59 protein-coding genes and 1 pseudogene (2 of these 60 running past the window's edge) are annotated in these 54,042 nt (G+C 71.7%); 25 read left to right on the top strand and 35 right to left on the bottom strand.

All coding sequences use genetic code 11. The features are described 5' to 3' along the window. The 6 genes from BAY60_RS23680 to BAY60_RS23705 all read right to left on the bottom strand — a co-directional run. Nucleotides 1-26, bottom strand: the beginning of a protein-coding gene (locus BAY60_RS23680; protein ID WP_112283221.1) for a formate--tetrahydrofolate ligase. It extends 1,666 nt beyond the left edge of the window; the window shows 26 of its 1,692 coding nt (coding positions 1-26); its start codon is at nt 24-26; its stop codon lies off the left edge, out of view. A gap of 18 nt (nt 27-44) precedes the next feature. Then, a complete protein-coding gene (locus tag BAY60_RS23685) occupies nt 45-887 on the bottom strand; it encodes a methylenetetrahydrofolate reductase (RefSeq protein ID WP_112283222.1) in 843 nt (280 codons plus the stop codon). Nucleotides 888-910: 23 nt separating this feature from the next. Further along, entirely contained in the window at nt 911-2,131 is a 1,221-nt protein-coding gene (locus BAY60_RS23690) for a glycine cleavage T C-terminal barrel domain-containing protein (protein ID WP_112283223.1), read from the bottom strand. A gap of 205 nt (nt 2,132-2,336) precedes the next feature. Next, complete coding sequence (locus BAY60_RS23695; RefSeq protein WP_112283224.1) at nt 2,337-3,470, bottom strand: aminotransferase class I/II-fold pyridoxal phosphate-dependent enzyme; 1,134 nt, start codon at nt 3,468-3,470, stop codon at nt 2,337-2,339. Continuing rightward, the gene (locus tag BAY60_RS23700; protein ID WP_112283225.1) at nt 3,467-4,111 is read right to left on the bottom strand and encodes a helix-turn-helix transcriptional regulator; all 645 of its coding nucleotides are present in this window, start codon (nt 4,109-4,111) and stop codon (nt 3,467-3,469) included. The genes BAY60_RS23695 and BAY60_RS23700 overlap by 4 nt, the downstream gene beginning before the upstream one ends. A gap of 41 nt (nt 4,112-4,152) precedes the next feature. After that, entirely contained in the window at nt 4,153-4,710 is a 558-nt protein-coding gene (locus BAY60_RS23705; protein ID WP_112283226.1) for an OsmC family protein, read from the bottom strand. A gap of 258 nt (nt 4,711-4,968) precedes the next feature. Between BAY60_RS23705 and BAY60_RS23710 the strand changes: the two genes are divergently transcribed. Then, nucleotides 4,969-5,400, top strand: a complete 432-nt coding sequence (locus BAY60_RS23710) for an Hsp20/alpha crystallin family protein (protein WP_112283578.1) — start codon at nt 4,969-4,971, stop codon at nt 5,398-5,400. 59 nt (nt 5,401-5,459) lie between these two features. Here the strand turns inward: BAY60_RS23710 and BAY60_RS23715 are convergent, their stop codons facing one another. From BAY60_RS23715 to BAY60_RS23725, 3 genes and pseudogenes are all read right to left on the bottom strand, one after another. Then, nucleotides 5,460-6,281, bottom strand: a complete 822-nt coding sequence (locus BAY60_RS23715; protein WP_211330433.1) for an alpha/beta fold hydrolase — start codon at nt 6,279-6,281, stop codon at nt 5,460-5,462. Between the two features lie 95 nt (nt 6,282-6,376). Then, nucleotides 6,377-6,967, bottom strand: coding sequence for a TetR/AcrR family transcriptional regulator (locus BAY60_RS23720; RefSeq protein WP_112283228.1), 591 nt, complete (start codon nt 6,965-6,967; stop codon nt 6,377-6,379). Between the two features lie 178 nt (nt 6,968-7,145). Continuing rightward, nucleotides 7,146-8,299 (bottom strand): annotated as a pseudogene (locus BAY60_RS23725) (Cmx/CmrA family chloramphenicol efflux MFS transporter). Between the two features lie 329 nt (nt 8,300-8,628). Here BAY60_RS23725 and BAY60_RS23730 point away from each other — a divergent pair. Both BAY60_RS23730 and BAY60_RS23735 read left to right on the top strand, forming a co-directional pair. Continuing rightward, nucleotides 8,629-9,351, top strand: coding sequence for a FadR/GntR family transcriptional regulator (locus BAY60_RS23730; protein ID WP_112283229.1), 723 nt, complete (start codon nt 8,629-8,631; stop codon nt 9,349-9,351). Next, complete coding sequence (locus tag BAY60_RS23735; protein ID WP_112283230.1) at nt 9,348-10,091, top strand: sterol desaturase family protein; 744 nt, start codon at nt 9,348-9,350, stop codon at nt 10,089-10,091. Before BAY60_RS23730 ends, BAY60_RS23735 begins: the two co-directional genes overlap by 4 nt. On the opposite strand, the gene BAY60_RS23740 is transcribed toward BAY60_RS23735, so the two are convergent. The 4 genes from BAY60_RS23740 to BAY60_RS23755 are packed head-to-tail and all read right to left on the bottom strand — an operon-like array spanning nt 10,052 to nt 13,691. Then, nucleotides 10,052-10,852, bottom strand: a complete 801-nt coding sequence (locus BAY60_RS23740; RefSeq protein WP_112283231.1) for a 2-oxo acid dehydrogenase subunit E2 — start codon at nt 10,850-10,852, stop codon at nt 10,052-10,054. The genes BAY60_RS23735 and BAY60_RS23740 overlap by 40 nt on opposite strands. 17 nt (nt 10,853-10,869) lie before the next feature. Then, on the bottom strand, nt 10,870-12,267 hold the full coding sequence (locus tag BAY60_RS23745) for an MBL fold metallo-hydrolase (protein WP_112283232.1): 1,398 nt from the start codon (nt 12,265-12,267) through the stop codon (nt 10,870-10,872). A 36-nt stretch (nt 12,268-12,303) separates the two neighbouring features. Beyond that, on the bottom strand, nt 12,304-12,987 hold the full coding sequence (locus BAY60_RS23750) for a LiaF transmembrane domain-containing protein (RefSeq protein ID WP_112283233.1): 684 nt from the start codon (nt 12,985-12,987) through the stop codon (nt 12,304-12,306). Next, nucleotides 12,984-13,691, bottom strand: a complete 708-nt coding sequence (locus tag BAY60_RS23755) for an AMIN-like domain-containing (lipo)protein (RefSeq protein ID WP_112283234.1) — start codon at nt 13,689-13,691, stop codon at nt 12,984-12,986. The genes BAY60_RS23750 and BAY60_RS23755 overlap by 4 nt, the downstream gene beginning before the upstream one ends. Nucleotides 13,692-13,834: 143 nt before the next feature. Between BAY60_RS23755 and BAY60_RS23760 the strand changes: the two genes are divergently transcribed. Further along, nucleotides 13,835-14,146, top strand: coding sequence for a hypothetical protein (locus BAY60_RS23760; protein WP_112283235.1), 312 nt, complete (start codon nt 13,835-13,837; stop codon nt 14,144-14,146). Between the two features lie 101 nt (nt 14,147-14,247). Here the strand turns inward: BAY60_RS23760 and BAY60_RS23765 are convergent, their stop codons facing one another. Beyond that, nucleotides 14,248-15,156, bottom strand: a complete 909-nt coding sequence (locus BAY60_RS23765) for an AurF N-oxygenase family protein (RefSeq protein ID WP_112283236.1) — start codon at nt 15,154-15,156, stop codon at nt 14,248-14,250. A 108-nt stretch (nt 15,157-15,264) separates the two neighbouring features. On the opposite strand from BAY60_RS23765, the gene BAY60_RS23770 reads away from it, so the two are divergent. Further along, entirely contained in the window at nt 15,265-15,960 is a 696-nt protein-coding gene (locus tag BAY60_RS23770) for a TetR/AcrR family transcriptional regulator (protein ID WP_112283237.1), read from the top strand. 39 nt (nt 15,961-15,999) lie between these two features. Then, the gene (locus BAY60_RS23775; protein ID WP_112283238.1) at nt 16,000-16,494 is read left to right on the top strand and encodes a hypothetical protein; all 495 of its coding nucleotides are present in this window, start codon (nt 16,000-16,002) and stop codon (nt 16,492-16,494) included. 9 nt (nt 16,495-16,503) lie between these two features. Here BAY60_RS23775 and BAY60_RS23780 read toward each other — a convergent pair whose 3' ends face one another. The 4 genes from BAY60_RS23780 to BAY60_RS23795 all read right to left on the bottom strand — a co-directional run bounded on the left by BAY60_RS23780 (nt 16,504) and on the right by BAY60_RS23795 (nt 19,575). Then, on the bottom strand, nt 16,504-16,737 hold the full coding sequence (locus tag BAY60_RS23780; protein WP_112283239.1) for a biotin/lipoyl-containing protein: 234 nt from the start codon (nt 16,735-16,737) through the stop codon (nt 16,504-16,506). Beyond that, nucleotides 16,734-17,768 carry an alpha-ketoacid dehydrogenase subunit beta gene (locus tag BAY60_RS23785; protein ID WP_112283240.1) on the bottom strand — a complete coding sequence of 345 codons (1,035 nt, stop codon included), beginning with the start codon at nt 17,766-17,768 and terminating at the stop codon, nt 16,734-16,736. The genes BAY60_RS23780 and BAY60_RS23785 overlap by 4 nt, the downstream gene beginning before the upstream one ends. 9 nt (nt 17,769-17,777) lie before the next feature. Next, nucleotides 17,778-18,752, bottom strand: coding sequence for a thiamine pyrophosphate-dependent dehydrogenase E1 component subunit alpha (locus tag BAY60_RS23790; protein ID WP_112283241.1), 975 nt, complete (start codon nt 18,750-18,752; stop codon nt 17,778-17,780). Between the two features lie 85 nt (nt 18,753-18,837). Continuing rightward, nucleotides 18,838-19,575 carry an IclR family transcriptional regulator gene (locus BAY60_RS23795; RefSeq protein ID WP_112283242.1) on the bottom strand — a complete coding sequence of 246 codons (738 nt, stop codon included), beginning with the start codon at nt 19,573-19,575 and terminating at the stop codon, nt 18,838-18,840. A 140-nt stretch (nt 19,576-19,715) separates the two neighbouring features. On the opposite strand from BAY60_RS23795, the gene BAY60_RS23800 reads away from it, so the two are divergent. The 3 genes from BAY60_RS23800 (at nt 19,716) to BAY60_RS23810 (ending at nt 21,555) form a co-directional block, all read left to right on the top strand. Beyond that, entirely contained in the window at nt 19,716-20,024 is a 309-nt protein-coding gene (locus tag BAY60_RS23800) for a hypothetical protein (RefSeq protein WP_112283243.1), read from the top strand. A 63-nt stretch (nt 20,025-20,087) separates the two neighbouring features. After that, entirely contained in the window at nt 20,088-21,059 is a 972-nt protein-coding gene (locus BAY60_RS23805) for a DNA polymerase domain-containing protein (RefSeq protein ID WP_112283244.1), read from the top strand. A 133-nt stretch (nt 21,060-21,192) separates the two neighbouring features. Beyond that, nucleotides 21,193-21,555: a hypothetical protein gene (locus BAY60_RS23810; protein ID WP_112283245.1), complete on the top strand. Its 363-nt coding sequence runs from the start codon at nt 21,193-21,195 to the stop codon at nt 21,553-21,555. Nucleotides 21,556-21,574: 19 nt separating this feature from the next. Here BAY60_RS23810 and BAY60_RS23815 read toward each other — a convergent pair whose 3' ends face one another. Together BAY60_RS23815 and BAY60_RS23820 are read right to left on the bottom strand one after the other, a co-directional pair. After that, entirely contained in the window at nt 21,575-22,552 is a 978-nt protein-coding gene (locus tag BAY60_RS23815) for an alpha/beta fold hydrolase (protein WP_112283246.1), read from the bottom strand. A gap of 118 nt (nt 22,553-22,670) precedes the next feature. Further along, the gene (locus tag BAY60_RS23820; protein ID WP_112283247.1) at nt 22,671-23,846 is read right to left on the bottom strand and encodes a 4-hydroxybenzoate 3-monooxygenase; all 1,176 of its coding nucleotides are present in this window, start codon (nt 23,844-23,846) and stop codon (nt 22,671-22,673) included. Between the two features lie 149 nt (nt 23,847-23,995). Between BAY60_RS23820 and BAY60_RS23825 the strand changes: the two genes are divergently transcribed. After that, nucleotides 23,996-24,832 (top strand): IclR family transcriptional regulator, encoded by an 837-nt coding sequence (locus tag BAY60_RS23825; protein WP_112283248.1) that lies wholly within the window; start codon nt 23,996-23,998, stop codon nt 24,830-24,832. A 7-nt stretch (nt 24,833-24,839) separates the two neighbouring features. On the opposite strand, the gene BAY60_RS23830 is transcribed toward BAY60_RS23825, so the two are convergent. The 4 genes from BAY60_RS23830 to BAY60_RS23845 form a co-directional block, all read right to left on the bottom strand. Next, nucleotides 24,840-25,967 (bottom strand): ABC transporter permease, encoded by a 1,128-nt coding sequence (locus tag BAY60_RS23830; RefSeq protein WP_112283249.1) that lies wholly within the window; start codon nt 25,965-25,967, stop codon nt 24,840-24,842. A gap of 2 nt (nt 25,968-25,969) precedes the next feature. Beyond that, nucleotides 25,970-26,854: an ABC transporter ATP-binding protein gene (locus tag BAY60_RS23835; RefSeq protein WP_112283250.1), complete on the bottom strand. Its 885-nt coding sequence runs from the start codon at nt 26,852-26,854 to the stop codon at nt 25,970-25,972. An 85-nt stretch (nt 26,855-26,939) separates the two neighbouring features. Next, nucleotides 26,940-27,638, bottom strand: coding sequence for a response regulator (locus BAY60_RS23840; RefSeq protein WP_425466483.1), 699 nt, complete (start codon nt 27,636-27,638; stop codon nt 26,940-26,942). Beyond that, nucleotides 27,635-28,975: a sensor histidine kinase gene (locus BAY60_RS23845; RefSeq protein WP_112283252.1), complete on the bottom strand. Its 1,341-nt coding sequence runs from the start codon at nt 28,973-28,975 to the stop codon at nt 27,635-27,637. The genes BAY60_RS23840 and BAY60_RS23845 overlap by 4 nt, the downstream gene beginning before the upstream one ends. 89 nt (nt 28,976-29,064) lie before the next feature. On the opposite strand from BAY60_RS23845, the gene BAY60_RS23850 reads away from it, so the two are divergent. Beyond that, the gene (locus tag BAY60_RS23850; protein ID WP_112283253.1) at nt 29,065-29,961 is read left to right on the top strand and encodes a potassium channel family protein; all 897 of its coding nucleotides are present in this window, start codon (nt 29,065-29,067) and stop codon (nt 29,959-29,961) included. A gap of 18 nt (nt 29,962-29,979) precedes the next feature. Here BAY60_RS23850 and BAY60_RS23855 read toward each other — a convergent pair whose 3' ends face one another. Next, a complete protein-coding gene (locus tag BAY60_RS23855; RefSeq protein WP_112283254.1) occupies nt 29,980-30,522 on the bottom strand; it encodes a DUF421 domain-containing protein in 543 nt (180 codons plus the stop codon). Between the two features lie 358 nt (nt 30,523-30,880). On the opposite strand from BAY60_RS23855, the gene BAY60_RS23860 reads away from it, so the two are divergent. The 3 genes from BAY60_RS23860 (at nt 30,881) to BAY60_RS23870 (ending at nt 32,513) form a co-directional block, all read left to right on the top strand. Further along, nucleotides 30,881-31,228 (top strand): STAS domain-containing protein, encoded by a 348-nt coding sequence (locus BAY60_RS23860; RefSeq protein ID WP_281272763.1) that lies wholly within the window; start codon nt 30,881-30,883, stop codon nt 31,226-31,228. A 39-nt stretch (nt 31,229-31,267) separates the two neighbouring features. Next, entirely contained in the window at nt 31,268-31,513 is a 246-nt protein-coding gene (locus BAY60_RS23865; RefSeq protein WP_170160524.1) for a hypothetical protein, read from the top strand. 157 nt (nt 31,514-31,670) lie between these two features. Then, nucleotides 31,671-32,513, top strand: a complete 843-nt coding sequence (locus BAY60_RS23870; protein ID WP_112283256.1) for a YihY/virulence factor BrkB family protein — start codon at nt 31,671-31,673, stop codon at nt 32,511-32,513. 11 nt (nt 32,514-32,524) lie between these two features. On the opposite strand, the gene BAY60_RS23875 is transcribed toward BAY60_RS23870, so the two are convergent. The 5 genes from BAY60_RS23875 to BAY60_RS23895 all read right to left on the bottom strand — a co-directional run bounded on the left by BAY60_RS23875 (nt 32,525) and on the right by BAY60_RS23895 (nt 37,985). After that, a complete protein-coding gene (locus BAY60_RS23875; RefSeq protein WP_112283257.1) occupies nt 32,525-33,232 on the bottom strand; it encodes an AMIN-like domain-containing (lipo)protein in 708 nt (235 codons plus the stop codon). Nucleotides 33,233-33,249: 17 nt separating this feature from the next. After that, on the bottom strand, nt 33,250-34,281 hold the full coding sequence (locus BAY60_RS23880; protein ID WP_112283258.1) for a cytochrome d ubiquinol oxidase subunit II: 1,032 nt from the start codon (nt 34,279-34,281) through the stop codon (nt 33,250-33,252). Next, nucleotides 34,278-35,651 carry a cytochrome ubiquinol oxidase subunit I gene (locus BAY60_RS23885; RefSeq protein WP_245992774.1) on the bottom strand — a complete coding sequence of 458 codons (1,374 nt, stop codon included), beginning with the start codon at nt 35,649-35,651 and terminating at the stop codon, nt 34,278-34,280. Before BAY60_RS23885 ends, BAY60_RS23880 begins: the two co-directional genes overlap by 4 nt. Then, on the bottom strand, nt 35,652-37,433 hold the full coding sequence (locus tag BAY60_RS23890; RefSeq protein ID WP_112283259.1) for an MFS transporter: 1,782 nt from the start codon (nt 37,431-37,433) through the stop codon (nt 35,652-35,654). A gap of 102 nt (nt 37,434-37,535) precedes the next feature. Further along, nucleotides 37,536-37,985, bottom strand: a complete 450-nt coding sequence (locus BAY60_RS23895) for a hypothetical protein (protein WP_112283260.1) — start codon at nt 37,983-37,985, stop codon at nt 37,536-37,538. 211 nt (nt 37,986-38,196) lie between these two features. On the opposite strand from BAY60_RS23895, the gene BAY60_RS23900 reads away from it, so the two are divergent. Beyond that, the gene (locus BAY60_RS23900) at nt 38,197-38,760 is read left to right on the top strand and encodes a copper chaperone PCu(A)C (protein ID WP_146771070.1); all 564 of its coding nucleotides are present in this window, start codon (nt 38,197-38,199) and stop codon (nt 38,758-38,760) included. A gap of 5 nt (nt 38,761-38,765) precedes the next feature. On the opposite strand, the gene BAY60_RS23905 is transcribed toward BAY60_RS23900, so the two are convergent. After that, entirely contained in the window at nt 38,766-38,984 is a 219-nt protein-coding gene (locus tag BAY60_RS23905) for a hypothetical protein (protein WP_112283262.1), read from the bottom strand. Between the two features lie 200 nt (nt 38,985-39,184). Here BAY60_RS23905 and BAY60_RS23910 point away from each other — a divergent pair, with 200 nt between their 5' ends. Beyond that, nucleotides 39,185-39,613 carry a lipopolysaccharide assembly protein LapA domain-containing protein gene (locus tag BAY60_RS23910; RefSeq protein WP_112283263.1) on the top strand — a complete coding sequence of 143 codons (429 nt, stop codon included), beginning with the start codon at nt 39,185-39,187 and terminating at the stop codon, nt 39,611-39,613. On the opposite strand, the gene BAY60_RS23915 is transcribed toward BAY60_RS23910, so the two are convergent. Beyond that, nucleotides 39,593-42,328 carry a UxaA family hydrolase gene (locus BAY60_RS23915; protein ID WP_112283264.1) on the bottom strand — a complete coding sequence of 912 codons (2,736 nt, stop codon included), beginning with the start codon at nt 42,326-42,328 and terminating at the stop codon, nt 39,593-39,595. The two genes, BAY60_RS23910 and BAY60_RS23915, sit on opposite strands and share 21 nt — an antisense overlap. A gap of 57 nt (nt 42,329-42,385) precedes the next feature. Between BAY60_RS23915 and BAY60_RS23920 the strand changes: the two genes are divergently transcribed. From BAY60_RS23920 to BAY60_RS23945, 6 genes are all read left to right on the top strand, one after another. After that, nucleotides 42,386-43,072 carry a GntR family transcriptional regulator gene (locus BAY60_RS23920; protein ID WP_112283581.1) on the top strand — a complete coding sequence of 229 codons (687 nt, stop codon included), beginning with the start codon at nt 42,386-42,388 and terminating at the stop codon, nt 43,070-43,072. Between the two features lie 127 nt (nt 43,073-43,199). Continuing rightward, a complete protein-coding gene (locus tag BAY60_RS23925; RefSeq protein ID WP_112283265.1) occupies nt 43,200-44,606 on the top strand; it encodes an Nramp family divalent metal transporter in 1,407 nt (468 codons plus the stop codon). A 110-nt stretch (nt 44,607-44,716) separates the two neighbouring features. Beyond that, nucleotides 44,717-45,196: a DUF2975 domain-containing protein gene (locus BAY60_RS23930; RefSeq protein ID WP_112283266.1), complete on the top strand. Its 480-nt coding sequence runs from the start codon at nt 44,717-44,719 to the stop codon at nt 45,194-45,196. Then, nucleotides 45,196-45,405, top strand: coding sequence for a helix-turn-helix domain-containing protein (locus tag BAY60_RS23935; protein ID WP_112283267.1), 210 nt, complete (start codon nt 45,196-45,198; stop codon nt 45,403-45,405). Before BAY60_RS23930 ends, BAY60_RS23935 begins: the two co-directional genes overlap by 1 nt. An 86-nt stretch (nt 45,406-45,491) precedes the next feature. After that, nucleotides 45,492-45,953, top strand: a complete 462-nt coding sequence (locus BAY60_RS23940; protein WP_112283268.1) for a nitroreductase family deazaflavin-dependent oxidoreductase — start codon at nt 45,492-45,494, stop codon at nt 45,951-45,953. Nucleotides 45,954-46,104: 151 nt separating this feature from the next. Continuing rightward, on the top strand, nt 46,105-47,094 hold the full coding sequence (locus tag BAY60_RS23945; RefSeq protein WP_112283269.1) for an LLM class F420-dependent oxidoreductase: 990 nt from the start codon (nt 46,105-46,107) through the stop codon (nt 47,092-47,094). A gap of 41 nt (nt 47,095-47,135) precedes the next feature. Here BAY60_RS23945 and BAY60_RS23950 read toward each other — a convergent pair whose 3' ends face one another. The 3 genes from BAY60_RS23950 to sigJ all read right to left on the bottom strand — a co-directional run bounded on the left by BAY60_RS23950 (nt 47,136) and on the right by sigJ (nt 51,228). Further along, entirely contained in the window at nt 47,136-48,125 is a 990-nt protein-coding gene (locus BAY60_RS23950) for a fibronectin type III domain-containing protein (RefSeq protein ID WP_112283270.1), read from the bottom strand. A gap of 6 nt (nt 48,126-48,131) precedes the next feature. Then, nucleotides 48,132-50,036 carry a M4 family metallopeptidase gene (locus tag BAY60_RS23955; RefSeq protein WP_170160525.1) on the bottom strand — a complete coding sequence of 635 codons (1,905 nt, stop codon included), beginning with the start codon at nt 50,034-50,036 and terminating at the stop codon, nt 48,132-48,134. A gap of 316 nt (nt 50,037-50,352) precedes the next feature. Continuing rightward, complete coding sequence (sigJ, locus tag BAY60_RS23960) at nt 50,353-51,228, bottom strand: RNA polymerase sigma factor SigJ (protein WP_112283272.1); 876 nt, start codon at nt 51,226-51,228, stop codon at nt 50,353-50,355. A 465-nt stretch (nt 51,229-51,693) separates the two neighbouring features. On the opposite strand from sigJ, the gene BAY60_RS23965 reads away from it, so the two are divergent. The 3 genes from BAY60_RS23965 to BAY60_RS23975 all read left to right on the top strand — a co-directional run. Beyond that, a complete protein-coding gene (locus tag BAY60_RS23965; RefSeq protein ID WP_112283273.1) occupies nt 51,694-52,335 on the top strand; it encodes a histidine phosphatase family protein in 642 nt (213 codons plus the stop codon). 9 nt (nt 52,336-52,344) lie between these two features. Continuing rightward, nucleotides 52,345-53,274, top strand: a complete 930-nt coding sequence (locus tag BAY60_RS23970; protein ID WP_112283274.1) for an SMP-30/gluconolactonase/LRE family protein — start codon at nt 52,345-52,347, stop codon at nt 53,272-53,274. 444 nt (nt 53,275-53,718) lie between these two features. Beyond that, on the top strand, nt 53,719-54,042 hold the start of the coding sequence (locus BAY60_RS23975; RefSeq protein WP_245992775.1) for an MHYT domain-containing protein. The gene runs 408 nt beyond the window's last position; the window shows 324 of its 732 coding nt (coding positions 1-324); it begins with the start codon at nt 53,719-53,721; the stop codon falls past the right edge of the window.

The following is a 54,042-nucleotide window of genomic DNA, read 5'->3' on the forward strand; positions in this document are numbered from 1 at the left end:
CGGGAGATCTCCAGATCGGTCGCCATGGTGGGGTCCCCTTTCCCTCAGCCTGCCCGGCGGCGGGCCTCCGCGGCCCAGCGCGCGGTCGCGCCGAGGCGGTTGAACGTGTAGAAGTGCAGCCCGGCGGGCGCGCACTCGCCGGCGTCGGCGCGGGCCGCGAGCTCGCCGACGAGCGCGTCGGGCAGGTAGGCGCCGGGGCGCAGCAGCCTCCCGGCGAGCGAGCGGTGTCCTTTCGCGAACCGGAGCGAGTCCCCCACCCCGATGCGCACGCTCATCCGCAGCAGCGTCCGCGTGTCCACCGCTCCCGGCACCCCGGCCACCACCGGCAGTGTGATCCCGCGGTCGCGGGCCGCCGCCGCGAACCGGCACACGGCGCGCGCCTCGAAACACAGCTGGGTGACGACGTACGAGGCGTAGGCCTGCTTGGCGTGCAGCGCGGACCAAAGGGTGCGCTCGCCGAGCACCGGATGCCCCTCGGGGTAGGCGGGCACGCCGACCGTCGCGGGCAACCGGCCGAGCCCGGCCATCGCCCGCAACAGCGCGAGACCGTCGGCGTACGGCCCCGCAGGAACGGCCGCGTCGCCGCCGACGACGAACACCTCGTCGATGCCGGAGCCGGCGAGCCGGTCCAGCAGTTCGCGCAGGTGCTCCTCGCCGGTGACCTGGCGCGCCGCCAGGTGCGGAACGGCGCGCAGCTGTTGCGCCGCGAGCTTCTGACACGTCTCGACCGTCGCGTCGAGCCCCCGGCGCGGCGACGCCGTGACGGTGACGACCGTGCCCTCCGGCAGGGCCGACGTCTCGTCGAGCACCGATGCCAGCGGCAGGATCTCGAAGCGCGGCGCGGCGAGCAACGCCGTGTACGCGTGGTTCGCCCGGTTGCGGTCCATCGTCGGCCCTCCGCGGTGCGGCGTCAGCCCTTGGGCGTGTCCTTGCGAGGGTCGACGAACGGCTTCTCCACGACGGTCCCCCGCCGCGGACCACCCGGGGTGTCGACGGTGACGTTCGTGCCGAGCGCGCTCAGCTCGATCGGCACCATCGCGAGCCCGATGTTGCGGTCGAGCCTCGGCGAGTAGCAGGCGCTCGTGACCTGACCGGCCGGTTCTCCCGACACCCCGTACACGGGGAAGGGCTCGATCATCGAGCCGTCGTTGTAGCTGCCCAGCGGGGCGCCGTCGAGTTCGAGCCCGACCAGGAGCCGCGAGATGCCCTCGGCCTTGATCCGCCGCAGCGCGTCCTTGCCGACGAAGTCGGCCTCCTGGTCGAGGTCGACCATCCAGTGGTAGTCGTAGCCCACTTCGAGCGGGTTGGTGGCGAGCGTGATGTCACAGCCGTAGGCGAGCATCCCCGCCTCGATGCGACGGATGTGGCACGGGCCGATCGGGCGAAGCCCGTGCGGCTCGCCCGCCTGCCACACGGCATCCCACAGCCTTCCCGCGTCGCGCGAGGCGTCGTGCAGGTAGATCTCGTAGCCCAGCTCGGCGGAGTACCCGGTGCGGCTGACCACGACGCGCATCCCGTCCAGGGTGTAGTCGCGCAGCCCGTAGTACGGCACGTCGAGCACGCCTGCGCCGAACAGGTCGGTCATGACCTCCTTCGCCCGTGGACCCTGGATCTGCAGCGGCGCCGCGTCGGCCTCACGGATGGTCACGTTCCAGCGTCCGGAGTGGGCCAGTCCCATGGCCCAGAGGCCGACGTCGCTGTCGGCGAGCGACAGCCAGAACCGGTTGTCCTCCAACCGAAGCAGCACCGGATCGTTGATGATGCCGCCGTCGGGCGCGGTGACGAAGACGTACTTGCACTGCCCGACACGGCATTTGGTGAGGTCGCGGGGCACGAGCATGTTGGTGAAGTCGAAGGCGTCGGGGCCGGTGATCTCCAGCTGCCGTTCGACGCCCACGTCCCACACCGTCACGCCGGTGCGCAGCGCCCAGAACTCGCCGATCGGATCACCGTAGTGGCGCGGGTGATAGGTGTGGTTGTACACGCTGTAGCACGCCACGCCGTGTTGCCGGGACTTCCAGAAGTACGGCGACTTGCGCAGGCGCGGGTAGAGCAGGACGGCCGGGTTCTCGACGACCGCGGACGTGCTCGCGGCCGGAGTTGCTGTGTGCTGGTTGAGGGTGTCTGTCATGGGGGACCTCGATTCGGGCCCGGAAGAAATGTGTGTGCGACGTCTGGCTCGGTACTGAACCCCCGCGGCATGGTGTTGCGTATTACGCATCGACTTGTGTACTACGCAACTGGTGATACAGGCCACAGTCTGCGGCCGCGTGAAGAGACAGGTCAAGAGGCCGCGCCGGTTTATTTGCCGGATTGCGGGGTAAGGGCAGCCGCGGTCAGCGGCGAGCACGCAGCCACGCCGAGAACGCTTCGAGCGCGGGTTCGGGATCGCGCCTGCCGACGCCGATCCGGAACCGGTCCGCCGGCGTCGGCGTGAGTTCGGAGCGGAAGATGCCGGCGGGCAGCAGCAGCACGCCCGCCTGCTCGACCAGTTCGGCACAGAACGTCTCCACGCCGTCGGCGCCGTGGTAGCGCGGGAAGGCCACGCAGCCGCCGTCGGGCGGGCACCACGAGAACAGGTCGGCGAACTCGGCGAAGAAGGCGTCGAACAGGGGCAGGTTCGCCGCGATGAGGGCGCGGTTGCGGGCCACGATCTGCTCGCGCGCCTTGAGCGCGATCCTGGCCAGCACCTCGCTCGGCGCGGAGTTGCAGATCGTCGTGTAGTGCTTGGCCCGTTCCAGCCTGCCGCGCAGGATGCGGTCCCGGCAGGCGATCCAGCCGATCCGCAGGCCCGGCAGCCCGAGCGCCTTGGACGTGACGTTCAGCGAGAGCGCGCGCTCCGACAGGTCGGCGGCCTGCGGCAGCGTGCGGGCCGGGTCGCGCTCCAGCCCGCGGTACACCTCGTCGCTGAACAGACGGATGCCCCGCTCGTCGCACACCCGCGCCAGGCGGGCGAAGTCCTCCGCGCTGGACACGGCACCGGTGGGGTTGTTGGGGAAGTTCACCGACACGACCCGGGTGTTCGGCCGCAGCGCCGCGAGCACGGCATCGACGTCGAACGCCCAGTCGTGCTCGGCATCCAGCGCGACACCGGTGACCTCGCACAGCGACAGCGGAACCGTCTCGGCGGCCTGGTAGTTCGGGGTCAGGACGACGGCGTGGTCACCCGGCCCCAGCAGGGCGTGCATGGCCAGGTACAGGCCTTCCTCGGCCCCGGCGAAGCAGATGACGTCGTCGGCGTCCACGTGCTCGTAGGTGCCTGCGATCGCCTGTCGCAGCGCCGGATCGCCGAAGGTCTCGGTGTAGCCGAGCGACAGCGTCTCCCAGGCCTGCCGGTCCTCGTCGTCGGCGAGCGCCAGCAGTTCGGACACCGTCATGGTCTGCGCGTCCGACGCCGTGAGGTGGTGGCGGGCGGTGAACTCCCAGCGGGAGAAGTAGGTTTCCAGCCGGAAGTCGGGCAGCGTGCTCACGCGCTGGTCTCCTCGTCCTTGAGTTCGGCGAGCAGGGCGTACACGGTCGAGCGCGAGACCCGCAGCGCGCTGGCGACGACGGGAACGGCCTTGCGGACGGCGAACACCCCGGCCTGCCGGAGTTCGCCGAGCACCGTCAGGCGCTCCTCCCTGCCGAGCCGCTCGACGGGCCGTCCGGCCGAGCGGACGAACGATCCGATGATCTGGTGCACGCGCTCGGTCCAGTCGTGCTCGAACAGCGGCTCCGGCCGTGGTGCGGTCGGGGCGGCGAACGCGGCGAGCAGCGTGGCCGCCTGGTCCAGCGGCGTGCGATCGAGGTTCACGCACAGCACCGCGGAGGGCTCGCCGTCGGCCTCGCGCAGCACGGCGCTGACCGACGACAGGCGCCGTCCGTCGGGCAGCAGCTTCTCGTAGGGGCCGTAGACGTCGTGCGCGGTCGCCTCCAGCCGGCCCAGCTCGCCGAGCAGCGAGGGGTCACCGGGGCCGCGGTCGCCCAGCGGGTTCCAGATACCCAGCACGCGGTCGCGCACCGCGTCGTGCAGCACCACCTCGGCATACGGGCCGAGCAGCACCGCGATCGCCTGGCACGCGGGAGCCCATTGCCGCACCCGCGCGTCCTCGACGTCCGTCCTGGTTCGCATGCCTGGACCTTACGTCCAGACCAGACACTCTGTCCAAGCGATTATGGTACGGATCCCGCGAGCGGCGGCACGGCCACGGAGGAAGCCGGGCCACTCGACCAGGTGACCGACACCGGCACCGCCGCGGCGAGTGCCAGATACACCGGACTGCGCTCCTGCCACGCCAGCCTCAGCTCGGCCACCCGTTCGGGCGGCGCGGGTGACGCGACGCCGATCTCGATCGAGATCCCGTTCAGGCCGGGGTCGCCGCCGTCGAGGCCGGCGAGTCCCGCCAGGTCCTGCCCGCACCGCGCGACGGCGGTCACGTCGGTCAACGCGATGCCCAGCTGCGGCGCGAGCACGTCGCGGATCAGGCTCACGGCACAACCCGCGAGGGCGCCCAGCAGGTACAGAACCGGACTCGGGGCACAGTTGCCGCCGCCGACAGCACGCGGAAGGTCCGCGTACCACGCGAACGGCGCACCGGCGAGACGGACGCGATCGCCGTCGACGGTGCCGACGACGGCCAGCTCCGTGTGCGCCGAGGCGGGGTCGGCCGCCAGCTTCGCCAGCTTCTCCTCCAGCAGCAGCGGGGACCGCCCGCCCGGCAGAGCCACCATGACAACCTCCGCTCGCCACGCCGGGAGCCAAGTTTCGCCCTCCGGAACCCACGCAACAAGGGTCCGCGCCGCTGGCAGTTTTTCTCGAGCAGGCGATTGACAGAATCTCCATTCCGCGCTATAGGAATTGGTGAGGCTACTATGAGGCCGCGGGAACAAGAAAGCTGAGTCGGTCGTTATCAAGGTTGACCACGGACAACGCCGCCACCAGGCACGATCGACGGGGCGGCACACAGGAAGGAGAAGGAGGCAGTGGCCATGCTGATGCGCACTGACCCGTTCCGTGAGCTGGACCGTCTGACGCAGCAGTTCTTCGGCGCCAACGGCACCAGCACCCGGCCGGCCGCGATGCCGATGGACGCGTACCGGACCGGCAACGACTACGTCATCGAGTTCGACCTGCCGGGCGTCTCGCCCGACTCCATCGACCTCGACGTGGAGCGCAACGTGCTCACCGTCAAGGCCGAGCGCAGGCCGTCCTACGGCGAGGACGCCGATGTCCAGGTGGCGGAGCGTCCCAGGGGCGTGTTCTCCCGCCAGCTGTTCCTCGGCGAGACGCTGGACACCGACAACATTCAGGCGAGCTACGACTCCGGTGTGCTGACGCTGCGGGTTCCGGTCGCCGAGCAGGCGAAGCCGCGCAAGATCAGCATCAGCGGCGGCGGTGAGCCCAAGCAGATCGACGCCTGACCCGCTCCGATCCGGGCCGTTCCGATCGCGGTGCGCAAGCGGAACGGCCCGGCGTCTCCTCACCCTGCCTTGCGCAGCGGGTCCCGTGCGGTGACGAAGCCGTGCACCTCGCCCAGCACCGCCCGATCGCGCAGCAGCCGCCGGTGACCGAGACCGTCGGTGCTCACCAGCGTCGGTTCGGGCCAGGTCTGCGCGATCGCCACGCCGTCGGCGTAGCGCACCTCCCTGTCCCGGCGGTCGTGGACGACGAGCACCGGAGGCAGGTCCGTGCGCCCTGCGGCGCGTGCCGGGATGTCGAAGTCGGCGACCGGCCTGCCGGTCTGCCGTTCCAGCCTGCGCAGGAAGCCCGTCCGGATGCGCTCGCCGAAGCCGAGACCGTGCGCGAAGGCGTCGGTGTAGGCGACCGGCTCGGCCATCGGCGCGAGCAGCACGAGGCGGGACACGGGCAGCCCGTCGAGCACGGCGAGCGCGGTCGCCCCCGCGCCGAGCGAGTGCGCGATGACGGCGTGCGCGGGGCCGAAGTAGGCGACGGCCGCACGCAGCGCGTCGGCGAACTCCGGGAGGTTCGCGCGACGCGGACCGAGCAGGCCTGGTGCCGACTCGCCGTGACTGGGCGCGTCGAACGCGACCACCTGGTACCCGGCGGAGTTCAGCGGCGCGACCAGGTCGCCGAGCTGGTCGCGGTGACCGCCCCAGCCGTGAACGAGATAGATCACGGGCCCGTGACCCCACGTCTCGGCGACGACCGTGCTGCCGTTGACCGGCACCCGGTAGCGCGTGCCAGGTCCCGCCGCCGGGCGCGGCCCGGGTTCGGCGTGCCGCGGCGTGCACCAGAGTCTCAGTGCGATGACGGAACCGAGTCCGGGCGCGAGGCGCTCCATGCCCCGGAACAGGAGCCGTACTGAGGCCAATTTCGCACGAACGATCGTGCTTTTTCGAAGCAATGTCATCGTGAGCCTCCAGCATCCTGGGTGGGTTACTTCGGTGCTCGCGCGGCCGCGAGCAAGCTGTCGAAAGCCCGTCGCGCGCGCCCCTCGGCGGCCGGGTCGCCCAGCAGCCGGTGCGCGTGCATGAAGGCGAGCATGATGCCGTGTACGTCGTGGGCGAACTGAGCGGGATCGGCGTCGGCGCGGAAGTCACCTTCGCTGATCCCGGTGCGGAACATCAACTCGACGGATTCGAAGAAGTCCAGGTGGTCGCGCACGAGTTGGTCCCTGATCGCCCCGGGCTGGTCGTCGTACTCACCGGCCGCCGAGACGAAGAGGCAGCACGAGGCACCGGCCTTGCCCGCGCCGAGCCAACGCTCGAACAGTTCCCGCACCCGGGTCTCCCCCCTCGGCGCCGCGAGCGCGGGGCGGACGACGAGATCGACGAACTGCTCCCGCGCTCGCGCGAGCACCTGCGACTGCAGCGACTCCTTGGACTGGAAATGCGCGAAGAGTCCGCTCTTCGACATACCGGTGTGCGTGGCGAGCGAGCCGATGGTCAACCCGGCCAACCCGATCCGGCTGGCGATCTCCGTCGCGCTGTCCAGCACCGCCTGCCGGGTCGCCTCGCCTTTGCCCACGACACTTTTTAGCACGATCGTTCGCTTGAAGGCAAGCCGCGCTACTGTCACACAGGACCGACGCTGACCGCAGCATTACTCGATCGTCTACGAGCACCGCGACCGGCCCCCACCCGCCCTCACCCTGGCGCGACACCGGCAGGCTGCGCTGCGAAGGACCACGTGCGCGCCCGGCCGGTCAGCGGCGCGGGACCGGGGAACCGGCCCGCACCGCCGAGGCGACGGCGAACGCGAGCAGCGCCAGACCGGCACCGACCCAGAGGGGCGCGCGATAGCCGAACTCCGCGCCGATCGCCAGACCACCGAGCCACGGGCCGAGGGCGGCACCGACGTTGAAGGCGGCCGTCGAGACGCCGCCCGCCAATGTCGGCGCCTCGGCAGCCGCGGACAACGCCTGGGCGATCAAGGTCGAGCCCACCGCGAACGACAACGCGCCCTGCACCACGACGAGAATGATCGTCGCCTCAGGCCAGGAGGCCGTGAGCGCGAACAACGTCCAGCCGGCCGGCAAGGCCGCACCACCGGCCAGCAACACACGCCTCGGCTGGGTGTCGGCCAGCCGCCCGGCGAGCGTGACACCCAGGAACGAGCCGATACCGAACAGCGCCAGCACAACGGGAATCCACAAAGGACCCATCCCAGACAGCGCGGTGACCATCGGCGCGAGGTAGGTGAACGTGCAGAACGTCGCACCGTTGACCAGAACGCCCAGCAGCAGAGTCCACAGCAGATGCCGGTTCCGCAGCGCACGGAGCTCACCGCGCGGGCTCGGCACCGGGGCGCCCGGCGGATCGGCCGGCGCGGACCGGAGGACCGCCACGACGGCGGGCGCCGAGACGACCGCCACCGCCCAGAACGCCGCCCGCCAGCCCCACAGCTGGCCGAGCAGCGCTCCCCCAGGCACCCCCGCCACGCAGGCGAGAGTGATCCCACCGAGGAGCACCGCTGTCGCGCGGCCCCTGGCGTGTGGTGCCGCCATGGTCGTCGCCGTGGCCAGTGCGACGGCGAGGAAACCGGCGTTCGCCAGGGCCGCCACCACGCGTGTCGCCAGCAGCACGCCGTAGCTGGCGGTCAGCGCCCCCACCACGTGCACGCCGACGAACAGCAGCAGAAACGACAGCAGCGAGCGGCGCCGGGACCAGCGCAGGCTCAACAGCGCCATGAGCGGCGCTCCGACGACCATCCCGGCGGCGAACGCCGACGTGAGCAGGCCCGCGGCGGGGACCGGCACGGCAAGGTCCCGCGCGATACCCGGAACGAGGCCGGACAACATGAACTCGGATGTGCCCTGGCGAACACCGCCAGCCCGAGCAGGTACACGGCAAACGGCATGACAAGACTCCGCGGTCGCGAGAACGAGAGGCACGGCAGCCGGCTACGGCCGCAGCCGACGGCTGTCGTGAGGAAGGAACCGCCCGAAGGACGGGCGGCGAGACCGGATCTCGGCTCCGGCGGCGAAGGTCCCGCGCGGGAAAGGCGCGACGCGCGGAACAGCCACCGGCAGGCCGGTGGCTAGAGTCTTGACGCCTCGGGGCTGGACATGATCACACGCTAGCACCCACGGCAATCGGCTTTCCGGCGTCGTCCTAGGGCGACGTCCCACGTCAGGGAACTGGTCTTACCACTTGACCACTGGCCACCAGCCGCCCTAGCCTCCCCTCATGGCACTGCGGCCAGTGGCTCGGCGTTCGGTTCCCGACGAGGTGTTCGAGCAGATCTTCGGCGAGGTCGTGGGCGGAGACCTCGCCCCCGGCGACTCGCTGCCCAGCGAGCGCAGGCTCGCCGAGGTTCTCGGCGTGTCCCGGCCCGCCGCGCGGGAGGCGTTGCAGCGCCTGGCACACGCCGGGCTCGTCGAGGTGCGCCAGGGCGGCACGACGAGCGTGCGGGACTTCCGCCTGCACGGCAGGCTCGACCTCCTCCCCCGGCTCCTGCTCCGGGGTGGCGAACTGGATCTCACGGTAGTCCGGAGCCTGCTGGAGGCGCGCCTGGCCGTGGGCCCGAAGGTCGCCGGACTCGCCGCCGAGCGCGCGGCCCACCACCTGGACGAGCCGCTCGCGGCCGCCATCGAGGCGATGCGCCGCGACGCGGATCCGGTCAGCAGGCAGCGGCACGCCCTGGACTTCTGGGACCACGTTGTCAACGGCGCCGATTCGATCGTCTTCCGGCTGATGTTCAACAGCCTGCGGGCGGCCTACGAGCCCACGCTCGCCGCGCTCGCCGGCGCGATGGCCGCCGAGGTGGACCGCATCGACGCCTACCAGAGCCTTGCGGGCGCCATCGCCGACGGCAGGCGCCCCGCCGCCGAGCAGGCAGCCGAGAACCTCCTGGCTCCTGCCACGGCCACCCTGCTCGCCATGATCCGCGATCTGGAGGAGTCGTCATGACATCGGCAGAACGGTCCACAGCGGACCACCGTGCGCGTGCCCGGCTGCGGGCGGACGAGGCCACACTGGCCCGCAGGACCGCGCTGCCACTGAGCGGAGCCTGGCGCGAGTTCTGGCGTCACCCGTCCCCGTGGCTCATCGGGGCGACGCTGCTCACCGCCGTCGTCGCGCGACTGCTCACCGGCGAGTGGCGGCTCGGCGACGCCCTCCTGCCGCTGGGCATGCTCGCGGTGTTCCCGTTCGTCGAGTGGGTCGTGCACGTCTGCGTGCTGCACTGGCGCCCGCGCAGCATCGCCGGGCTGCGCCTGGACCCGCTGCTGGCGCGCAAACATCGTGAGCACCACGCCGATCCACGCGACGTGCCGCTGGTGTTCATTCCCTGGCAGGTGCTGCTGTGGCTGCTGCCCGCGCTGCTCGCCGTGGCGGCGCTGGCATTCCCGCGGCTCGGGCTGGGCCTGACCTTTTTCGTGACGATCAGCGCGATCGGCCTCGGCTACGAGTGGACGCACTACCTCGTGCACAGCGACTACCGGCCCCGCACCCGGCTGTATCGGGCGGTGTGGCGCAACCACCGGCTGCACCACTACAAGAACGAGCACTACTGGTTCACCGTCACCACCGCCGGAACGGCCGATCGGGTCCTGCGCACCTATCCCGATCCGGGATCGGTGCCGACGTCGCCGACGGCGAAGAACCTGCATCAGTCAGCGGGCTCGAACGCCGCGGGATCGGCGCAGTAGCGCCGGATCGCGGCGGCGAACCGGGCCGCGTGGGCGCCGTCGGCGTAACGGTGGTCGAACGTCGCCGTGAGTGTCAGCATGGGCCGCACCACCACCTCGCCGTCCCGCACCACCGGACGCTGCGTCACCGCACCAACCAGGACCAGCAGCGGAACGCGGTAGTAGGGAGCCAGCGGCGAGAAGGCCCGTTCGACACCCCACATGCCCACGGACGTGATCATGGCGGAGCCGAACGCCTGCCTCGGCATGCCGGCGCGGGACAGATCCAGGTTGAGCCCCGAGGTCAGCCATGCGGCGCCCCGCAGCGCCAGGCGCATGAGTGGTGCAGGCAACCTCTCCAGCAGCGCCTTGCTCCGGCCGAAGTCCGCATCATCTCCCCTGCCGATCGCGGCCACCCGATCGTGCAGCTCGCGGGCGATCGCGATCGCGGATTTGCGGTTCGCCCGGTCGACCTTCACGCCGGTCAGCTCTTCGCCGTCGCCGGTGGCGACGATGAAGAACACGTCGATGCTCTCGCGCGGCCACGCCCGGCCCCGGGACAGCCGCACTGCCAGCGCGGGCACCTCGGCGAGCCCGACCGCGACCGCGCGGCCGACCAGATGAGTCACGGTGAGGTGCACGCCCGACCGGGACCGCGCCGTGTCCACGTAGTCGAGCAGCCCTGCGGCGTCGAGCTCGAGCTCGCCGTAGAACTGCGGGTCCTTCGGCGCCGTCCAGGTGGCACCCGCCAGTTTGCGCCAGCCGCGCAGCCGGTCGGCCATCCTCGCAGTATCCGGGCTCACGCGGCCGTCGGGTACCCCGCGCGCTGCCAGGCGGTCATCCCGCCAGCGACGTTGAGCACCCGCTGGCCGCGCTCGCGGGCCAGCAGGCTCGCCGCCACGGAGGAACGGTAGCCGCTGCCGCACGCCACCGCGACGGGCTTCTCGGCTGGCACCTCGCCCAGCCGGTCGGGCAGCTCGGCTCCGGTGATGAACATCGCGCCCTCCGCGTGGCCGGAGGCCCACTCGCTCGGCTGCCGCACGTCGAGCAACGTCACCGAGTCACGTTCCAGCTCTTCCCGCAGCTCGTGCACGGTGATCTGCGGGATCGACTCGATGGCGCGCGCGCTCGTGCGCCACGCCGTCATCCCGCCCGCGAGCCACCCGCGCGGCTCGCGGTACCCGATGCGCAGCAGCTGCCAGGTGGCCTCCCACAGGTCGGCGTCGCGGTCCAGTACGAGCACCACGTCCGCGTCCGCGGGCAGCGCGGTGCCCGCCCAGGTGGCGAACGACGACCCCAGCCCGACGTTGACGGCGCCGGGGAGGTGCGAGGCGCCGAACGCTTCCGGCGAACGGGTGTCGAGCACGAGCGCGCCGTCCTCGACGGCGACCGCGACGTCGTCCGGGCGCAGTGCCGGGGGTTCGGCGGGAGCACCCAGCGGCTCGACACCCCGCAGGTTCCGTTCGCGCATTCGCCGCCAGTACGGCGGCACGGCGGGCAGGTTGTCCAGTCGGAGGCATTCGCGCACGAACTCGTCCCGCTCCACCACCTCGGCCAGAGTCGGGTTCGTCTGCTTCTCGTAGCCAACCGTGGTCGACAGACGGGAGCCGATGTTGCCGCCGCACAACGACCCGGCCACGTGGGTGGGAAACACCTCGACATGGTCAGGCAGCGGCAGCAGCGTGCGCTGGATCGTGTCGCAGAACTGCTCCGCGTGCCTGCGGGCCTGCTCCTCGCCGCCGAGCAGGTCGGGACGCGCGAGGTCGCCGACCAGCAGGGCGCCGCCGGACAGCAGCAGCACGGGCGTGTCGGCGCTGGTGGCCCTGTCGTAGACCAGCAGGCTGATGTGCTCGGGTGTGTGGCCAGGGGTGTGCAGGACCTCGATCCCGACGTCGCCGAACTCGATCTGCTCGCCGTCGGCCAGTGCGCGGTGCGCATAACCGAGTTCACCCTGCGCGGAACCCCACAGCTGTGGCGGGTTGGCCGAGCCCGCGAGCTCGCCCAGACCGGACAGGTAGTCGTTGTGGCCGTGCGAGTCACACGCGTAGGCGATGCGCAGCCCCCGGCGCCGGGCCGCCTCGTGGTAGCCCCCGACGTCCCGGCGCGGGTCGAACACCAGTGCCTGCCCCGTGCGCTCGTCACCGACCAGGTAGGACGCGTGCCCGAGACTTTCGAGGTAGAACTGCTGGAACCACATCGCTTCGGCGTACCCGGAGGGGTATCGGCCGAAACGTCACCCGGCCACCACCGCCTTCTTCGGCTCGTGGGTCACCTCGACGCCGCCCAGCACGGCCGTGGCGTTGATCCTCAACAGCGGGGCATCGGCGAGCAGCACGGGGTCGTCACCGGCCGTCTTGTCGTCGAAGCCGCCGAGCACGGGCAACCCGCTCACCTCGACCCGCCAGCCCCGGGGCACCAGGATCTGCACGCCGCCGCAGAAGGCGAAGACGTCCACGGTGGCCTCCCGATCGATGCGTGCCTGGCGCAGGTCGAGCGTCGCGCCGCCGAAGACGGCCGACACGTCCGCGTGTTCGAGATGCTGCGACCGGTCGATGGTCTTGGCTCCGCCGAACAGGACCATCGACTCGCCACGGCCGGTGCGGCGCCTGCCGTGCCCGCGGAGCACGCCCGCCAGCAGAACGGCGCCGAACACGACGAGCAGCGTCGGCCAGAACAGGTCCTCGTCGGTCCAGTCCTGGGTGCCCGCCAACAGCACGACCCCGAGCGCCGTCACCACCACGGGCATGATCGAGATGCGGCGCTGCGACCACATCGCGGTCAGGCCGAGACCGATCATCGCCAACGGCCACCAGCGGCCGATCGTGGACCCGGCGTCCGGGCCGCCCGCGGCATCGACGATCCCGAAGACACCGAGGGCCAGGAGCACCAGTCCCAGCCATATCCGGACGAGTTTCATGACGAGCCTCCCTGGCTGTGTGCGATGTCCACCACGACGCGGCGGACCTGGTCCCGGCCGGCCAGCACGGTGAAGGCGCGCATCGGCAGCTTCGCGCGGACGCCGACGGCGAAGCTGCACTGGCCTTCGAAGAACCCGCCGAAGCGCACTTCCCGCAACGTCCGCCACCCGGCCAGCTGGTGCGGGGTGTAGAAGTGGTCGCCGGTCCTGGCGAGAATCCGCCCCGGCTGGTGGCCCTGCTCGTCGAAGCCCTGCGGAGGTGTCCGCACCACGACCTGCAGCGCCGCGCCACCTGCGACCGGGATCGGGTGCCCGGAGCCGTCCGCCGTGGGAACCGGTACGTAGCGCACGTCGAAGCCGACCGGTGAGGGCCCGTTGATGTCGAACACCACGCGGTCGAAGCAGGCGTGCCGTCCAGCACGGACGCGGTAGAGCGCCTCGCGCGACCAGCCTGCCTCCGTGTCCGGCGCGGTCGTCCAGTTCCGGGTCTCCGGGCACTGGGCCGGAGCCGGCGGCCGGGTGACGGCCGGCGAGGTCGCGGTGGGTTGTGGCGACGGCGCGCTCGACGGCGGCGAGGTGGTCGCCGTCGTCGCGGACGGGACCGAGGGCGGACCGGGTGGTCCGGCCTGGTCGCCTCCGGAGCAGGCTGTCACCGTCACCGCGAGCGCGATGGTCAGCGCGGCCAGGGCCGTGGTTCTGCGCATGTTTCGGAGCATGCACCAGCGCGCCCGGCGGAATCAGGGACCAATGGCTCGAAACGGACGGCGATGGTCCCTGGCCGGCCGGGGCAGGGCTGCGGGACCGTTCCACCTACGACGGCCACGTCGTCCCCGGAGTGGAGCCAACCATGATCGAGGAACTGCAGTACTACGCGGCACCGCGCCGGTTGCCGCGCGAGGCCGTGCGGCGGCTCAACGACGCCGACACCACCTGCCAGCGGGTCGAACTCGCCGTGACGAACTCGGGCGATCGGCTGGGCGCCGAGTACCGCACCCGGCTCGAGGCCGCGGTCCGGGAGGTCCGCGGAGCGCTGAGCAAGCGGGACGCCGAACTGGCCGCGCAGCGCGCCGAGGTACTGGAGATCGTGCTGGAGGAGGCCGGTGACCTCCTGCCGCTCGGGTACGCGAGCGGGCTGGTCGACGCCATCCGTGCCGGCTGAGGTGGCAGGCAGGACGAGACCGCGCTCCCCGGGGGCGAGGACGGTCTGCCAGGGCCCCCTGCGCCCGGGCAGGCCGCCTCGCGGCTTCGGCTCTCGCCGCCTCAGATCATGTGCACCTTCTGGTACAGGGCGATCGCGGGCCGGGTGAGCAGGCCCGCCTCGGCCAGGAAGTCCATCAGCCCGCCGCAGGCATGGCGCATCATCGACTTGTGGTGCTCGTTGGCCTTGACGGCGGCCAGTGCGCGCTCGGTGTCGAGACCGGCCGCCCGGTACACCCCGGGGTTGACGAGACTGCGCACGATGAAATAGGCCGCCGCCGCGATGAGCCGGGCACTGCGCCGCCTGCGGGCCGCGCTCACACCCTGCATGTGCTCGCGGACCTCCTGCCGGGCGAACTTCATGTGCCGCGACTCCTCCACCACGTGGATCTTCGAACTGGTGCGCACGATGTCGAGCACGTTCTCGCCGCGCATCCAGTCCCGCTGCATCACGTCGAGGACCTCCTCGGCGACGAGCGTGGCGCCGTAGGCGACCTCTCCCCTGGCGACGGACTTGAACAGCCGGGCCGCCTCGACCACCACGCGAGCCGGGAAGTAGGCGGGCACGCCGACCTTCTCGCAGATGCGCGCGAACATGATCGAGTGCCTGCACTCGTCGGCGATCTCGGTGAGCGCGAACTGGAAGTCGGGCTCGGCCGGGTTCTTCACGTACTGATCCCGCAGGATCATCTGCTGCAGGATCATCTCGAACCAGATGCCCGTGCTCATGATCGAGCACACCTCGTGCCGGGTGAGCGTGATCCGCTGCGCCTCGGTCATCTCGTCCCACAGCGGCGTGCCGTAGAGCGTGCTCCACTCCGGGTTGAGCCCGTAGCCGTCGGCGGGCAGCGGCGCGTCCCAGTCGATCTCGGTGGCGGGGTCGTAGGACAACTGGGCCGACGAGTCCAGCAGACGCCGGGACACGTCGTCCTCGGCGGCGTGGCGGCCGTTCCTCGCGGCGGCTGTGGTCATCGTCCGCACCTCCTCGTGCTAACCCGGACTCTCGGTAACAGGAACATAATGTACCTGCTATCTCCGGGTCCGTACACCCGGGCACGGCGGCCCGATAGGCTGACCGCGATGAGCAGCTCGCCGGCACCTTCCCCGGCCGCCCGCCGGACCGACGGCCGCGCGGCTCGCTGGGCGGGCCAGCGCGAGCGGCGCAGGCGCGAGTTCGTCGACGCGGCGCTGCGCGCCGTCGCCGCCCACGGGCCCGAGGTGTCCACCGAGCAGATCGCCGAGGAGGCCGGGGTCGCGCGCACCCGGCTGTACAAGTACTTCACCGACGCCGCGGACCTGCAGGCGGCGATCGCCGACCGGGTGGCGGAGCTGATCACCGCGGAGCTCGCGCCCGCCTGGAACCCGCACGGAACGCCGATGCAGGCCATCGCGGCCGCGATCGGCGCGCACACCACCTGGCTGTCCGAACACGGCGACCTGTACCGGTACCTCACCATGCACTCGCTGTCGGCGCAGGCGGGCGGCCGCGACGCGGTCACCGACGTCAAGACCGCCATCGCCCGCAACCTGACCGCGGTGTTCGAGCACTACCTGGCGCTGTTCGGCCTCGACGTGCGGGCGGCGGAGACCGTGGCCTTCGGCCTGGTGGGCCTCGTGGAATCCAGCACCTCCCGGTGGCTGGAGAACCCGCGTGGCGTCAGCCGTGACGAGCTGGCCGGGCTGCTCGAGCGCTGGGTGTGGCGGATCTTCGACGACACGCTGCGGGCGGGCGGTGTCGAGCTGGACCCGGACGCGCCGCTGCCCGCCCCGGGCTGACGAGGGTTCGGCGGGGCCGGGCGGGGGTACCAGCCTGGGATGAACGGCTACCTCGGCATCTACCTCAACGACCAGCTCGCGCTGGGCGTGCTGTGGCGCGAGCTGGCGCGCCGCTCGCAGCGGAGCAACCGCGGGACCGACCTCGGTGAGGCGCTGGGCTCCGCCGCCGACGGCATCACGGAGGACGTGGAGACCTTCACCGCGATCATGCGCCGCCTCGGCGTGCGGCCGAACCCGGTGAAGACGACGCTGATGCTGGTCGGCGAGCGGATCGGCAGGCTCAAGCCCAACGGCAGGCTCCGTTCGTACTCGCCGCTGAGCCGGTTCACCGAACTGGAGATCCTGATCATGGGCATCGACGGCAAGAAGCAGCTGTGGACCACGTTGCGCGACCTCGCCGACGTGCCCTCCCGGCTGCCCGATGTGGACTTCGACCGGCTGATCGAGCGCGCCGAGCAGCAGCGCCGCCTGCTGGAGCCGTTCCGTGTCCAGGCCGGTGCCGAGGCGTTCGGGACCCGGCGGCCTGCCGCGTGAGCGGCGGGCTCAGTCGATCCGCGCGATGAGGCTGCCCTGGCGCAGCACGTCGCCCTCCTTCACGAGCAACCGCACCACCCCCGACGCCGGGGCGGGCACCTCGACGTCCACCTTGTCGACGGCGACCTCGGCGAGCAGGTCCCCCTCGGAAACCTGCTCGCCGTCGGCCACGAACCACGTCGCCACAACGCCCTCGGCGTCCGGGTCCTTGGCCGACACCGCGGGGAACGCGACCTCGGTCATGCGCCGACCAGCCTGCGCACACCGTCGCGGATGCGGTCGGCCGTGGGCAGCACGGCGTACTCCAGCGACCGCGCGTACGGGATCGGCACGTCGGGCACGCACACCCGCACGGGCGGCACGGTGAGCAGGGCAGGGTCGCGCTCGGCCACCCTGGCGATCACCTCACCGGAGAGCCCGTACGACAGGTAGTCCTCGTCGACCACGAGCAGCCGGCCGGTGCGGCCCACCGACTCGAGGATCGTGTCGGTGTCCAGCGGCACCAGGCTGCGCAGGTCCACGACCTCGCACTCGACCCCGTCGGCGGCGAGCTCGTCGGCGACGTCGAGCGCGCGGTGCACCGACAGCGACAGCGTCACGATCGTCACGTCGCGGCCGGACCGGACCACGCTGGCCTTGCCGATCGGCACCTCGTACTCCTCCTCGGGCACGGGTGCCAGCGACCGAGGGTTCTTCGCCATCCACGGCAGCCCCATGACGCCCTTGTGGAACATGTAGACCACCGGGTTGTCGTCACGGATCGCCGAGACCATCAGCCCCTTCGCGTCGGCGGGCGTGCTCGGCACGACGATCTTCATGCCCGGCAGGTGGGCGAAGGTGCCCCACAGGCACTGCGAGTGCTGGGCGCCGTCGGAGTAGCCGCCGCCCACGGCCGTGGTGAGCACCATCGGCACCCTGACGTTGCCGCCGGACTCGAAGTGGATCTTCGCCATGTGGTTGTAGATCTGGTCCATGCACACGCCGAAGAAGTCGACGAACATCAGCTCGACGATCGGGCGCATGCCCTCCACGGCCGCGCCGATGGCGGCGCCGATGAACGCGGTCTCGGAGATGGGCGTGTCGATGATCCGCTCCGGCCCGAACCGGTCCAGCAGGCCCGTGGTGGAGCTGAAGATCCCGCCGTAGGCGCCGACGTCCTCGCCGAGCACGAACACGTCGGGATCGCGGTCCATCTCCTGCGCGATCGCCTCGACCATGGCCTTGGCGGTGGTGAGCTTGCGGCGCGACGGCGCCGGTGCGTCGGTGACGGTCATGGCGGCTCCTTACGCGAACACGTACTCGGTGGCGGACTCCGGTGCCGGTTCCGCGCTCTTCCTGGCGAAGGCGATGGCGTCCTCGACGCGCTCCCCGGCGTCCTGCCTTGCGGCACGCACGTCCTCGTCGCCGAGCACGCCGTCCGCGCGCAGCTGCTGCTCGTAGGTCGGGATCGGATCGCGCCCCGGCACGCCCTCCAGATCCGTCCGGTAGGCCTGCGCGTCCCCCTCGAAATGGCCCCACAGGCGCAGCGTGTGCACCTCGAGCAGGCTCGGGCCCTCTCCCGCCCTCGCCCTGGCGACCGCGCGGCCCGCGGCCTCGTGCACCGCCTCCACCGAGTTCTCCTCGACCCGCTCCCCCGGCATGTCGTAGCCCGCGGCACGCACCGCGTTGGACGTGACGCAGGTGGACGCGCTGCGCGGCACCGAGATGCCCCAGTCGTTGTCCTCCACGACGAACACGACCGGCAGCTTCCACAGCGAGGCCAGGTTGAGCGACTCGTGGAAGCCACCCTGGTTGGCCGCGCCCTCCCCGGTGACCGCGACGGCGACCCGGTCGGTGCCCCGGCGGTGGAAGGCCAGCGCCTGCCCCACCGCGGGCGGGTAGCCCTCGGCGATGATCCCCGAGCACGAAAAGTGGGTGTCCGGGTCGAACAGGTGCATGTGCCCGCCGCGGCCCCGGCCGAGACCGTCGACGCGGCCGAAGATCTCCGCGGCCATCCTCCGCAGGTCCACCCCGTGCGCGATCGCCAGGTGGTGCGGGCGGTGGGTCGCGGTCACCGCGTCATCCGTGGTCAGGTGCGCGCACACCCCCGCAGCGACGGGCTCCTGGCCCGCGGACAGATGCATCTCACCGGGGATGGCCCCGGCCCCGATGTCGAACACCGGCTTCTTGTCGGCGTGGTACTCCCGCAGGATCGCTTCCTCGAAGGTGCGGATGAGCACCATCATGCGGTACAGATCCCGTCGTGCCTGTGCGTCCATGACACCTCCCGCCATCGCAGGAGTCCACTGTCCGGCCGTGCGCCACCGCGCGACAACGGCGCGGTTTTCAGATGGTGATACGGGCTCAGCCGGGCAGCACCATGGCGCGCGCCAGCCGGTCGGCGGCGCGCTTGAGCGCGTCGGTGCCCACCGACGCGTCACGGCGGGCGGGCATCGAGATCGCGACCGCGCCGAGCAGCCCCGGCGCGCGCACGGGCACGGCGACGCAGGCGGTGCCGAGCAGGTACTCCTCCCGGTCGGCCGCCACGCCCCCTGGCGCGCACAGCCGCCGCTCCAGCAGCCGCCGGTCGGTGACGGTGTGCGGGGTGAGGTCGACCAGACGGTGCCGGGACAGGTAGTCGTCCCGGCGTGGCCGGTCCAGGCAGCCCAGGATGCACTTGCCGAAGGCCGTGGCGTGCCCGGCCTCGTGCACGCCCACCCACAGGTCCACCCGCGGTGTGCGGGGCCCGTCGGCGACGTCGAGCAGTTCGATCTCACCGTCGGCGTACACGGACAGGTACGCGGCGCCGCGTACCTCGTCGCGCAGCGCGGCCAGGGCGGGCCGCGCCCGCGTCACGGCGGTCAGCCTCGGGTCCCGCCTGCCGAGCGCGTCCACGCGGTCGCCGAGCACGTAGCCGTCGGCGAGCTTGCGCAGATAGTCCTCGTGCACGAGCGTGCGCAGCAGGTGGTACGTGGTCGGCAGCGGCAGGCCGAGCGCGCGCGCCAGGCCTTTCGCGGTGGCGGGGCGCTCGCTCGCGCCGACGGCATCCAGCAGGTGCAGTGCGCGCCGCACCGACCCGATCAGCGTGGGAGCCTCGCTCACCCGGCACCTCCCGACCTCGTCGCCGCAGTGCCACCCCAGCATCCTGCGGGCCCCCGCCCCCTGACAAGTGCCCGAACGGCGGGCAAGACAGGGACCAACGACCCTGGGCCGGGCACGCCGCCAGGTCGCACCATCAGGGCATGACGAGGACACCACTCGCCGCTGCCCTGCCCACCGCACAGATCGAGGTGGGCCCCGGTGTGGACCCGGCTTCCCTCGACCACGCGCTGGCCCGGCTGCGAGCCCTGCCGGGCCCGTGCCGTGTCGACTCACTGACCGTGCGACTGACCCGCACCCACCATCCAGCTCTTCCCGACGGGATTCTCGCCGACGCCTCCGCGGTCAGCGAGGGACGCACCGTGCGCGCTCGAGCCGTCGCGAAGTGCCCGCGGGCCTCGGTGGACACACTCGCCGCTCGGCTGGTCACGGCGCTCGCCAGGCCTCGCTAGGAACCCACGGCGACAGCCAGGTCGCCGGTTGACCGGACCTCGCGGGATGACCAGGGTAAGGGCATGAAGGGCACCGAAGAGCGGCACGGCGTGGCGCTGACCAATCTGGACCAGCCGCTGTTCGCCGACGCCGGCGCGACCAAACGCGACCTGGTCGACTATCTCGACGCCGTGGCCGACCGGATCCTGCCGGAGCTGCGCGACCGGCCGCTGTCGGTCATGCGGGTGCTGCGCGGGCAGAAGCCGTTCATGCAGAAGAACCTCCCGAAGTACACGCCGGAGTGGGTGCCGAGGGTGGCGCTGTGGGCCGAGTCGTCGCAGCGGGAGGTCTCCTACGCGCTGTGCAACGACCACGCCACCCTGCTGTGGTTCGCCAACCAGCGCGCCGTCGAGTACCACCCGACACTGATCACGGTCGGCGACGACGGCCCCCGCCCGACGCACCTCGTGCTCGACATCGACCCGCCCGAGGGCGAGTCGTTCCCGGCCGCCGCCCGCTCCGCCCACCTGGTGCGACAGGCACTCGCCGACGCGGGCCTCGGCTGCGCGGTGAAGACCAGCGGCGCCAAGGGAGTGCACGTCGTCGTGCCGGTGGACGGGCGGACACCCATCGAGGACGCGGCCGCCGCCACCCGCGCGCTGGCCGCCCGCGCCGAGCGCCTCGACCCTGAGCTCGCGACCACCGCCTACATCCGCGAGGACCGCGGCGGCAGGGTGTTCCTCGACTCGACCCGCGCCGGGGGTGCCAGCCTCGTCGCCGCCTACAGCCCGCGGCTGCGGCCCGGCGTGCCCGTGTCGTTCCCCGTACCGTGGGACGAACTCGACCACGTCACGCCCGCCGATTTCACGCTGCGCACCGCGCTGGACCGGCTCGGCGGGAGCAACCCGTGGGCGGCATCGCTGCCGCCTCCACAGTCCATTCCTGCCGACGTCGTCGAGGAGGGGCACACGATCCCGGTCGCGAGGGTGGCGGCGATGCACGAGGGCAAACGCAGGGCCCGCGCCCGCCGGAACGCCGACCGCCACGCGGGGTGAACCCCACCCGTGTCGCCGACGCACCCGCCGCGCCGCGCACTGTCTCACCCTGAGCCTTCTCCGGGCACAGTCAGGGCAGACGTCCGGACCATTCCCGATCCTCGGCCGCAGCGCGCGGCGTAACGTCACCGGCATGGTCGATCGACGGCGAAGGGTCCCACTCGCCGCGCAGGACTGGCGGCGCAGTCTGCACGGGCTGCTCGCACCCGCGCGCAGTGTCGTGGCCCTGCTGCACCGGCGACGGCCTCGGCAGGTGCTCGGTCTGCTCGTCAGCCTGCCGATGTGCGGGCTGTCCGTGCTCGTCTGGTTCCTCGTCGCCCGTATCGCGACCTACGGGCTGTTCTGGAGCGGGGGTGAGCACAACGACGCCTGGGGCGGTCCCACGCTCGCCGGCGCCTGGGCCGTGCACGCCGTGATCGCGCTGGCGATCACGCTCGTCGCGATGGCCCTGCTCGCGCCGCTGACGCGGCTGCACGACAGGCTCATCGCATCCTGATCGGCGCACTGTGCCGGCGTCACGCACGGGCCACCGACCTGCGTCCACACGCGATCCGGTCGAGGATGCGGACGTAGTCTCCGAGGCGCGCCGCGCTGACCAGATGCGCGCAGTCGAGGTCGTGGACCACGAACCGGTTGCGCGGGGTCAGCCGGTCGGCCTCGGCGATCATCCGGCTCTGCAACGCGGGCGGCAGGATGCGGTCGCGTGTGTGCCGGATGTAGGCCCTCGGGATCCGGCCCCACGCCCGGGGGTTGCCGCGGGCGTCCGTGTCCCCTGTGGACGTCAGCTCGTCCGGCGCCATCGTGTTCAGCTGCGCCAGCAGCTCGGCGTCCGTGCCGTCGTCGAGCAGAGCGTGCTTGGCTGCGGCGAGCAGGGCCTCGTCGGCGGTGCGCCAGTTCGAGCGGATCGCCCCGACCACCGCCGGGTCGGCGACGACGAACCCCAGCAACGCGAGCACCTCGGAGTCCGCCGCCTCCGGAGTGCTCATGTACTCGTTGGGTGTGGCGAGCGCGGTGCAGCAGTACGCCGCGTCGTACACGAGTGTGTCGACGAGCCGGGGCACCTCGTCGGCCACGAGGGTGGCCGTCGCTCCGCCGATGCTGGAGCCGACGAGGATCACCGGGTCGCCGAGCGCGGCGGCGCGCCGGACCACGTCCACGGTGGCGGCGACATGGTCGGCAGGGGTGACCTCCGCCAGTGGTGAACGCTCGGTCGCCAGTGCCGCGAGGTCCTGGGGCGCCTGGTACGAGACGCGGAACTGGCCGTCCGCCTGCCGGTGGCCCGGCAGGTCGACGCCGACGCAGCGGTGCCCGAGCAGCGCCAGCTCGTGGGGGCCCGCCGACACGCCGTTGGCGCCCGCGGCGAAGACGAACGTGCAACGCCGGCGCCGCCCCGGCGAGTGGGCTGCGGCGACGGCCGGGCCGCCGGCCACGCTCACCGCCGCCGCGCTCGCGACGGCGCCTCCGAGGACGGTTCTGCGGGTGTGCGTGGTCATGGCGGCCTCCAGACGGGTCCGATGTGGCCAGTGCACGGTAGGCCGCCGGAACCTGCGCACACGTCACCCTCACGTCGGGTGCCGCGTCATCCGCGCGACGGAGCCGCCGGTCGCGGGTTCAGCGGTCGAGAGGCCAGCCGGTGTAGGCCTGCGCCAGGTGGGTGGCGCCCGCCGTGCTGCTGGTGACCAGGTCGAGCTCGCCGAGCTGGCGCCGCACGTCGAACGGCGTGCTGTCCGGATGGGTGTGCAGCATGGACGTCATCCACCACGAGAAGTGCTGTGCCCACCAGACGCGCCGCGACGCCGTGGGCCCGTAGGCGTCCAGCAACTCGGTGGAGCCGGTGCTGAAGAACGAGTCCAGGGCCCTGGCCAGCACCACGACGTCGGCGATGGCGAGGTTCAGGCCCTTCGCTCCGGTCGGCGGCACGGTGTGGGCGGCATCGCCCGCGAGCAGCAGCCTGCCGTAGCGCATCGGCTCGCAGACGTAGCTGCGCATGGGGATCACGCCGCGGTCGAAGATCCGTCCCTCGGCAAGCCGGAAACCGCCGCCTGCCACGCGCGACTGCAGCTCGTCCCAGATGCGGTCGTCGCTCCAGTCGTCCGCGTTCTCCTCGGGGTCGCACTGGAAGTACATGCGCTGCACCTGCGGGGTGCGGGTGCTGATGAGCGCGAAGCCTCGCTCGGAATGGGTGTAGATCAGCTCCTCGGACGAGCGGGGCGCCTCGACCAGGATGCCGAACCAGCCGAACGGGTACGCGCGGAAGTAGTCGGTGCGCTCGGACTCGGGGATGGTCCACTTGCTGACGCCGGACGAGCCGTCGCAGCCGGCGATCACGTCGCACCGCAGCTCCACCGGGGTGCCGTCGGCGTCGGTGAACGCGATGACGGGCGCGTCGGAGGTGACGTCGCGCAGCGACACGTCCCGTGCGCCGAAGCGGATGTCGGCTCCCTGCTCCAGCCGTGCGGCGATAAGGTCCTTCAGCACCTCGTGCTGCGGGTACAGCCACACCGAGCGCCCGGCCAGCTTGGCGAAGTCGATGCGGTGGCCCTCGCCCTGGAACCGCAGCTGGACACCGTCGTGCTTGGCGCCCTCGGTGATCGCCCTGGCGCCGACGCCGGTCTCCACGAGCAGGTCCACGGTGCCCTGCTCCAGCACCCCGGCCCGGATGGTCGCCTCGATCTCCGAGCGCTCGCGCGTCTCGACGATGACCGAGTCGATGCCGTGGGCGGCCAGCAGGTGCGACAGCATCAGCCCGGCGGGTCCGGCGCCGACGATTCCGACTTGAGTTCGCATGGGCCGACTAAACTCCCTCGGCCCGGCCGCGAACAAGCCCCGGTTTCCGGCCAGTGGAATCACCCGGCCACCGACGGCTGTCCTGTCGGAGGATCGGGCCGGTGCTTTCCGCTCAGCGATACGGTGGGCCGGAACCTCGGGAGGCGGAGATGGCAGGAAACACGCGGTCGCCGGGCCAGTCGGTGACCGCTCGCGCGCTGGCGCTGCTGGGCGCGTTCGACGTGGCCCATCCGCGCCTGCCGCTGTCGGAGCTGGCGCGGCGGGCAGGGCTTCCGGCCGCGACGGCGCACCGGCTCGCGGGTGAACTCGAGGCCTGGCGGGCGCTGGACCGCGACGACGACGGCTACTACCGCATCGGCCTGCGGCTGTGGGAGGCCGGGCTGCTGGCACCCGTGTCGGGCAGGTTGCGCGAGATCGCGATGCCCTTCATGCAGGACCTCTACGAGGCCACGCGCGAGAACATCCACCTGGCGGTCCGCGACGGCTTCGACGCCCTCTACGTCGAGAAGCTGTCCGGGCACCGCTCGGTGCCGATCATCTCCCGCATCGGCACCCGGCTGCCGATGCACTCCACCGGCGTCGGCAAGGCCCTGCTCGCCTACGCCGAGCAGCCGTTCGTCCACGCCTACTGCGAGCGGCCGCTGCCGCGCTACACGCGCTACACGATCAGCGAGCGCGGCAGGCTGCTCCGGGAGCTGCGGCTGACCACCGAGCGGGGCTATGCCCTGACCACCGAGGAGATGACGCTGGGCTCGTGCTCGGTGGCCGTGCCCATTCCCAGCGAAGAGGGCGCGCCCACGGCCGCACTCGGCATCGTCGTGCACTCGGCGCGTGCCGAGCTCCCCCGTCTCGTGCCCGCACTGCGCAGGTCGGCCGAGGCGATCGCCCGCAGGATGGCCGAGACCGCCGACGACCCGGCGCCGGGTTTTCTGCACGACCTGCCACCGCTGTCGGCCCGCGCCAACCCGCGCGCCGACAGCGGGTGACCGGCACTCAGTCCTGCCGGGCCCAGGCCTGCGACAGTGCGACCTTGCCCCTGGTCTGCAGCAGGGACCCGGAGTACACCCTGCTCGCCAGCAGCACGATCAGCACGACCGTCGCGGCCAGCACGCCGAGTGCCACCAGCGGTTCCCACAGCTGTGCCTGCCCGATGAACAGCCGCACCGGCATCGCCACGGCCGAGGAGAACGGCACGAACGACAGCACCGTCAGCACCGTGGCGTTGTCGGAGAAGAACATCACGCCGAAGTACGGTCCCATCACCAGCAGCATGGCCAGGCTCATGCTCGAGCCCAGGTCCTCCTGCCTGCTCACCAGCGCGCCGGCGACCGCCCACATGGCCGCCAGCAGGACGAAGCCCAGGCACAGGAAGGGCACGAACCAGCCGAGCGCGGGCGCGATCACCGACAGCAGCCGTTCGTGGCCGCCGAGGTTCAGCGCGATCGGCGCCGCCACGGCCAGCACCACCACCTGGCCCAGGTTCAGCAGCGAGTGGCCGAGGATCTTGCCGGCCAGCAGCGCACGCACCGGCACCGTGGCCACGAGGATCTCGACGACGCGGGTCTGCTTCTCGGTCACCGTGCTCTGCGCGATCGCGGCCCCGCCCATGCCGCACAACAGGAACACCAGTGCGAACACCATGATCGCGACCTGCCGCTGTCCCTCACTGACGTCCGCGGGCTCGAGCAGGTCCACCGGCGGGGACGTGCTCAGTGCGCGCACCACGTCGCTGGGTGTCTCGGTCAGCGCGACGACGCGCACGCCCGTGGCCGACTCGCCGGTGGCATCCGGCACGACGGCCGCCTCGACCTCCTCGGCGCGCACGAGCCGTTCCGCCTCGCGTGCGTCGGCGACCTGCCGCACGTCGAGCTCGGCCCCGGCCAGCGCCTCGGCGGCCCTCGGCCCCGCGGCGGCCACGCTGGTCTGCCCGCCCCCGAACACCGACGGCAGCACCGCCAGCGCGAACAGCCCGACCACCAGCACCCCGAGGCCGATCCAGAAACCCTTCATGCGCAGGAAGGTCGTCATCTCCCGCTCGGCGACCAGCCACGTGGCCGAGACGAACGGCACGCCCTGCTCGCGGTCGGTGTCCTCCCGCGATCCCGGTGTCGTGACGGTCATGGTCAGATCGCCTCCTTGAAGATCTCGTCCAGCGTCGGAACGACCGGCGTGAAGCTGCGCACCTCGCCGCGCCGCAACGCCGTCTCCAGCACCTGCCTGCCCGGCTGCGAGTGTCCGGCCGGCTCGAAGAGCGCCCGGGGACCGTCCAGCTCGATCACCCGCACGCCCGGCAGATCGCGCAGCCACCCGGCGTCGGTGTCGACGACGAGCTCGAACCGCGCGGTCCCGTAGCGGGCACGCAGCTCGTCCCTGCCGCCGCTGGCCGCGATCGACCCGTTCGAGATGATCACCACGTCGTCGCACAGCCGCTCCACCACCGCGAGCTGGTGGCTGGAGAACAGCACCGGCACCCCGGCGGCCGCGCGGTCCCGCAGGACCGCCAGCACGGTCTCGACGGCGATCGGGTCGAGCCCGGAGAACGGCTCGTCGAGGATCAGCGCCACCGGGTCGTGCACGAGAGCGGCGGCGATCTGCACCCGCTGCTGGTTGCCGAGTGAGAGCGCCTCCAGCTTGTCGCCTGCCCGCTCGGTGAGCGCCAGCTGCTCCAGCAGACGGTCGGTGTTGGCCCGCGCGGCCTCCGGGGTGAGTCCGTGCAGCCTGCCGAACCACGCGATCTGCTCGGCGACCTTCATCTTCGGATACAGCCCGCGCTCCTCCGGCATGTAGCCGAACCGCCTGCGGACCCCCTGGGTCACCGGTTCGCCCTGCCAGATCACCGTGCCACCGTGCGCGGCGAGTACGCCGAGGATGATGCGCATCGCCGTGGTCTTGCCGGAGCCGTTCGCGCCGAGGAACCCGGTCATCCGGCCCGGCCGCACGTCGAACGACACCTCGTCGAGCGCCCGCAGGTCGCCGAAGCTCCTGCTGATCGTGGTCAACCGCAACATGCCAGGAGGGTATGGGGGCACGGGCGGTCCGGGCGTCCGGCGCGGGACCGATCCTGCGGGTCCTCCGCGAGGAGGACCCGCGCCGCTAACCGCCGCCCGGGGCGACGATGCCGTGCTCGTAGGCGTAGACCACCGCATGCGTGCGGTCGCGGACCCCGAGCTTGCTCAGCACCCGCGACACGTGCGTCTTCACGGTCGTCTCGCCGAGGAACAGCTCGGCGGCGATCTCGGCGTTGCTCGCTCCCCGGGCCAGCAGCACGAGCACCTCGAACTCGCGCTCGGTCAGCTCCGGCGGCCGGGCCGGCCGGGGCGGCCGGGGCGGCCGGGGCGAAGGAGCCGGCGGCTCGGCGGCCGCGAACCGGGCGATGACGCGGCGGGTGACCTCCGGCGACAGCAGCGCGTCACCGCGCGCGACGACCCGGACGGCGTCCACCAGGTCCTCCGGTGAGGCGTTCTTGAGCAGGAAGCCGCTCGCTCCGGCCCGCAGAGCCTCGAACAGGTAGTCCTCGCGGTCGAACGTGGTGAGAATGACGACCTTCACCGGGGCGGCGACCGTGGCGAGGATCCGCCGCGTCGCCTCCAGCCCGTCCACACTGGGCATCTGCACGTCCATGAGGACCACGTCGGGCCGGGTCTGCGCCGCGAGCTGGACGGCCTGCTCGCCGTCGGCGGCCTCGCCGACCACCGCGATGCCGTCCTCGGCGCCGAGGATCACGCGGAAGCCCGCCCGCACGAGTTCCTGGTCGTCGGCGAGCAGCACCCGCACCGTCGCAACGTCGGTCACGATGCGGGCAGCTCCTCACTGTCCTCGGCGGCGACGACGTGGCGGGTGGGAAAGCTCGCGCGGACCCGGTATCCCCCGTCGCGGCGCGGCCCGGCCTCCAGGAGCCCCCCGTGCACCCCGACGCGCTCGCGCATGCCGAGCAGCCCGAACCCGTCCGTGCCGTCGGCGCCGTCCGCACTGCCCGCACCCCCCGTCGTGCCCCGGCCGTCGTCGGTCACCTCGACCTCCAGCGCGGTGTCGAGAAAGCGCACCCGCACGTCGGCCCTGCGCGCGCCGGCGTGTTTGACGACGTTGGTCAGCGCCTCCTGCACCACCCGGTACGCCGAGACGGCCACGGCATCGGGCACGACGCGGCGCGTGCCGTACACGCCGGAGGTGACGTCCAGACCAGCTGCCCGCGCGCCCTCCACGAGTTCGGCCACCTGGTCGAGACCAGGCGAGGACGGGTGACTCTCACCCGCGTCGCGGGCCTCGGCGTCCGGCTCGGCCCTGAGCACGCCGAGCAGCCCGCGCAGCTCCCCGATGGCGGTGCGCGCCGTCTCCTCGACGGTGATCAGCGCCGAGCGGGCGAGCTCGCGGTCGCTGTCGAACACCCGCCTCGCCGCTCCGGCCTGGACCCCCATGACGGACACGTGGTGGGCCACGACGTCGTGCAGGTCACGGGCGATGCGGACGCGCTCGGCGACGACGGCGCCCCGGAGGTTCTGCTCCTGCGAGCGGCGCAACCGCTGCGCGCCGTCCTCCAGCTGGGCCTGTCTGCGCGCCGACAACCAGCCCAGGTTGCCGAAGAAGTACGCGGACAGAAAGAACAGCAGGTTGAAGCCGATGCCGTACAGGACGGAGGCCAGCACCGGATCCAGGGGGCCCGCCGCGTCGGCGAAGTCGGGGCTCGGCGAGATCAAGAACCCCACGAGCCCGATGCCGAGCCAGATGAACATCGCCACGATCACCGCCACCCGTGCCCACCGGGCCAGCGTCCGGTTGCGCTCCCACGCGCCGACGGTGTACATCGCGAGGAACACGGCCACCGACGGCATGAGGTTGTCGCCGGTCTGGCGCACCTGCGCCGCGATGAGCAGCGCGCCGACCACGGCGAGCACCGCCAGCGGGTACCGGCGCCGCACCATCAGCGGCAGAGTGATGGCCGCTGCCCACGCGAACTGCTCGGTCAGCGACGGCGCCGAGCCGAAGGTGAAGGCGCCCATGCTGTTGACGAGCACGGTCACGGCCAGCGCCCCGGCGAACACCGCCAGCCCGATCCCGATGTCGGTGCGCTGCTGGGCCCGGGTCGGCGGGGGTCGTTGCCACCGGCTCCACGACAGCTCCGCGTCCTGCATGGGACTCAACGTATCCCATCGGTGCGCTGGCGTTTCCGGCATGCGGCCGCCGGGTAGGCCTGCGCGGACCGTGACCGGGAGGGAGCTGGATGGAGTGGGCCGTGACGGCGGCGGGTGTGCTGATCGTGCTCGCCGCCCTGCGGGACGTGTTCCACACATTGTGGTACCCGAGCGGCCGGGGCCGGATCAGCACCGCGGTGGCGGCACTGGTGTGGAGGACGTTTCAGCGGCTGCCGCTGGGGCCGCGGCTCGGCGCGCTGAGCGGCCCGCTCACCATGGTCGTGGTCGTCGGCACCTGGGCCGGGCTGGTGCTGGTGGGCTTCGCCCTGATCTACTGGCCGCATCTGCCGGAGGAGTTCAGCTACGCGCCGGGGCTGCTGCCCGGCAGGCGGGGCGGTTTCCTCGACGCGTTCTATCTGTCGCTGGTGACACTGTGCACGCTCGGCTTCGGCGACATCGTGCCCACCGCGGACTGGCTGCGCCTCGTCACGCCACTGGAGGGCCTGTTCGGCTTCGGGCTGCTGACGGCCGCCGTCACCTGGGTGCTGCAGGTCTATCCCGCCCTGCGGCGGCGCAGGGCGCTGGCCCACCGGCTGACCCTGTTGCACCGCAGTGACACGGCCGCGGTACTGCCCGAGCTGAACGTGGTGGTCGCGGCGCAGCTGCTCGACGGCCTCGCATCGGACGTCACCGGTGCCCTGCTGGACCTTTCCCAGTACGAGGTGACCTACTACTTCCTGGAGACCGACGAGGACACGGCCCTGTACGCCAGCGTCCACTATGCACTCCGGCTGGCCGAGCAGGGCGGCGGCGACCAACGGCCGGACGTGCGGCTCGCCGCGGCCCAGCTGTCCGGGGCGCTCGCCGACCTGGCGCGGCTGATCGACCGCGAGTTCCTGAAGGTCGGCGGCGACCCGGCCACCGTGCTCGGCAGCTACGCCAGGGACAGGGCGCGCGTCCCGGGGCGACGTCCCGGTGGCCGGTGACCCTTCGCCCGCCGTCGCTCACGTGCCGGTGCCTCCGCGTCGGTCACCGTCCGCGGGGCCGACGACCGTGCGGACCAGTTCACCGACGGGCTCGCCCGCCTTCACGACCGACACGGTGCCCTGCGACTCGTACAGCACGAAACGCACGTCGTCGAGGCTGGTGATTCCCCGGATGCGCAGCGAGGCCCACAGGTCCGACTCGGTGAGCTGGCAGAGCTTGAGCTGTTCGTGGTCGATGACGCCGTCGTGCACCAGCACGCGCACCTTGTGGTCGGTCAGCGCCCGCACGCCCCGGCGGAGCCGGAGCCTGCTGACCACCTCGTGGCACGCCAGCAGCACCACCAGCGCCACGAGCCCCTGCACGAACGCCGTGCCACTCGCGGTGGCCGTGCGGCCGATGATGGCACCCACCGAGACCATGGCCACGGCGTCGTAGATGGTGATCTGACCGGCGACGCGGCGGACGGTGAGCCGTAGGCCGATGAGCGCGGCGAGGTAGAGCAGCGCGATCTTGCCCGCTGTCTGCCCCACGAGGACGGGATCGGTCGTCAGCCAGCTCACGGGAGTTGTCCTTTCGGCGGTCGCTGGACGGATGGGTGATGGCTACCCGGATGGCGCGGAGTCACACCGTTGCCGACCACTGTCCTTTATGTACACACGAGAGACACTCGTCCGGGTGAAGCACCCTCGAATGCCGCAACCACCAGTTGACCGGTGCAATTTGCAGAGTATGTTGGACCTCGCCTGGGAAACAGGCACCGGGCGGCATTTCCGTCCTCTCCGGCGACCGCCTGGCTTCTTCTTTCTGTGGCCCTGGAGGTGACACGTGCCGGCAGGGGTTGAACTCGAACGAGGTGGTCAGCGGCGACCATCGGCCTCCTCTTTGCAGGAGCTTGCCGGCGACGTGGCGCCCGCCAGGGTGAGCCTCACCCGACATCGGCCGTCCTGTGTCGTCGTGTCCGTCTCCGGCTGCCTCGACGCCCGCTCGGTGGACAGGGTCCGCGCCGAGTTGGAGCCGCATCCCGCGCCGGGGACCGACGTTCTCGTCGCCGACTGGTCGGGTGTGTCGTTCTGTTCGGTCGAGGGCGTACGGCTCCTGCTGGACCTGCGGGCCCGCGCCCGGAAGGTCGACGTGCCGTTGCCGCTGGTCGCGCGCTCGCTCGCCGTGTGCCGCCCACTCGAGGTGCTGGGCCTTTCCGGCGAGTTCCGCCGCTTCGACGACCGGACCTCGGCGCTGCGGGCGTTCGCCTGCCGCGACGACGGTTGAGCACCGTTTGCCGCACGACCACGCCGGGTAGCCGGGGCCGTGAGTGTTCGCTGCACCGTGTTCGGGCATCGTTACCGGTTCCGCGCCGAGGGCGCGACGATGACGTGGACGTGCGAGCGTGGCTGCGCCGCGGGCGGGCGCAAGACCTACGCGTCCGCGTCGGAGGCCCGCCGCTACGCGACGGCGTTCGACCGCGAGGACTCCACCGAACTCGGGCACAGGGCGCCGCTGCTCGGCATGTTCCCGCTCCGGCTGCTGCGTGCGATCCGGCGCGGCCGCGAGTGACGTCACCGGGTCGACCCCCGGCGTCCGCGCCGCCACGCGCGGAACCCGGTGGAGACAGCGGCCCCCAGCAGCGCCAACCTCGGATGCGTACCCGCGACAGCGCGGCTCACCGGGCCTGCGCCGATTACGTTTCCGTCGCCGGGTTATCCAGGAAACGATGGGCAGAGGACGGCGCTGGTGGGCGGCGATCAGAAACGTCGTGGACGAGGTCCAACGCGACCAGTTGACGCTGGCCGCCGCGGGTATCGCCTTCTACTCGCTGCTGGCCCTCGTACCGGCGCTCATCGCCGTACTCAGCGTGTTCGCGCTCGTCACCGATCCGCAGAGCGTGCGCGACCAGTTGCAGCCACTCTTCGCGGCGCTGCCCGGGTCGGCCGCCGAGGTGGCCCGCGGCCAGCTGGAGTCGGCCACCCGGCTCGGAGCGCAGGGCCCGACCGTGGGGCTGGTGGCCGGGGCGGCGGGCGTGCTGTGGAGCACCTCGACCGCGATGCGCGCCCTCATCACCGGCCTCACCCGCGCGTTCGACGAGACGGAGACCCGCGGATTCCTGCGGGTGCGCGGGCTGGCGCTGTTGCTCACCGTCATCGCGATCATCGTCGCCGCCGTCTCACTCGGCGCTTTGGCCGCACTGCCGCTGGTACTGGATGTGCTGCGTGTGCCAGGGGACCAGCGCTGGATCATCGGGGTCGCGCGCTGGGCCGGGCTCATCGTGCTGGTCAGCGCGGCGCTGTCGGTGCTGTACCGGTTCGGTCCCGACCGCGACCGGCACCGCCGCCGCTGGTTCGGCTGGGGCACCATCACGGCACTGGGCGTGTGGCTCGCCGGCTCCGCCGGGCTCACCCTGTACGCCGAGAACCTCGCCGACTACCAGTCGACCTACGGCGTCTTCGCGGGTCTCGTCGTGCTGTTGCTGTGGCTGTACCTCTCGGCGTTCGCGGTGCTCCTCGGCGCCGAGGTGGACGCGGAGGTCGAACGCCGGCGCGGCGGTGCCCCCGGGTGAGCGGACACCGCTCAGGCAGTGTGCGCGACGTCCACCACGACCTGCCGGACGCCCCGCTGCTCGTCGAGCAGGGTGAACGCTCGCATCGGCAGCTTCGCCCGGACACCGACCGCGTAGGACGACTGCCCCTCGAACGAGCCTGCGAACCGGATCGCACGCAAGGTCCGCCATTCGGCGAGCTGCTGCTTGGTGTAGAAGCGCTCGCCGGTCTCCGCGAGCAGCGGCGCGTCGCTGCCGTACCCCTGCGCCGGCGACCGAACGATCACCTTCAGCGTGGCACCGCCTACCACCGGCAGCGGCTTGCCGGAGCCCTGGGCGTGCACGACCGGGACGTAGCGCACCTCGAATCCGGTCGGTGCCGCCCCGCGGAGATCGAAGACCATGCGGTCGAAACAGTCGTGCCTGCCGATCCGCACCTGGTTCACGGGCTGCCGTGAGCTGCCCTGCCGGACGTCGGGCCGCAGTGTCCAGTCCTCGGTCACGGCGCAGCTCCCCGGCCGCGCGGGGACTTCGGTGCGGGTGCGGGTCTCGGTCTCCGTTTCGGTGGGGGTGACCGGGCCCCGGCCCGTCGGTGTGGCCTCGGCCGTGGTGGTGCCTCCCGAGGTCGTGGCGCGGGGCGCCGTGGTGTCTCCGGTGACGGATCCGCCCTGGCGGCCGTCACCGCACGCCGCGGTGAACGCCAGTGCGACCGCCAGGGTCAGCGCGCTGACCGCACGCATCAGCGAGCCTCCTCTCCCTACCCGTGGCCGTGTTCCGACTGCCCCCCGTCCGGAGCGGGGCGCTGGAACAGGACGAACATCCAGATCAGTGACGGGATCAGCAGTACGGCGCCGACCGCGGAGACCGCCAGCGCCACGGACAGCACCTCCGGCCGCGCGGACACGTCGTCGATGGCGGTCACGGGGGGCAATACCAGCGGGTACTGCGCCACCGCCCAGGCCCACAGCAGGGCTCCCACGGCACCGCCCGCGCACAGCCGGGCCGCGAGATAGTGGCCGCGCAGCAGCGCCCCCAGGGACGCCAGGCCGCCCACGCCCGACAGCAGCACCACGGGAAGCGCCACGGTCAGGCTCGTCAAACCGTTGAACAGCACCGGAGCGTCGTAGCGCAGCACGACGATTCCGCCGAGCGCCACACCGCCCGCCACGAGCCCGCTGGTCAGGGCACGCAGGCGGAAGGCGCGCAGCAGGATCGCCGAGCCGGTACGGCGCGCGTCGGCACACAGGTAGACGGCCGCGAGATACGCGGCCAGCACGACCGAGAGCACCCCGCCGAGTACGGAGGTGGGATTCCACCAGCTGGTGACGATGCCGCCCTCGCCGATGCCGGGCGGGACCCTGCCGGAGGCGATCCCTCCCGCAACCGTGCCGAGGAAGAAGGGTGTCAGCACCGACGACCCGGCGAACGCGGCGCCGAACAGCCTGCGCTCGCGAAGCTGCGTGCTGGCCTTGCGGAACGCGAACGAGGCGCCGCGCGCGATGATGCCGAGCGCGACGAGTGTCAGCGGGATGTACATCGTGGACGCGACCGCGGCGAACACGGCGGGGAAACCCGTCCAGCACAACACGATGACGAAGATCAACCAGACATGGTTGGCCTCCCACACGGGTCCGATCGACTGCTCGATGAGGTCTCGCTGTGCGGCACCCCTGCGCGAGCCTCCGGCGACCAGGTCCCAGAAACCGCCGCCGAAGTCGGCGCCGCCCAGCAGCACGTAGGCGGTCAGCGCGAGCCACATGAGGCTGATCAGCCAGTCAGCGGCGCTCATGCCTCACTCCTGGGTACCGTCGGTTCGTCCGGTTCCTGCGGGGCCAGGGGCAGCGGGGTCCGCGCCAGCCTGCGCAGGACGTACCAGGTGGCCGCCGTGAGCACGACGTACACGGCGCTCACCACGGCGAGCCCGGTCACGAGTCCGGGTACGGGTGTGACGGCGTCCTCGACGCGCAGCACACCCCAGACGATCCACGGCTGCCTGCCGACCTCGGTCGTGATCCAGCCGGCCTCCAGCGCGAGCACGGCGGCGAGCCCGGACAGCGCGGCGGCACGGTAGAACCACCGGGAGACGGGCAGCCGCTTGCGCCGCCAGCGCACCACCAGCGCCCACGCACCCAGCACCAGCAGGGCCAGCCCCATCGCCACCATCACCTGGAACGCCCAGTGCACGATGTTGACGGGTGGCCGGTCGGCGGGCGCGACCTCGGCGAGGCCGAGGATGGTGGCGTCCGGGTCCCAGTGGGCCAGCAGCGAGAGCCCATTCGGGATCTCCAGCGCATACCGCATCTCCCCGTCGTCGTAGACGCCACCGAGCCGCAACGGCACCCCGCTCGAGGTCTCGTACAGGCCCTCGATGGCGGCGAGCTTCACCGGCTGGTTGGTGGCCAGGAACTTCGCCGCCCAGTCACCCACGCCGATCTGCACGGGCGTGAGCACGGCAGCGACCGTGAACGGCAGCGCGAAGCCGAGCCGGTGGTAGCGGTCCCTCCTGCCCCGCAGCATGGCCACCGCGTAGACACTGGCCATGCCGAACCCGGCGACCATGAAGGCGGCGAGGATCATGTGCACGGTCTGCGGCGGGGTCGCGGGGTTGAACATCGCCGCCCACGGGTCGACCCCGGTGAGAGCCCCGTTCTCCAGGTCGAAGCCCCTCGGCTGGTTCATCCACGCGTTGGCGCACACGACGAAGAACGCCGAGGCCACCCCGGCCAGGCACACCGGGACACCCGTCAGCAGGTGCACTCTCGGCGGCAGGCGGTCCCAGGCATAGAGGTAGATGCCGAGGAAGATCGCCTCGATGAAGAACGCGAAGCCCTCCAGGGTGAACGGCAGGCCGATCACCTGGCCGTAGGTGCGCATCATGCCCGGCCACAGCAGGCCCATCTCGAAACTCAGGATCGTGCCGGACACGGCGCCGACGGCGAACAACACGCCCATGGCCTTGGCCCAGCGGTGCGCGAGCACGCGGTAGGTCTCCTCGCCGGTGCGCAGCGCGCGCCACTCGGCGAAGACGGTGATCGCGGGCATGCCGACGCCGAAGCACGCGATCACGATGTGCCAGCCCAGCGACAGAGCCATCTGGGTCCGCGCGGCCAGGAGGTCGGCGGGGGTCGCCGCCTCGGCGAGTACCTGCCACTGCGCCAATCACGGCCTCCGCTCGCTCTGCTCGTCCCCGCCCGGACCGAACACGCGGTTGGAGAGGCGGCGCGCCCGCCCTGTCCGCACGGCTTCCCGCAGGGCCCTGCCGAACTGGCCCGGCCCCCAGTACCTGGCGCCGACCATCCTGCCGAGCACGTCGCGCCGGGTGGGCCCGTGTGCGCGCAGGGCCCTGTCGATGGCGTCGATCTCGTGCGCCAGGGCCTGTTCCGCCGCCAGCGAACGGTCGCGGATCGGCGGCACGCCCGGTTCGGGGCCGCGCCCGCGCGCAGGCGCGGGCGCCTCCCCCTCATCCTGGCTGTCCTGCGTGCCCTGCTCGCCGCTCTCGGCCTCCTCGGCGGTGAGCGGTTTGGCGATGTCCTCCAGGGACGTCTTCTCCGCACGGACGCCGAACACCAGCTCCGCGAGGCCACCGAGGGCCATCACGGCGGCGCTGACGGCGAAGCCGATGGCCACCAGGCTGCGATCGCCGGTGCCGATCAGCTGGCCGAACAGCAGCGGCCCGACGATGCCGCCGGCGCCGGTGCCCACGGCGTAGAAGAAGGCGATCGCCAGTGCCCGTGTCTCCATCGGGAAGATCTCGCTGACCGTCAGGTACGCGGCGCTGGCACCGGCCGAGGCGAGGAAGAACGTGGCGACGACGAAACCGAGGAACGTCCACTGGCCGCCGAACGAGCTCAGGAACACCCACAACAGCGGCACCGTCAACAGCGCGGAGCCCAGATACGCGATCATGATCATCGGCTTGCGGCCGACGGTGTCGAACAGTCTGCCCAGCGTCACGGGCCCGAGGAAGTTGCCGATCGCGTAGGCGATGATGAACACCGGCACGAAGCCGGAGGCGACGCCGTAGTAGTTGCTGAACAGGGTGCCGAGGTTGAACGTGATGCCGTTGTAGATGAAGGCCTGCCCGATGAACAGCGCCAGGCCGAGCACGGCCCGTTTCGGGTAGACCTTGAAGGCGGTGCGCGCGATCGTGCGGAACGGGATGGTCTTGCGCTGCCGCACGGTGATCGAGGTGTCGGGCTCGTCGAGCGACTCCCCGGTGTCCTGCCTGACCTCGTCCTCGATTCCGCTGACGATCCGCTCGGCCTCGTCCTCCCTGCCGTGGATGAACAGCCAGCGCGGGCTCTCCGGCACGTGGCGGCGCACGACCAGGATCACCAGGCCGAGCACGGCGCCCAGCCCGAAGGCGAGCCGCCAGCCCACGTCCATCGGGAAGAAGGCCGTGTTGAGGAAGAAGATCGCGAGCGCAGAACCGGCCGCGGAGCCCAGCCAGTAGGTGCCGTTGATGACGAGGTCCACCCTGCCGCGCACCCTGGCGGGCATCAGCTCGTCGATCGCGGAGTTGATCGCCGCGTACTCACCGCCGATGCCGGCGCCGGTGAAGAACCGCGCGAGATAGAAGTACCACGGGGCGAACGCGAAAGCCGTCGCCACCGTCGCGGCGACGTAGACGGCGAGGGTCAGGATGAACAGCTTCTTGCGCCCCAGCCGGTCGGTGAGCTGCCCGAAGAACAGCGCGCCGGTGCAGGCGCCGACGATGTAGATCGCGGCGGCGATGCCGATCTGCCCCGGCGAGAGCGGGATGCCGCTTCCCTGTTCGGTCAGTCGTGCGGCCACCGAGCCGACGATGGTGACCTCGAGGCCGTCCAGGATCCATACCGTGCCAAGCCCGATGAGCACCCGCTTGTGGAACCGGGACCAGGGCAGGCGGTCCATCCTGGCCGGGATACGGGTCTCGATCGTCGCTGTCTCGACCGAACTCATGGCCTGTGCACTACCCGTGGTGGCGTCGGCAAAACGCCGGCGGGTTCCCGGCCCGCGGGGCGGGCGGTGTGACGCGCCTCGAAGGCGCGCCACACCCGCCGGTCAGCCACCGCTGTTCCCGGTGCCGGTCGTGCCGGTCGTGCCGGGATCCGGGTTGATCCTGTTGGCGACGAGGAACTCCTCGCTGTCGTACGGCGAGTACAGGTCCGCCTCGCCGAGCGCGAAGTCCTGGTTGTACTGGTCGTAACGAAACTGCCGAACCTTGCCGGTGACCTGGACGACGTCGCCTTCCTGCACGTTCTTCCTGGCCTTTCGGGCGACCACGAGCAGCGAGTCGTCGCCGTAGTCCTCGCCGGAGAGCACGAAGCTGCGCTGGTTCAGCACGTTCGTGACGTTGGCGCTCACGGTCACTGTCTGCCCGACGTACTGCTCGTCGCCGAAGTAGTCGTTCTCGGCGATGTCCTCCACGTCGGCACCCTGCTCGCCGCCCGCGCTGTCGTCGTTGCCGCACGCGACTGCACCGAGCGGTGCGACGGCGAGCGCACAGGCCACGGCGGTGCGGGCGGACGAGCCGGGATTGACGATTCCGCATGGATCGCTCCTTGTCTTGACGGTGTGGTGTCCGGATCCGTGCGGGGCCCACGCACAGCCGGTGCCCTACCCGGACGCCACAGCGGTCAAAACGGACAAAGAGCACCCGTTGCCGGGTCGTAACCTTCCGGCGGACAGGCGTCAGGTCGCGCTGGCCGGGTAGCCGACACACATGAGCTGGACACGACACGCGGTGCCCCGGGCCGCCGTGGGGCTTCTCGCCGCGGGGGCGCTGGCCGCGCTCGGCGGCTGCGCCGACGCGCAGGCGGAGAAGTCGGCGGGCACCATCGGCACCAACGTGGAGGCAGGCGACATCGAGCTGCGCAACGTCGTCGTGGAGCCACCGGACGACGGGCGGGCCTACCGCCCCGGAGAGGACGCCGTCGTGCGGTTCTCCCTGTTCAACGACGGCGAGCGGCGGCATACCCTCGTCCGGGTCGAGGCGAACCAGGCCCGGACCGCCACCCTGCACTGGGACCGGTTCTGCGACGGCACGGCCGAGCGGGTGTCCCGCCTCCCGGTCCCCGCGGGCGGCGCCGTGCCGGGCTCGGCGCGCGACCCCGCCGACGGAGCCACCTACTACGCGACGATGGAGAACATCACGAACACGATCCGGCCCGGCACGACCACCGGGCTGGTATTCGTCTTCGCCGACGCCGGGCGCGTGCCGGCCGACGCCCTGGTCTACGCGACCGAACGCCCGGCACTGCCCGGCCTCGGCTGTGAGCCGTACTGAGGCTGCTACCGCCGCTTCGGACCGGCGTCCACGTCGGAGCGCTGCTTGCCCCTGCGCGGCGAGGTGATCCGCTCCTCGTGGTCGGCCTTGCCGGGCAGGTGCTCCCTTGGCTTCGACGCCCCGAGCGTCACCTGGGAACGGCTGGCGGGCACGCCGTGCTCGTGCCGGGCCTCGTTGGCCTTCTTCCTGCGCTGGCGGTTGTCGCCTTCCATCTGCTTGCCCATGGTCGACACCTCCTCGGTGCTGGGGGCCGTTCCCGCGGTGTACCCGGGTGGCGTGGGGCCGACACGGCCGCGATGCGGCGCCCGGGCTGGGCCACCGGACGAGTGGCCTTCGGGACGCGGTCGCGGCCGGCGCCGCCGTCACCCGGACGCGCGTGCTCGCTCACCAAGCGATGTCGCCGCCACCGCGCGATGATGGGGGCATGAGTAGCACAGCTGGGTCGAACGGCGGCAAACGGCCACGTACCCGGGAGAGCGACCCCGAGACGCCGGGCACCCTGCCCGCGTCCTCGCCGAACGGTACCGACGGCGAACCGGCACCGGCCCCGCCCACCACGGCCGAGCGTCCCGCCGCGGCCGACCGCACGCGGATCAGCGCGGCGTGGGCGGCCGCGATCGTCGGCGCGATCGTGCTGGTCCTGCTGCTGATCTTCATCCTGCAGAACCAGGACGCCGTGACCGTCACGTTCCTGGGGCTGTCCGGCTCGCTGCCGCTGGGTGTCGCGCTGCTGCTCGGCGCCGTCGCCGGTGCGCTGCTGGTGGCGCTGCTGGGCGCGGCCCGCATCCTGCAGCTGCGCAGGCGGTTTCGCCGGGTGGGCCGCTCCGGCGCCTCACATCGAGGTGCCGAGTAGCCCTCTCGTCACCTGGAAGCCGACGTTGCCCGCCGCCAGGGCCCGGGAGTGACGTTCCCCGGAGGCCACGGCGACCAGGGCATCGAGCACCTGCCGCGCCTGCGTGCCCGCGTCGCCGCCGAGCGCGGCGTCCAGGTCGCCGCCATGCCGGTTCAGCGTGTCCGCCTCGGCGCTCACCTGCACCAGCGGCACGAGCCTCGGCGAGGTGAGCGCTCCACCGGCCACGTGCGCGAGCACGAGCTGCGCACCGCAGGCGCCGAGCCCTGTGGCCGTCTCCAGCCAGTCGGTGCTCGGCGCGCGCATCACGTGCCAGCCGGGTGCGGAGGGTCGCTGGCCGTGAGCCAGTGTCGGGCGCACGGGCTGCGCCGCGCCGAACGCGGCCCGGCGGAACGTCTCGTCGGCGAGCAGACCGCCACGCGAGGACAGCAACACGGTGCCACCGGCGGCGACGATCCGGTGCCCGGTCTCGGCCAGCGCCCGCGCCGTCGCCGCCGTCAGTGCCCCGCGCGCCTCCAGCCCGACGGCGAGGCTGCCCAGGTCGCCGGTGACCGGCACCGGTGCCGTCAGCCCGGCGGCCGCGTCGGCGAACCACGCCCGCACTCGCTCGGTCACCGCGGCGATGCCACCGTCGCGCTGGATGCCGGCCCAGCCGAACCGCGCGGGGTCGGCGCCCGCCTCGACGAGCCGGGACCGGAAGTAGTCGTTGTGGGTCTTCTCGCAGCCGTGTTCCAGCAGCAGCGCGAACCGCACGTGCGGATGGGTCAGGCAGCCGAGCATGATCCGCGCGTAGGTCTCCTCCGAGGCACCGGAACTGGCACCGCAGCCCTCGGTGTGCGGCAGCGCGACCACCCGGGACACCGTGTCGCCGAGCCAGTCCTGCTGTCCGGCCCGCTCGGCGATCCGCAGCGCGACCTGCCCCGAGCACAGGCTGGTCGGCAGCACCAGGGCGACGTGCTCGGGCACGGCACGGCCGTCGGCGGCAAGCAGCCGCACCGGCCGCGTGCCATCGTCCGGAGTGGACACCGGTATCGGGATCCCCGGCAACGGTGCGTCCCGTTCGTCGTCCGAGACGGCCGGTGCGGCCAGGCTCACCGCCACCGGTGTGCGCGGCCGGGTCTGCTTCCAGTCGCGCCAGATCGACACCTGGCTGTGCCCGGCGCGCTCCCCCGCCGTCGGCTCCCCTGACGCGGCGCGCACCGTCTGCGCAAACACCTCGGCGGTGAGTTCGGCCATCGGGGTGCCGGTGAGAAAGCGGCCCGCGTCCACGTCCATCTCGTGCCGGAGCAGTCTGTAGCGCGGCGTCGTGGTGACGAACTTCAGCGTCGGCACGAACGGGAAGTTGGTGATGGAGCCGTTGCCGGTGGTGAAGAAGATGAGGTTGCAGCCCGCGGCCACCTCCCCGGCGACGGACTCCAGGTCGTTGCCCGGGCTGTCCATGAACGTGAAGCCGGGACCGGCAAGCGGTTCGCCGTAGCCGATGACGTCGTCGAGCCGCAGGCCGCGATCCCGTTTCCGCGCGGCACCGACGGACTTGAGCACGATGTTGTAGAGACCGCGATACAGGTTGCCGCCCGACGGGTTGCCCTCGGCGGTGTGACCGTGGCGGCCGACGCGTTCGGTGAACGACGCGATCGCCGCGAGGAAGCGACGGGCCACGTCGGCGGTGCGGACGTTCTCCAGCACGTAGCCCTCGGCGCCGATCAGCTCGTCGGTCTCGGCCAGCACCGCCGCTCCCCCGTGCCGGATCACCTCCCGCGCGACCGCACCGGCCAGTGGGTTCGCGGTGATGCCGGAGAAGGCGTCCGACCCTCCACACTGGAGGGCGATCCGGAGGTCGGCGACCGGGCGCTCGGTGCGGGCCTGCGCGGCCATGGGCTCGAGCCAGCCGGCCACGACACCGGCCGCGGCGGCGAGGTCGTCGGCGAACGAGCCGCGGCGGGTGAAGAAGGCGTGCATCGGCGGCAGCGGCGGGTAGCCGTGGGCGCGCAGGTACTCGCGCAGGTGCTCACCGGTGACGGGTGAGCCGGGTTCGTCCACGACGAGCACGGCGCCGACGTTGGGATGGACCAGGAAACCCGCCAGCGCCGACAGCAGGAAGGCGAGGTTGTTGGGCGCGTGGTCCTCGCCGCCCTCGGTGTGCGCGACGGGCACCACGCCGTCGAGCCCCGCTCCGGCTGCGCCGGAGAACCGGCGCGCCAGCTCGGTGACGAACGCGCCGCTGCGCGACGTCGTCCCCACCACGACGACGTGGTTGCGGGTGCCCGCAGGGCCGTGCTCCCTGGCGAAGCCCCGGAAGGTGGCGGGAACGGCCACGGGGTCGATCTGCTCGCCGAGCCGCAGCGCCGACTCCTCCAGGCGGTAGGGCTCCAGCGGCACGTCCTCTGCCGACGGCTCCGATGGCAGGCCGCTCACGCCCCGGGACCGCAGGACGTCGAGGCTGCGGGCCGTGCACACGTAGTCGCCGGGACGCAGGTCACGCAGCGCGCGGGCGAACGGCGTCGACCACGACAGCAGCGGCGCGCCCTGCTCGACCGCGCGCACGACGAAGCGGTGGCCCTCCGGCACCGCGTGCCGCAGCGTCAACGTGCGCTCACCGAGCTCGATGCTGCTGCCCTCGGCCAGCGACCGCGACGCGATGGCGGCGTTGTCACCGGGTTCGGGCAGGACCGCCACCTCGCCGAAGCCGAAGCGCACCGGCTGCTTCCCTTCCGTCATGTCCGTCGATCCTATAGGATCCACGGAACGCTCACCATGATCCGAGGGCGGATGCGCATGAGTGACCTGACCGCACCGGAGCGGGCCAAACCCCGCCGCCACGTGCTCGCCGACGAGGTGTACGTGGCGATCAAGGCCATGCTCATGGATCACGTGATCCGGCCCGAGGCCCGGGTGTCGATCGACGGGCTCGCTCGCGAGTTCGAGGTCTCCCCCACGCCGGTGCGCGAGGCACTGGCGCGGCTGGAGTCGGACGGCCTGGTGAGCAAGGAGCCACTCCGGGGCTACCGTGCGACCCCGTTGCTCACCCGCGAACAGCTCGACGACCTGTACCAGTTCCGCAGGCTCATCGAGCCGTGGGCCGCGCGGCGCGCCGCCGAGAACATCGACGACGCGGGCGCGAGCGCGCTGCGCGAGGAACTGGCCTCCGCGGTGGTGCCCTCCGGCGACGGGTTCCGCGCCTATCAGGGGTTCGCCGCACACGACACGCGGTTCCACGCGCTGCTCACGCGGTTGTCCGGCAGCGAACAGGTGCGCCTCGCGTTCGAGCGGACCCACTGCCACCTGCACATCTTCCGGCTGTACTTCGCGCACGACATCGGCTCCGAGGCGCTGGCCGAGCACCAGCGGATCGCCGACGCCGTCATCGACGGCGACCCGTCCGGCGCCGAGCAGGCGATGCTCGACCACCTCGACACGTCCCGGATCCAGCGGCTGCACACCGTCCACCCCGAATCGCGCTAGAACGCGCAGCCCCCGTCCCCCGGTAACTCCCACGGCAGGAGGTGTCGCACCCGTCGCCGAGAAGGGGCACTGTGCGGACCTGCCCCTTCTCCCGTGTCCAGGACTGGCGCAAGGAAAGGGATTCGACGTGACCACACACAGCGCTGTGCCCGTGGCCGACCCCTACGTACTGACACCGGACGGAATCAAGGAACCACCCTCGGGCTGGCGGGCGAGCCTGCGTTACCTTGGCCCGGGCCTGATCACCAGCGCCTCGATCGTGGGCTCCGGCGAGCTGATCGCCACCACGACCCTCGGCGCCGAGGCCGGCTTCGCACTGCTGTGGCTGGTCGTCTTCAGCACGCTCGTGAAGGTGGCCGTGCAGGTGGAGCTGGCCCGCTGGACGATCACCACCGGCCAGCCCGCGCTCACCGGATACAACAAGGTGCCGCCGAAGCTCGGCAGGCTGGGCTGGATCAACGTGCTGTGGCTGGTGCTCGCGCTCACCAAGCTGCTGCAACTCGGCGGGATCATCGGTGGCGTCGCCGTGGCCTGCAGCATCCTCATCCCGCTGGACAGCGACCCGCTGGGATTCCGGTCGCTGGCCATCTGGACGACGTTCCTCGCGATCGTCAGCATCGTCATGCTGTACAAGAACCGGTACCGGCTCATCGAACGCGTCGCCGTGGTGCTCGTGGTCGCGTTCTCCTTCGCGACCGTGGTGATCGCTCTCGGATTGCCGTTCACCCCGCACGCCTACAGCGCGGGCGACCTCGCGGGGGGCCTGACGTTCCTCATTCCCGCCGGCGCGCTCGGTGCCGCCCTCGCCATGTTCGGCATCACCGGGGTGGGCGCCGACGAGGTGACGTTCTACACCTACTGGTGTGTCGAGAAGGGCTACGCCCGCTGGGTCGGCCCGAACGACGGCAGTGAGGCGTGGCTGCGGCGCGCCAACGGCTGGATCAGGGTGATGTACAAGGACGCCGTGCTGTCGTGGGTGATCTACACCTTCAGCACGCTCGCCTTCTACATCATGGGCGCCGCCGTGCTGAACCCGCAGGGGCTGGTGCCCGAGGGCAACGACATGATCACCACCCTGTCCACCATCTACACCGGCACGCTCGGCGAGTGGGCGAGCACGATGTTCCTCATCGGCGCGATCGTCGTGCTCGGCTCGACGATGTGGGCGTCGATCCCCAGCTGGGCGCGCATGTACACCAACGTGCTCGCCACCATGGGGGTGCTCGACTGGCAGGACCCCGTCGCCCGGCTCCGCTGGATCCGGGTGTTCACCGTGGCGCTGCCGATCGTGTGGGGCCTGGCGTACCTGGTGATCCAGTCGCCGGTGATCATGGTGCAGATCGGTGGCGTGATGACGGGCGTGTTCCTGCTCGCGATCGTGGTCGCGGTCTGGCACCTGCGCCGCACCGAGACCGACCCGCGGCTGCGCGGCGGCACGGCGTTCACCACCGTGCTGGTGGTCAGCAGCGTCGCCATCGCCCTGCTCGGCGTGTACACCCTGCTGGACGTCTTCGGCGTGACGCCGTCGGCGTGAGCTCGCTGCCCTGGTGGCCGGGCCGGCCAACGCCGGTCCGGCCGTCCTGGGCAACCGCCCCCCGATCCCGATCTATTGACTTTCGATAGATTCCACGCGAAACTCGATGCATGGTTGCAGAGCATCGGGCGGTAGCCCCTCTCCGTGTGTTCCTCGTGCTGCTGTTCGGCATCCTCGTCGTGTTCCAGACGATGTCGCTGCCAGGGCAGTTCGCGCACCTGGCGAGGGAGTCGCCGGAAATGGCCTACCTGCGATGGCCCGCGACGGCAGTGACGGTGTTCTGGGTGCTGTGTGTCCAGGTGGTGATCGTCTGCACCTGGAAGCTGCTGACCCTGGTGAAGAAGGACCGCATCTTCACGGACGCGTCCCTGCGCTGGGTCGACGCGATCGTGTGGGCGATCGTCGCCGCGTGGACGGTGCTGCTCGGCGTGTTTCTCTACGTCGGGTTCAACGCCGACGACCCCGGGCTGCCGCTGTTGCTGCTCCTGCTGCTGACCGGCGTCACCGTGCTGGCACTGCTGATGGTGGTGATGCGTGCGTTGCTGCGGCAGGCCACGAAGCTGCGCACCGACATGGAAGCGGTCATCTGATGCCGATCGTGGTGCGCATCGACGTCGAGCTGGCCAAGCGCAAGATGAGCGTCGGCGAGTTCGCCGAGCGGGTCGGTCTCACCCCGGCCAACGTGGCCGTACTCAAGAACGGCAGGGCGAAGGCGGTGCGGTTCAGCACCCTCGAGGCCATGTGCCGCGTACTCGGCTGCCAGCCCGGTGACCTGCTGGAGTGGGTCGAGGAGACGTAGCCCCTGCCGCCGACCGGTCAGGAATCGAGAAGCATCGGCGACCGGCCCGCCGTTAGCGTGACGGCCACCGTCACAGGAGGTCGCACATGACACAGAACGCACAGGCAGGCGGTCACGGGAGCGGGCCAGGAACGCTGTCCCGCTGGTTCCAGCGGCGCATGAACGCCCGCACGAACACCCGGATCCGGCGCAAAGGCGGCCGGGTCATGGGTATGGACCTGCTCATCCTGCACACGAAGGGGCGCCGCAGCGGACAACCCAGGGAGACGCCGGTGACGTGGTTCCCCGACGGGGAGGACACCTGGCTGGTCGTCGCGTCCGGGGGCGGGAACGCCCACCCCGACTGGTACGCCAACCTGATGGCACACCCCGGCGACGTCGCGATCGAGCTCCCCGGCCGTGGCACCGTGCCGGTGAGGCCGCACCGGCTCGACGGCGGCGAACGCGAGCAGGCATGGCAACGCGTCACCACGGCCCAGCCGCGCTACGAGAAGTACCAGCGCAAGAGCAAGCGGGAGTACCCCGTCATCCGGCTCACGGTCCGGTGACCCCCCGCCCGGCGCCGAGCCGAAGGGCACCGTGGGTACGCCATGCGCACCGAGGGTGCCCTTCGGCCCCGCGACGGCGGTGACGGCAGGGGCCACACCGCGCCGCGGCCCTCCCCTCGATGGCCCCCGCGGCGCGCTCTAGGGTCGCCGCATGCGTTTCGGAATGTTCGTACCGCAGGGCTGGCGGCTGGACCTCGCCGGCATCGCACCCGCCGACCAGTGGGCCACGATGCTGGACATCGCGCGCGCGGCCGAGGCAGGGCCGTTCGAGTCGATCTGGGTGTACGACCACTTCCACACCGTCCCCGTACCCACCACGGAGGCCACGCACGAGGCGTGGTCGCTGATGGCGGCATACGCGGCGGCGACCCAGCGCGTGCGACTGGGCCAGATGTGCACCTGCATGGGGTATCGCAACCCGGCCCACCTGGCGAAGGTCGCGGCCACAGTGGACGTCATCTCCGGCGGCCGCGTCGAGCTGGGCATCGGCGCGGGCTGGTACGAGCACGAGTGGCGGGCCTACGGCTACGGCTTTCCGTCCCCCGGCCGGCGGCTCGGGATGCTGGACGAGGGTGTCCGCATCCTGCGAGCACTCTGGACCGACGGCGAGGCGACCTTCCAGGGCGCGCACTACCAGGTCGACGGCGCGCTCTGCCGCCCGCTTCCCCTGCAGGACGAGGGCATTCCACTGTGGATCGCGGGTGGCGGGGAGAAAAAGACCCTGCGCATCGCCGCACGGCACGCCGACTACACCAACTTCCTCGGCACCCCGGAGGCGTTCCGGCACAAGTCGGAGGTCCTGGCGGCACACTGCGAGGATCTCGGCACGGACTTCGACGCCATCGTGCGCTCCGCCAACTACAACATCGTCCTCGGCGAGACCGAGCGCGACGTGCAGGCGAAACTCGACTGGATCCGGGCCCACTACGAGCCGCACGTGCCTGCCGACGTGCTGGCCTCGCAGCTGGACCAGTTCGCCGCCGGATACCTCGTGGGCACGCCGGAGCAGGTCGCCGAACGGCTCGCCGGGATGCGCGAGCTCGGCATGACGTACGCGATCCTGTACTTCGCCGAGGCCGCCTACGACCGCTCCGGCATCGAGCTGTTCACGCGCAGGGTCGCCCCCGAGCTGGCCCGCTGAGGCGGACCGGCGCGGAGGCGAGGCTGCTGCCCTCGCGTTGGCTACCGCACCGTCACGGTGCGCACCGGCGAGATGGAACCGAGGTAGCTCACGGTGCCGGAAGGGTAGATCACCCGGTACTGCCAGGTGGCCGTCGGCTTGCGGTAGAAGGCGTACCAGCCGCCGCCGCTGGTGCGCTTCGTGGCGACCGTGCCCCACGCGGTCGTGCCGTGGCGGCGGCTCTGCAGGCGCACGGTCCAGCCGGCGTAGCCGACGTTGTTGTCGGAGCGATACGCCCGCCCGCTGACCTTGACCGTGCCGCCCCGGCGCATGGTCGTCGGTGACAGCGTCTCCGACACCCTGGAGCCCGCGAGCCGTTTCGACACCGACGGTCCCGCGCCCGCCGCGCTGTAGGGCGTCACCCGGAACGTGTAACTGGTGCCGAACGCCAGCCCGGTGACGACCCTGCTGGTCGCGCCCGGGCTGATGTTGTCGATGATGCGCGATCCCGCGTACCACGTCAGCGTGATGCGGTAATTGCGCAGCCCGCTCGCCCCCGGCCACAGCGGCGGGCTCCACCGCACGGTGGCCCTGCCGAGGTCGCCGGTCGCGCCGATCGAGCCGGGCTCGCTCGGCGTGGCGCCGCCGCAGGCGTAGACGTTGACGTTGTCCAGTGTCCAGCCGTCGGCGAAGACCGCGGGGTCGGCGGTGATCCGCCAGCGCAGCTGTACCGTCTTGCCTGCGAGCGAGCTGAGGTCCACCCTGCTCGCGGCGTAGCCGTGGGTGTCGCCGCCGAAGCCACGGTACGTGGCGCCGGTCGAACCGTCCGGGTTGTACGGGGTGATCGTCACGGGCGTCACGCCCGCGCTGTCCCACGGCAGGGTCATCGCGCTGGCCCAGTTCTTGCCGCCGTTGGTGGTGTACTCGACGCGGCCGCCCGCCCAGTGCTCCCTGGGGAAGCCGGCGTCGCCGGGCCAGTACGCGAGCAGGAACTGGTGGTCGAAACGCAGGTAGGTCTTGACCCCGGACGGGATCTTGAGCGACTTCGTCACCCGCGCTTAGGTGTTCACCGGCCCGCCGCTCTGCCGGTCCGGCTCCAGTCCGTACAGGCTCTTCGTGCCACCCTTGGCGTAGCCGGTGACGTGCCGCCAGCCACCCGCGACCGCCCAACCGGAGCCGAGCGTGCTGCGCTCGAACGTGTCGAGGAAGAGGTTGCGCTTGGCGGAGTCGGTGCAGCCGGCGCTCGCCTCAGGGGCCTTCGCGTTGGCACTGAGCGGCTGCTTGTCCATCTCGGTGGCCGTCACCGCCTCGCCGACCTCGGTGCAGTCCGCGGCCACGATGCCGTCGGTGCCGATCAGGTTGGTGCACGCCTGCGGCAGGACACCGTGCAGGTCGCGGTAGTCGGCGCCCGAGGTCAGCATGGTCAGCGCCCGGTAGTAGATCTCGGCGGCCTTGGCGTAGCCGAGTCCGGTCACCGTCTGGCCGTTGAACGTGCGCGTGCCCGGCTCGGCGATCAGGTAGGCCGCCTTGTTGCCGACTCCGCTGTTGCCGTGCACACCGCCGCTGTCGAAGTCGCCGTCCGTCCACACGGGAGCGTCGTAGTGACCGCTCGTCATCCGGTCCGGATCGCCGTACAGGGTCGGATCGGCCATGTTCCGGACGGCACCTCCGGGCCCGTCCTCACCGAGCGCCCACGGCGCCGCCGCGCCCGCGTCGCGGCCGTTGGTCAGGTCGACGAGCTCGCCGAACACGTCCGACATCGACTCGTTGATCGCCCCGGACTGGTACCAGTACGCCAGGTCGGAGGTCTTCTCGGTCACCCCGTGCGCGAGTTCGTGCGCCACGATGTCGTCGGCCGAGGGGAAGCCCGCGCCGTAGTAGACGCCGTCGCCGTTCCAGAACGCGTTGACCATCGGGCAGCTCGGATCGAACGCCGACGGCAGGCAGTACCGGACCGTGGAGCGCAGCTTGGTGCCGTCGGAACCGCCCGCGCCGATCAGGGCGGTCAGGTCCACCCCCAGCTCGCCCGCGAAGAAGTCCGCCGTGTCACCGGCGTGGTCGTAGGCGGCGTTGACGTCGGCCACCCCGCTCGCCGCGCCGCCCTCGATCCGGGCCGCGCCCGGTGTGGCGCACGACGCGAGGGTCGGCTCGCCCCCGGTGGTGGTGTCGCGCACGTTGGCCCGGTCGCAGACCACGCGGTCGGCGGCCGCGACCTGGTTGTGGTGCAGCGCCACCGAGCCGTCCACGCGGTCGACCAGCACCCGGTGGCGGATGTAGGCCGGGCCGGTCACCTCGACCAGCCAGACGTGGCTCGCCCCTGCGCTCGCCGCCGGGCCGAGCAGCGCGGGGTCGTAGACGTACGCCCCGGCCTGCCCCGCGCGCAGCGCCGGGGTGCCGACGTGATGGGAGCGGGCCGCGACCGCCACGGCGGTGCGCCGGGCCTGCTCCGCGGTCACCGTCAGGTTGGCCGGCGACGGCGCGAGCGGGGTGGTCTCGCCGCTGACCGACCGCAGCCCGCCCTCGGCGTCCACGGCCACCGCCAGCTCGCCGCCGTACACGGGCACGCCGTCGACGGTCTGCCGGAACCGCACCATCGACGCGTCGCCTGCCAGCCGCTGGCTGCGCACGACCTGCAGGCCGACGCCCTCGCGGTCCAATGCCCACAGCGGTGCGTAGCGGCGCAGGTGCGCGGCCGCCTTGCGTTCCGGCGAGAACCGCGCCTGGATACCCGCGGGACGCTCCACGGGCGTGCCGTTGCGCGCGCCGACGAGGTGCACGACGCCGCGCCCGTCACGACGGATCGTCACCGCCCCCGCCGACTCCGACCGCAGCTCGCGTTCCGCGGCGGCCGACGGATCCACCGGCTCGGGCGGCTGCGCCACGGCGGCACTCGGCCCGATGGCGACCAGCCCGCCGACCAGCGCGAGCGCCGTCGCCGAGGCGATGCTTGTGACTCTGCGCACGAAAGTCCCCCATCGCACGAAAAGGCGGGCGCACTGCGGCGCCCGCACAACCCAGGTGAAGCCACACGACGAGACGAAGCCGCGTCCACGGCTGGGACCACCGGATCGGAACCGGCCCCGGGCGCGCTCGCGCAACATATCCGTCCACGGTGGACCGGCGTTACAGCGGTGACCCAACCGTTACCGCCAGGAGCCGCGGCGCTCCCGCGGCGCACGCGGGCAGGACGGCCCGAGAATCACCAAACCGGTTGCGGGCAGGCCGAACGCAACCCGGCGTACCACTCCCCTCCCGCTCCTCCTCCTGCGTGCTCGCCGATCAACGGAGCGCGCTGAGGTCGAGCCGGGCGATCCGCTCGGGGTCGGCGAGCACGTCGAGAGCGACGATCCGGTCGCCGACCACCGTGAAGGCCGCCACCGAGATGGGCTTGCCGTCGGCCATCGCGACCGCACCCGGTTCGCCGTTGACCAACGCGGGCACCGTGTGCTCGGCGATCCGCGCGAACGCCGTCGCGCCCCGCGCCACCTCCTGCGGGCCGCGCAGCACGACGCTCGGACGGAGCCTGCCGCCGTCGGTGCGCACCACCACGTCCGGATCCAGCACGGCGACGAGGGCGTCCAGGTCACCCCCGCGGGCCGCCGCGAGGAAGGCGTCCACGATCTCGCGCCGGCGAGCGAGATCGCCTTCCGGCTCCGGTGCCGTACCCTGTACGCGACGCCGCGCACGGCTGGCCAGCTTGCGCGTGGCCACCTCGGTCCGGCCGATGATCGGCGCGATCTCGTCGAACGGCATGGCGAACAGGTCGTGCAGCACGAACGCGAGCCGCTCGGCGGGGCTGAGCGTTTCGAGCACCACCAGCAGCGCGAGGCCGACCGAGTCGGCCAGCACGGCCTCGTGCTCGGGGTCGACGTCGTCCGGGCGCTCGACGACCGGGTCCGGCACGTACGGGTCCAGCGGCTCCTCGCGCCGCTGCTGGCGGGAACGCAGCATGTTCAGGCACACGCGGCCCACCACGGTCGTCAACCACCCGCCGAGGTTCTCGATCTCGCTGCTGTCGGTGCGGCTCAGCCGCAGCCAGGCCTCCTGCACCGCGTCGTCGGCCTCGGCCAGCGAGCCGAGCATCCGGTACGCCACCGCGCGCAGGTGCCCCCTGTGCTGCTCGAACCGGGTCGCCAGGAAGTCGGTCTCGTCCATCGGTCACGTTCCTCCGTTGCCTCGGGTCAGCGACATGACCCGCGGCAGCGGGCCGATGTGACCGGCGTGCGTGTCCACACATCGTCACACCGGCCACGGCCGCCCGGCGAAGCGCTCCGCGGGGCTCGTGGCGCAACCCCGCAGACCTGGGCCAGCGACGGCGTCGGGGCAGGCATCGCTGACTTGCCGTCCATGGTCGTCGCGCTGCGTCGACCACAGCAGAGCACAAAGTCCCCACCGGTCGAAGTCGCCCTGCCGTGGCGCCGTCCGCAGCCGGGCCACGGTGGCGGACGTGGCGGAGCGCTGAGGTGGCCCTGGGACTACTGAGGCCCGACTGTATAGGCCGTTATACATGCCGTGGGCGCCGGTCGTGGGCCGTCCGCCGTCCTGCGGCGCCTTGTAGCCTCTCGGCATGGAGATCGCCGGTCCGGTCCGCACGCGGCACCTCGACGGAGCAGCCGTCTGATGGGCGCCGTCTACCTCGTCCGGCACGGCCAGGCGTCCTTCGGCGCCGACGACTACGACAGGCTCTCCGAGGTCGGCGCCGAGCAGTCCGCCGCGGTCGGCAAGGAACTGCGCAGGCGGGGACTGGAGTTCACCGGCGTGTACTGCGGGACGATGACCCGTCAGCGAGACACGGCGCTGGCCGCGGGCTTCGAGCCGGTGCAGGACGCGCGCTGGAACGAGTACGACTTCCTCGACGTGCTGCGCGGGCATGGCAGCGGCAACCCCGACCGCGGCGACCCGAGACGCTTCCAGGCCGCACTCGACGAGGCACTGCTCGCGTGGGTCGCGGCCGCCGAGGGCAGCGACTGCGGCGAGAGCTGGCCCGCGTTCGCCGGCCGGATCGGCACGGCACTCGAGGACACCGTCACCGCACTGGGCAGGGGCGAGAACGCGCTGGTCTTCACCTCGGGCGGCGTGATCGGGGCCATCGCCGCGCTGCTGATCGGCGACCAGGCAGGCCGGTTCACTCCCCTGCATCGCGTGACCTGCAACGCGGGCATCACCAAGCTCGTCGCCGGACGCTCCGGCCTGACGCTCGTGGCGTTCAACGAGCACGGGCACTTCGAGGGCGAGGGCAGGCACCTGCTCACCTACCGCTGAGGAGCGACGATGCGATTCCGCAACCCGCGGCTGTTGCCCGTGGGCGCGCACGGCACCGAGGACGTGCTCGTCGACACCGAGGGCCGCCTCTACACCGGGGTGGCCGACGGCAGGATCCTGCGGGTCGACCCCGGCGGCGGCCCCGTCGAGACCGTCGCCGAGGTGCCGGGGCGCCCGCTCGGCCTGGAGTTCCTCGGCGAGGACGAACTCCTGGTGTGCGCCTCCGACGCGGGCCTGCTGACGGTCCGCATCGCCGACGGCACCGTCCGGACCTTGCTGCGCGGCGTGCCCGGCGCCCCGCTGCTGGCGTGCAACAACGCCGCCGTCGCGGACGACGGCACCGTGTACTTCAGCGACTCCTCGCGCTACTACGTGATCCCGAGGTGGCGGGTCGACATCATCGAGCACACCAGGAGTGGGCGCCTGCTGCGCCGCAACCCGGACGGCACGGTGGACCAGCTGCTCACCGGGCTCGACTTCGCCAACGGGGTCGCGCTCGCCGCCGACGGCTCGTTCGTGGCGGTGGCCGAGACCGGCGGCTGCCGGGTGAGCAGGCTCTGGCTCACCGGAGAGCGGGCGGGCAGCGTCGAGGTGCTGGCGGGCGAGTTGCCGGGCTACCCCGACAACATCTCGACCGGCAGCGACGGGCTGATCTGGGTCGCACTGCCCAGCCCGAGGGTCGCCGCGCTGGCGGCGATCCAGCGGCTGCCCCGGCCGGTGCGCGGTCTGGCCGCGCGGCTGCCGTCGTCGCTGCAGCCCAGCCCGAAGCCGCTCGCCGGCGTGCTCGGCGTCGACGCCGAGGGCCACGTGGCGCACCACTACGAGGGCGAGCTGCCGGGGTTTCGGATGCTGACCGGCGTCCGCGAGCAGGCGGGCACGCTGTATTTCGGGAGTCTGGAGGAGAGTTCGCTCGTCGTCGCGGAGCACCGGCCGTCCTGACGCGGGCGCCCGGCCCGCTTGGCGCAGGTCAGCACACAGGCGCCAACGAAAACAGTTCCGCGGTCGAATGCGCCCGCATCACCGCGCCCGGGATATGCCCTCCCGATTTCCAAGCCAATTCGTGGCGCGTTTTTTTCTGGTCCCAACGGGCATTTCCGAACACGGACAGAGTGGATGAATTCCGGCGGCGCGCTCTCTACATAGGACTGAACCAATCGCCCACAATCTGGCCCCCGCGCGACTTTGCGCAAACCCCACGTCACCTTCAGCGAACGCGAACCTACTTCGCGGTATTGTTGTAGTTTCCAGAAGAATTGCGTATGGTCGCCGTCCATCAGGTCTTCGGGGGAGCCTGTCGTGCTACTCGATGGGACGAAGATGGAGCAAGTCGGCTCTCTGACGGAGTTGGGTTTTGGTTGGATCACGCCTGTACTGTCCTACGTGATGGCGTGCGTCGGCAGCGCGCTCGGGCTGCGCTGCATGGTGCGTGCGCTGTCCGCGACGGGCCGTTCCCGGCGCAACTGGCTGGTCAACGGCGCCATGGCCATCGGCACCGGCATCTGGACGATGCACTTCATCGCCATGCTCGGGTTCCGGGTCACCGGCACCGACGTGCGCTATGACGTGCCGCTGACCGTGCTGAGCCTCGCGGTCGCGATCATCGTCGTCGGCATCGGCGTGTTCGCTGTCGGCTACAGCAAGTCCCGGGTGCTGTCCGTGCTCGTCGGCGGGCTCGTCTCCGGCGTCGGCGTGGCCGCGATGCACTAC

Source organism: Prauserella muralis (assembly GCF_003202285.1).
Taxonomy (GTDB): Bacteria; Actinomycetota; Actinomycetes; order Mycobacteriales; family Pseudonocardiaceae; genus Prauserella_B; species Prauserella_B muralis.

What these genes read in the sequence shown, in the direction of transcription:
- BAY60_RS23685 (WP_112283222.1), bottom strand. Translation starts at nt 887, where the DNA reads ATGGACCGCAACCGGGCGAACCACGCGTACACGGCGTTGCTCGCCGCG.
- BAY60_RS23690 (WP_112283223.1), bottom strand. Translation starts at nt 2,131, where the DNA reads ATGACAGACACCCTCAACCAGCACACAGCAACTCCGGCCGCGAGCACG.
- BAY60_RS23700 (WP_112283225.1), bottom strand. Translation starts at nt 4,111, where the DNA reads ATGCGAACCAGGACGGACGTCGAGGACGCGCGGGTGCGGCAATGGGCT.
- BAY60_RS23705 (WP_112283226.1), bottom strand. Translation starts at nt 4,710, where the DNA reads ATGGTGGCTCTGCCGGGCGGGCGGTCCCCGCTGCTGCTGGAGGAGAAG.
- BAY60_RS23710 (WP_112283578.1), top strand. Translation starts at nt 4,969, where the DNA reads ATGCTGATGCGCACTGACCCGTTCCGTGAGCTGGACCGTCTGACGCAG.
- BAY60_RS23715 (WP_211330433.1), bottom strand. Translation starts at nt 6,281, where the DNA reads ATGGAGCGCCTCGCGCCCGGACTCGGTTCCGTCATCGCACTGAGACTC.
- BAY60_RS23730 (WP_112283229.1), top strand. Translation starts at nt 8,629, where the DNA reads ATGGCACTGCGGCCAGTGGCTCGGCGTTCGGTTCCCGACGAGGTGTTC.
- BAY60_RS23735 (WP_112283230.1), top strand. Translation starts at nt 9,348, where the DNA reads ATGACATCGGCAGAACGGTCCACAGCGGACCACCGTGCGCGTGCCCGG.
- BAY60_RS23740 (WP_112283231.1), bottom strand. Translation starts at nt 10,852, where the DNA reads ATGGCCGACCGGCTGCGCGGCTGGCGCAAACTGGCGGGTGCCACCTGG.
- BAY60_RS23745 (WP_112283232.1), bottom strand. Translation starts at nt 12,267, where the DNA reads ATGTGGTTCCAGCAGTTCTACCTCGAAAGTCTCGGGCACGCGTCCTAC.
- BAY60_RS23750 (WP_112283233.1), bottom strand. Translation starts at nt 12,987, where the DNA reads ATGAAACTCGTCCGGATATGGCTGGGACTGGTGCTCCTGGCCCTCGGT.
- BAY60_RS23755 (WP_112283234.1), bottom strand. Translation starts at nt 13,691, where the DNA reads ATGCGCAGAACCACGGCCCTGGCCGCGCTGACCATCGCGCTCGCGGTG.
- BAY60_RS23760 (WP_112283235.1), top strand. Translation starts at nt 13,835, where the DNA reads ATGATCGAGGAACTGCAGTACTACGCGGCACCGCGCCGGTTGCCGCGC.
- BAY60_RS23765 (WP_112283236.1), bottom strand. Translation starts at nt 15,156, where the DNA reads ATGACCACAGCCGCCGCGAGGAACGGCCGCCACGCCGCCGAGGACGAC.
- BAY60_RS23770 (WP_112283237.1), top strand. Translation starts at nt 15,265, where the DNA reads ATGAGCAGCTCGCCGGCACCTTCCCCGGCCGCCCGCCGGACCGACGGC.
- BAY60_RS23775 (WP_112283238.1), top strand. Translation starts at nt 16,000, where the DNA reads ATGAACGGCTACCTCGGCATCTACCTCAACGACCAGCTCGCGCTGGGC.
- BAY60_RS23780 (WP_112283239.1), bottom strand. Translation starts at nt 16,737, where the DNA reads ATGACCGAGGTCGCGTTCCCCGCGGTGTCGGCCAAGGACCCGGACGCC.
- BAY60_RS23785 (WP_112283240.1), bottom strand. Translation starts at nt 17,768, where the DNA reads ATGACCGTCACCGACGCACCGGCGCCGTCGCGCCGCAAGCTCACCACC.
- BAY60_RS23790 (WP_112283241.1), bottom strand. Translation starts at nt 18,752, where the DNA reads ATGGACGCACAGGCACGACGGGATCTGTACCGCATGATGGTGCTCATC.
- BAY60_RS23800 (WP_112283243.1), top strand. Translation starts at nt 19,716, where the DNA reads ATGACGAGGACACCACTCGCCGCTGCCCTGCCCACCGCACAGATCGAG.
- BAY60_RS23805 (WP_112283244.1), top strand. Translation starts at nt 20,088, where the DNA reads ATGAAGGGCACCGAAGAGCGGCACGGCGTGGCGCTGACCAATCTGGAC.
- BAY60_RS23810 (WP_112283245.1), top strand. Translation starts at nt 21,193, where the DNA reads ATGGTCGATCGACGGCGAAGGGTCCCACTCGCCGCGCAGGACTGGCGG.
- BAY60_RS23815 (WP_112283246.1), bottom strand. Translation starts at nt 22,552, where the DNA reads ATGACCACGCACACCCGCAGAACCGTCCTCGGAGGCGCCGTCGCGAGC.
- BAY60_RS23820 (WP_112283247.1), bottom strand. Translation starts at nt 23,846, where the DNA reads ATGCGAACTCAAGTCGGAATCGTCGGCGCCGGACCCGCCGGGCTGATG.
- BAY60_RS23825 (WP_112283248.1), top strand. Translation starts at nt 23,996, where the DNA reads ATGGCAGGAAACACGCGGTCGCCGGGCCAGTCGGTGACCGCTCGCGCG.
- BAY60_RS23830 (WP_112283249.1), bottom strand. Translation starts at nt 25,967, where the DNA reads ATGACCGTCACGACACCGGGATCGCGGGAGGACACCGACCGCGAGCAG.
- BAY60_RS23835 (WP_112283250.1), bottom strand. Translation starts at nt 26,854, where the DNA reads ATGTTGCGGTTGACCACGATCAGCAGGAGCTTCGGCGACCTGCGGGCG.
- BAY60_RS23845 (WP_112283252.1), bottom strand. Translation starts at nt 28,975, where the DNA reads ATGCAGGACGCGGAGCTGTCGTGGAGCCGGTGGCAACGACCCCCGCCG.
- BAY60_RS23850 (WP_112283253.1), top strand. Translation starts at nt 29,065, where the DNA reads ATGGAGTGGGCCGTGACGGCGGCGGGTGTGCTGATCGTGCTCGCCGCC.
- BAY60_RS23870 (WP_112283256.1), top strand. Translation starts at nt 31,671, where the DNA reads ATGGGCAGAGGACGGCGCTGGTGGGCGGCGATCAGAAACGTCGTGGAC.
- BAY60_RS23875 (WP_112283257.1), bottom strand. Translation starts at nt 33,232, where the DNA reads ATGCGTGCGGTCAGCGCGCTGACCCTGGCGGTCGCACTGGCGTTCACC.
- BAY60_RS23880 (WP_112283258.1), bottom strand. Translation starts at nt 34,281, where the DNA reads ATGAGCGCCGCTGACTGGCTGATCAGCCTCATGTGGCTCGCGCTGACC.
- BAY60_RS23890 (WP_112283259.1), bottom strand. Translation starts at nt 37,433, where the DNA reads ATGAGTTCGGTCGAGACAGCGACGATCGAGACCCGTATCCCGGCCAGG.
- BAY60_RS23900 (WP_146771070.1), top strand. Translation starts at nt 38,197, where the DNA reads ATGAGCTGGACACGACACGCGGTGCCCCGGGCCGCCGTGGGGCTTCTC.
- BAY60_RS23905 (WP_112283262.1), bottom strand. Translation starts at nt 38,984, where the DNA reads ATGGGCAAGCAGATGGAAGGCGACAACCGCCAGCGCAGGAAGAAGGCC.
- BAY60_RS23910 (WP_112283263.1), top strand. Translation starts at nt 39,185, where the DNA reads ATGAGTAGCACAGCTGGGTCGAACGGCGGCAAACGGCCACGTACCCGG.
- BAY60_RS23915 (WP_112283264.1), bottom strand. Translation starts at nt 42,328, where the DNA reads ATGACGGAAGGGAAGCAGCCGGTGCGCTTCGGCTTCGGCGAGGTGGCG.
- BAY60_RS23920 (WP_112283581.1), top strand. Translation starts at nt 42,386, where the DNA reads ATGAGTGACCTGACCGCACCGGAGCGGGCCAAACCCCGCCGCCACGTG.
- BAY60_RS23930 (WP_112283266.1), top strand. Translation starts at nt 44,717, where the DNA reads ATGGTTGCAGAGCATCGGGCGGTAGCCCCTCTCCGTGTGTTCCTCGTG.
- BAY60_RS23935 (WP_112283267.1), top strand. Translation starts at nt 45,196, where the DNA reads ATGCCGATCGTGGTGCGCATCGACGTCGAGCTGGCCAAGCGCAAGATG.
- BAY60_RS23940 (WP_112283268.1), top strand. Translation starts at nt 45,492, where the DNA reads ATGACACAGAACGCACAGGCAGGCGGTCACGGGAGCGGGCCAGGAACG.
- BAY60_RS23945 (WP_112283269.1), top strand. Translation starts at nt 46,105, where the DNA reads ATGCGTTTCGGAATGTTCGTACCGCAGGGCTGGCGGCTGGACCTCGCC.
- sigJ (WP_112283272.1), bottom strand. Translation starts at nt 51,228, where the DNA reads ATGGACGAGACCGACTTCCTGGCGACCCGGTTCGAGCAGCACAGGGGG.
- BAY60_RS23965 (WP_112283273.1), top strand. Translation starts at nt 51,694, where the DNA reads ATGGGCGCCGTCTACCTCGTCCGGCACGGCCAGGCGTCCTTCGGCGCC.
- BAY60_RS23970 (WP_112283274.1), top strand. Translation starts at nt 52,345, where the DNA reads ATGCGATTCCGCAACCCGCGGCTGTTGCCCGTGGGCGCGCACGGCACC.